Origin of the sequence: Novosphingobium sp. BL-52-GroH (assembly GCF_044813085.1) — a bacterium.
Classification (GTDB): Bacteria; Pseudomonadota; Alphaproteobacteria; order Sphingomonadales; family Sphingomonadaceae; genus Novosphingobium.
In genome coordinates this window covers 810,001-867,671 of record NZ_CP171149.1, presented here as the reverse complement: position 1 = coordinate 867,671, position 57,671 = coordinate 810,001, and the positions used below count along the sequence as shown (strand labels likewise).

The 57,671-nt window shown below is 65.1% G+C and carries 44 protein-coding genes (2 of these 44 only partly in view); 17 read left to right on the top strand and 27 right to left on the bottom strand.

Annotation, left to right across the window (positions count from 1 at the left end; all coding sequences use genetic code 11):
* The 3 genes from ACFFDA_RS03795 to ACFFDA_RS03785 form a co-directional block, all read right to left on the bottom strand.
* On the bottom strand, nucleotides 1-132 hold the 5' portion of the coding sequence (locus ACFFDA_RS03795; protein ID WP_404478257.1) for an SGNH/GDSL hydrolase family protein. It extends 1,071 nt beyond the left edge of the window; the window shows 132 of its 1,203 coding nt (coding positions 1-132); its start codon is at nucleotides 130-132; the stop codon falls past the left edge of the window.
* A 61-nt stretch (nucleotides 133-193) separates the two neighbouring features.
* Nucleotides 194-1,270, bottom strand: coding sequence for a TauD/TfdA family dioxygenase (locus tag ACFFDA_RS03790; RefSeq protein ID WP_404478256.1), 1,077 nt, complete (start codon nucleotides 1,268-1,270; stop codon nucleotides 194-196).
* Between the two features lie 89 nt (nucleotides 1,271-1,359).
* Nucleotides 1,360-1,539, bottom strand: coding sequence for a hypothetical protein (locus ACFFDA_RS03785; RefSeq protein ID WP_404478255.1), 180 nt, complete (start codon nucleotides 1,537-1,539; stop codon nucleotides 1,360-1,362).
* Between the two features lie 383 nt (nucleotides 1,540-1,922).
* Here ACFFDA_RS03785 and ACFFDA_RS03780 point away from each other — a divergent pair, with 383 nt between their 5' ends.
* From ACFFDA_RS03780 to ACFFDA_RS03760, 5 genes are read left to right on the top strand one after another with little or no spacing between them, the layout of a single operon-like run.
* Complete coding sequence (locus tag ACFFDA_RS03780) at nucleotides 1,923-2,561, top strand: isochorismatase family protein (protein ID WP_404478254.1); 639 nt, start codon at nucleotides 1,923-1,925, stop codon at nucleotides 2,559-2,561.
* Nucleotides 2,558-3,472: a hydroxymethylglutaryl-CoA lyase gene (locus ACFFDA_RS03775; protein WP_404478253.1), complete on the top strand. Its 915-nt coding sequence runs from the start codon at nucleotides 2,558-2,560 to the stop codon at nucleotides 3,470-3,472. The genes ACFFDA_RS03780 and ACFFDA_RS03775 overlap by 4 nt, the downstream gene beginning before the upstream one ends.
* Nucleotides 3,472-5,520: a hydantoinase/oxoprolinase family protein gene (locus ACFFDA_RS03770; protein ID WP_404478252.1), complete on the top strand. Its 2,049-nt coding sequence runs from the start codon at nucleotides 3,472-3,474 to the stop codon at nucleotides 5,518-5,520. Before ACFFDA_RS03775 ends, ACFFDA_RS03770 begins: the two co-directional genes overlap by 1 nt.
* 13 nt (nucleotides 5,521-5,533) lie before the next feature.
* Nucleotides 5,534-7,390, top strand: a complete 1,857-nt coding sequence (locus tag ACFFDA_RS03765; protein ID WP_404478251.1) for a hydantoinase B/oxoprolinase family protein — start codon at nucleotides 5,534-5,536, stop codon at nucleotides 7,388-7,390.
* Nucleotides 7,391-7,428: 38 nt separating this feature from the next.
* Nucleotides 7,429-8,634 carry a CaiB/BaiF CoA transferase family protein gene (locus ACFFDA_RS03760; protein ID WP_404478250.1) on the top strand — a complete coding sequence of 402 codons (1,206 nt, stop codon included), beginning with the start codon at nucleotides 7,429-7,431 and terminating at the stop codon, nucleotides 8,632-8,634.
* Between the two features lie 98 nt (nucleotides 8,635-8,732).
* Here ACFFDA_RS03760 and ACFFDA_RS03755 read toward each other — a convergent pair whose 3' ends face one another.
* The 7 genes from ACFFDA_RS03755 to ACFFDA_RS03725 all read right to left on the bottom strand — a co-directional run bounded on the left by ACFFDA_RS03755 (nucleotide 8,733) and on the right by ACFFDA_RS03725 (nucleotide 18,942).
* The gene (locus ACFFDA_RS03755; RefSeq protein ID WP_404478249.1) at nucleotides 8,733-9,374 is read right to left on the bottom strand and encodes a GntR family transcriptional regulator; all 642 of its coding nucleotides are present in this window, start codon (nucleotides 9,372-9,374) and stop codon (nucleotides 8,733-8,735) included.
* A 194-nt stretch (nucleotides 9,375-9,568) separates the two neighbouring features.
* The gene (locus ACFFDA_RS03750) at nucleotides 9,569-10,984 is read right to left on the bottom strand and encodes an efflux transporter outer membrane subunit (RefSeq protein WP_404478248.1); all 1,416 of its coding nucleotides are present in this window, start codon (nucleotides 10,982-10,984) and stop codon (nucleotides 9,569-9,571) included.
* Nucleotides 10,985-11,046: 62 nt separating this feature from the next.
* Nucleotides 11,047-14,241 carry an efflux RND transporter permease subunit gene (locus tag ACFFDA_RS03745; RefSeq protein ID WP_404478247.1) on the bottom strand — a complete coding sequence of 1,065 codons (3,195 nt, stop codon included), beginning with the start codon at nucleotides 14,239-14,241 and terminating at the stop codon, nucleotides 11,047-11,049.
* Nucleotides 14,242-14,485: 244 nt separating this feature from the next.
* A complete protein-coding gene (locus tag ACFFDA_RS03740; protein WP_404478246.1) occupies nucleotides 14,486-15,769 on the bottom strand; it encodes an efflux RND transporter periplasmic adaptor subunit in 1,284 nt (427 codons plus the stop codon).
* Complete coding sequence (locus tag ACFFDA_RS03735) at nucleotides 15,766-16,158, bottom strand: hypothetical protein (protein ID WP_404478245.1); 393 nt, start codon at nucleotides 16,156-16,158, stop codon at nucleotides 15,766-15,768. The genes ACFFDA_RS03740 and ACFFDA_RS03735 overlap by 4 nt, the downstream gene beginning before the upstream one ends.
* Before the next feature lie 459 nt (nucleotides 16,159-16,617).
* Nucleotides 16,618-17,241, bottom strand: coding sequence for a TetR/AcrR family transcriptional regulator (locus ACFFDA_RS03730; protein WP_404478243.1), 624 nt, complete (start codon nucleotides 17,239-17,241; stop codon nucleotides 16,618-16,620).
* 186 nt (nucleotides 17,242-17,427) lie between these two features.
* Nucleotides 17,428-18,942 carry an acetyl-CoA hydrolase/transferase family protein gene (locus ACFFDA_RS03725; RefSeq protein WP_404478242.1) on the bottom strand — a complete coding sequence of 505 codons (1,515 nt, stop codon included), beginning with the start codon at nucleotides 18,940-18,942 and terminating at the stop codon, nucleotides 17,428-17,430.
* 112 nt (nucleotides 18,943-19,054) lie between these two features.
* Here ACFFDA_RS03725 and ACFFDA_RS03720 point away from each other — a divergent pair, with 112 nt between their 5' ends.
* Complete coding sequence (locus ACFFDA_RS03720; protein ID WP_404478241.1) at nucleotides 19,055-19,933, top strand: LysR family transcriptional regulator; 879 nt, start codon at nucleotides 19,055-19,057, stop codon at nucleotides 19,931-19,933.
* A gap of 36 nt (nucleotides 19,934-19,969) precedes the next feature.
* On the opposite strand, the gene ACFFDA_RS03715 is transcribed toward ACFFDA_RS03720, so the two are convergent.
* Nucleotides 19,970-21,790, bottom strand: coding sequence for a diguanylate cyclase (locus ACFFDA_RS03715; RefSeq protein ID WP_404478240.1), 1,821 nt, complete (start codon nucleotides 21,788-21,790; stop codon nucleotides 19,970-19,972).
* 480 nt (nucleotides 21,791-22,270) lie between these two features.
* Here ACFFDA_RS03715 and ACFFDA_RS03710 point away from each other — a divergent pair, with 480 nt between their 5' ends.
* On the top strand, nucleotides 22,271-24,640 hold the full coding sequence (locus tag ACFFDA_RS03710) for a TonB-dependent receptor (RefSeq protein ID WP_404478239.1): 2,370 nt from the start codon (nucleotides 22,271-22,273) through the stop codon (nucleotides 24,638-24,640).
* A gap of 29 nt (nucleotides 24,641-24,669) precedes the next feature.
* Entirely contained in the window at nucleotides 24,670-25,560 is an 891-nt protein-coding gene (locus ACFFDA_RS03705) for a tyrosine-protein phosphatase (RefSeq protein WP_404478238.1), read from the top strand.
* A gap of 554 nt (nucleotides 25,561-26,114) precedes the next feature.
* Here ACFFDA_RS03705 and ACFFDA_RS03700 read toward each other — a convergent pair.
* From ACFFDA_RS03700 to ACFFDA_RS03680, 5 genes are all read right to left on the bottom strand, one after another.
* Nucleotides 26,115-26,510, bottom strand: a complete 396-nt coding sequence (locus tag ACFFDA_RS03700) for a hypothetical protein (protein WP_404478237.1) — start codon at nucleotides 26,508-26,510, stop codon at nucleotides 26,115-26,117.
* A 79-nt stretch (nucleotides 26,511-26,589) separates the two neighbouring features.
* Entirely contained in the window at nucleotides 26,590-27,627 is a 1,038-nt protein-coding gene (gene pyrC / locus ACFFDA_RS03695; RefSeq protein WP_404478236.1) for a dihydroorotase, read from the bottom strand.
* A 188-nt stretch (nucleotides 27,628-27,815) separates the two neighbouring features.
* Nucleotides 27,816-28,151, bottom strand: a complete 336-nt coding sequence (locus ACFFDA_RS03690) for a hypothetical protein (protein WP_404478235.1) — start codon at nucleotides 28,149-28,151, stop codon at nucleotides 27,816-27,818.
* A 128-nt stretch (nucleotides 28,152-28,279) separates the two neighbouring features.
* Nucleotides 28,280-28,894 carry a hypothetical protein gene (locus ACFFDA_RS03685; RefSeq protein WP_404478234.1) on the bottom strand — a complete coding sequence of 205 codons (615 nt, stop codon included), beginning with the start codon at nucleotides 28,892-28,894 and terminating at the stop codon, nucleotides 28,280-28,282.
* Nucleotides 28,895-28,977: 83 nt separating this feature from the next.
* Nucleotides 28,978-29,958: a sterol desaturase family protein gene (locus tag ACFFDA_RS03680; RefSeq protein ID WP_404478233.1), complete on the bottom strand. Its 981-nt coding sequence runs from the start codon at nucleotides 29,956-29,958 to the stop codon at nucleotides 28,978-28,980.
* A gap of 549 nt (nucleotides 29,959-30,507) precedes the next feature.
* Between ACFFDA_RS03680 and ACFFDA_RS03675 the strand changes: the two genes are divergently transcribed.
* From ACFFDA_RS03675 to ACFFDA_RS03645, 7 genes are all read left to right on the top strand, one after another.
* A complete protein-coding gene (locus ACFFDA_RS03675; RefSeq protein WP_404478232.1) occupies nucleotides 30,508-33,510 on the top strand; it encodes a response regulator in 3,003 nt (1,000 codons plus the stop codon).
* Entirely contained in the window at nucleotides 33,507-34,427 is a 921-nt protein-coding gene (locus tag ACFFDA_RS03670) for a CheR family methyltransferase (RefSeq protein WP_404478231.1), read from the top strand. The genes ACFFDA_RS03675 and ACFFDA_RS03670 overlap by 4 nt, the downstream gene beginning before the upstream one ends.
* The gene (locus ACFFDA_RS03665; protein ID WP_404478230.1) at nucleotides 34,420-35,046 is read left to right on the top strand and encodes a chemotaxis protein CheB; all 627 of its coding nucleotides are present in this window, start codon (nucleotides 34,420-34,422) and stop codon (nucleotides 35,044-35,046) included. The genes ACFFDA_RS03670 and ACFFDA_RS03665 overlap by 8 nt, the downstream gene beginning before the upstream one ends.
* Nucleotides 35,043-36,206, top strand: a complete 1,164-nt coding sequence (locus ACFFDA_RS03660) for an ATP-binding protein (protein ID WP_404478229.1) — start codon at nucleotides 35,043-35,045, stop codon at nucleotides 36,204-36,206. Before ACFFDA_RS03665 ends, ACFFDA_RS03660 begins: the two co-directional genes overlap by 4 nt.
* Nucleotides 36,203-36,628 carry a response regulator gene (locus tag ACFFDA_RS03655; RefSeq protein ID WP_404478228.1) on the top strand — a complete coding sequence of 142 codons (426 nt, stop codon included), beginning with the start codon at nucleotides 36,203-36,205 and terminating at the stop codon, nucleotides 36,626-36,628. Before ACFFDA_RS03660 ends, ACFFDA_RS03655 begins: the two co-directional genes overlap by 4 nt.
* Nucleotides 36,629-36,734: 106 nt before the next feature.
* Nucleotides 36,735-37,487 (top strand): peroxide stress protein YaaA, encoded by a 753-nt coding sequence (yaaA, locus tag ACFFDA_RS03650; RefSeq protein WP_404478227.1) that lies wholly within the window; start codon nucleotides 36,735-36,737, stop codon nucleotides 37,485-37,487.
* On the top strand, nucleotides 37,484-38,194 hold the full coding sequence (locus ACFFDA_RS03645) for an SDR family NAD(P)-dependent oxidoreductase (RefSeq protein WP_404478226.1): 711 nt from the start codon (nucleotides 37,484-37,486) through the stop codon (nucleotides 38,192-38,194). The genes yaaA and ACFFDA_RS03645 overlap by 4 nt, the downstream gene beginning before the upstream one ends.
* Nucleotides 38,195-38,250: 56 nt before the next feature.
* Here ACFFDA_RS03645 and ACFFDA_RS03640 read toward each other — a convergent pair whose 3' ends face one another.
* The 11 genes from ACFFDA_RS03640 to ACFFDA_RS03590 form a co-directional block, all read right to left on the bottom strand.
* The gene (locus ACFFDA_RS03640) at nucleotides 38,251-38,691 is read right to left on the bottom strand and encodes a DUF305 domain-containing protein (protein ID WP_404478225.1); all 441 of its coding nucleotides are present in this window, start codon (nucleotides 38,689-38,691) and stop codon (nucleotides 38,251-38,253) included.
* Entirely contained in the window at nucleotides 38,688-40,043 is a 1,356-nt protein-coding gene (locus ACFFDA_RS03635) for a hypothetical protein (protein ID WP_404478224.1), read from the bottom strand. The genes ACFFDA_RS03640 and ACFFDA_RS03635 overlap by 4 nt, the downstream gene beginning before the upstream one ends.
* Nucleotides 40,040-41,371, bottom strand: a complete 1,332-nt coding sequence (locus ACFFDA_RS03630) for an ABC transporter permease (RefSeq protein WP_404478223.1) — start codon at nucleotides 41,369-41,371, stop codon at nucleotides 40,040-40,042. The genes ACFFDA_RS03635 and ACFFDA_RS03630 overlap by 4 nt, the downstream gene beginning before the upstream one ends.
* 17 nt (nucleotides 41,372-41,388) lie before the next feature.
* Entirely contained in the window at nucleotides 41,389-42,834 is a 1,446-nt protein-coding gene (locus ACFFDA_RS03625) for an ABC transporter permease (RefSeq protein WP_404478222.1), read from the bottom strand.
* Nucleotides 42,835-42,864: 30 nt separating this feature from the next.
* Nucleotides 42,865-44,445, bottom strand: a complete 1,581-nt coding sequence (locus ACFFDA_RS03620) for an ABC transporter permease (protein WP_404478221.1) — start codon at nucleotides 44,443-44,445, stop codon at nucleotides 42,865-42,867.
* Nucleotides 44,446-44,457: 12 nt separating this feature from the next.
* A complete protein-coding gene (locus ACFFDA_RS03615; RefSeq protein ID WP_404478220.1) occupies nucleotides 44,458-45,189 on the bottom strand; it encodes an ABC transporter ATP-binding protein in 732 nt (243 codons plus the stop codon).
* Nucleotides 45,190-45,227: 38 nt separating this feature from the next.
* Nucleotides 45,228-46,907, bottom strand: coding sequence for a M20/M25/M40 family metallo-hydrolase (locus ACFFDA_RS03610; protein ID WP_404478219.1), 1,680 nt, complete (start codon nucleotides 46,905-46,907; stop codon nucleotides 45,228-45,230).
* Between the two features lie 13 nt (nucleotides 46,908-46,920).
* Nucleotides 46,921-48,198, bottom strand: a complete 1,278-nt coding sequence (locus ACFFDA_RS03605; protein WP_404478218.1) for a D-amino acid dehydrogenase — start codon at nucleotides 48,196-48,198, stop codon at nucleotides 46,921-46,923.
* A gap of 110 nt (nucleotides 48,199-48,308) precedes the next feature.
* Nucleotides 48,309-49,922, bottom strand: coding sequence for an amidohydrolase (locus tag ACFFDA_RS03600; protein WP_404478217.1), 1,614 nt, complete (start codon nucleotides 49,920-49,922; stop codon nucleotides 48,309-48,311).
* A gap of 8 nt (nucleotides 49,923-49,930) precedes the next feature.
* Entirely contained in the window at nucleotides 49,931-51,523 is a 1,593-nt protein-coding gene (locus ACFFDA_RS03595; protein ID WP_404478216.1) for an amidohydrolase, read from the bottom strand.
* 26 nt (nucleotides 51,524-51,549) lie between these two features.
* The gene (locus ACFFDA_RS03590) at nucleotides 51,550-54,450 is read right to left on the bottom strand and encodes a TonB-dependent receptor plug domain-containing protein (RefSeq protein WP_404478215.1); all 2,901 of its coding nucleotides are present in this window, start codon (nucleotides 54,448-54,450) and stop codon (nucleotides 51,550-51,552) included.
* Between the two features lie 625 nt (nucleotides 54,451-55,075).
* Here ACFFDA_RS03590 and ACFFDA_RS03585 point away from each other — a divergent pair.
* Nucleotides 55,076-57,532, top strand: coding sequence for a zinc-dependent metalloprotease (locus ACFFDA_RS03585; RefSeq protein WP_404478214.1), 2,457 nt, complete (start codon nucleotides 55,076-55,078; stop codon nucleotides 57,530-57,532).
* 49 nt (nucleotides 57,533-57,581) lie between these two features.
* Nucleotides 57,582-57,671: the beginning of an Lrp/AsnC family transcriptional regulator gene (locus tag ACFFDA_RS03580; RefSeq protein ID WP_404478213.1), read on the top strand. 483 nt of this gene lie beyond the right edge of the window; the window shows 90 of its 573 coding nt (coding positions 1-90); its start codon is at nucleotides 57,582-57,584; the stop codon falls past the right edge of the window.

Below are 57,671 nucleotides of genomic sequence, written 5' to 3'. Positions count from 1 at the left end.
GTCGGCCGGGGCATAGCCCCATGCCCCGGCCCAGACGCCGGAGCGGGCAGGGGACGGGGCTGGAGCGGCATAGGCGGGGAGGCCCGCAAGGGTGAGGCCGCAGGCGGCGGCCAGGATCATCGCAGAACGCATCTCGCCTTAATCCCGGCCGCCCCTTTGAAAGTCCAGCCTTCAATTCTGCAGGAATTCGTCCCTACGAAATCAGCCGCGGCACCGACATCGTGCGGATGCTGAATCGCGCCTCGGGATGTTCCGTACCTTCGCGATGCTCGGAGCGGTGCTGGACGACGCCGTTCTTGCCGAAGCCCGGCACCACCGGCCGATCGGTCTTGCTCGACAGCCACAGCCGTAGGAGGTGGCGCTTGCGCTGGGGTTCGGGCCAGTCCTCGAATATGGTGCGCGAATGAAGCGCGGCGTAGTTCGATAGCCACTGGATGTCGCCCGGGCGGAAGTCCATCGCGATGGCCATGCCGGGCTCGTAGGTGATCTCGTCGAAGAGGCGCAGCACTTCGATCTGGTCCTCGGTCAGCTTGGGCACGCCGGGATATTCCTGGGCGGTCAGGATGTAGAGCGAGCCTGCGTACATCGAGAACACGCCGTCCTCCACGCTCACCACCGGGGAGGTGTAGGTGTCCGCCGGCGCGTTGTGGTCCTGCCGGCGCCAGTCCCAGTTGAACGGTTCGAGCAGCAGGTGTGCCAGGTCCGGGCGGCGGCGCAGGATCTCGTTGTAGATTTCCGCCCCCGAGACGAGGCAGGACAGCCCGCCTTCCTTCGCTCCGCGCAGGCACATCAGCGCGACGATGTCCGAGCTGTCGGAGTGGTAGACCAGCTTGTCGCGGACTTTGGACGAGAGCGCGGTGGGATCGTCCATGGTCTTGTCCGACGTGGCGTAGACGTGGTCGAGCAGGTCGCCCATCTCGTTCTGGCGGATGGCATCGCCCATGTGCAGGCCCAGCACGTAGTAGATCGCCGAGGACAGAGCGTCCGAATAGTAATCGGACCGAAGGCCCCGGACCAGCACGAAGCCGCGCCCGAAATCGACGTCCTCGCGCCACGATTGCACGGCATCGGCGCAGGCGTCGAGCGGGTATTCCTCGGCCTGGACGAAGCGCAAGTCGGGATCGGCATCGAGGAAGCGCTTGCCCAGTTCCTCCAGTTCGGCGATCTGGGCCGCGTCGAGTTCATAGACCCAGTCCTGCCCCTCCATCAGCTTGTCGCCGCGCCAGGCGGCCACGGTCAGGACGGGGGACGGGATTTCGGCGACACTCATGCAGGACCTCCTTGGGGCATCGCCGGCACCCTAGCCGCATCGGGGTCGCGCGTCTTGATGCTGGACGCACGGGAACGTGCGCGGGACGATCAGTGCGCCGCCAAGGCGCGGCGGGCGGAGCGGACCGCGCGTGCGACGGCGGCTGCATCCGCCTTCGCCAGTTCGCACGGGGCAAGCTCGGCGGCAGGGTCGATCACCTCGATCCGGTGGCCGCGCTGGGCGCGGCCTGGAGCACCGTCGATCAGGCTCGTGGCGAGGGGGAGGTCCATCCGGTCCTTTCGGGCATGTTGCGCGAAATCGTGGATGGGAAGGCACCATGATGTTGTTCCGCAAGCAACGGGGCAATGCGACAATCACTGCGTCGTGGAGGTGTCGCGAGGCTGTTTCGTTATGCGGATATTTTGTAGGTTATCCGAATAATTTGCATACCAATATGGATTTGCGCGGTTTCCCGAGGAAACGGCCGACCTCTTGCTCTTTCGCGGAGCATATATGCGCCTTTGAACGAGGGAGGCTGACCAGCACGGTTGACGGCTCCCGAATTTGTATACTAAAGTGAGCCCATAATGCGGGCGATCATGCCGGGATTCGGTGGGGTCACTGCCTTCGCGGGCAGACGGCCCGCAACGTTCGATGGGAGCCGGGACGGGCAATGAGTGACGATGCGCTGAAAGAGAACTATGCTGTCGCGTTCGGCGGCAAAGCCGGCTTCGGGCGCTCGCCCGCGCTGATCCTCATCGATTTCGTGGAAGCCTACTTCGCGCCCGAAAGCCCGCTCTACGCCGGTGTCGAGGAAGCGCTGGCATCCGCGTTGCGCGTGCGCGAAGCGGCGCGCGCAGCCGGCGTGCCGGTGATCCTGACCAACGTGGTCTATCATTCCGGCGGTGTCGACGGGGGGCGCTTCTTCGAGAAGGTGCCGGCCCTGCGCGCGTTCGAGGCGGGCAGCCCGATGGGCGCCTGGCCGCAAGGGCTCGTGCCCCACGCGGACGAAATCGTCCTGTCCAAGCAGTACCCCAGCGCCTTCTTCGGCACGTCGCTCGCCTCCACGCTGACCGCGCGCGGGATCGACCAGGTGATCCTCACCGGACTGTCGACCAGCGGCTGCGTGCGCGCGAGCTGCATCGACTCGGTCTCGCACGGCTTCCGCACCGCCGTCGTCGCCGAGGGTTGCGGCGACCGGCATCCCGGGCCGCACGAGGCCAACCTCTTCGACATGAACGCCAAGTACGCCGACGTCGTCTCCGAAGACGCTATCATCGCCTATCTCGGCTCGCTGGAGCAAGGCCGGTGAGCGGCATCGAGATCGTCGAGGTCGCCCCGCGCGACGGGTTGCAGAACGAGAAGGTCCTCGTCTCGCTGGAGGACAAGGCGGAACTGATCGCCCGTTCGATCGCCTTCGGTGCGCGGCGGATCGAGGTCGGCAGCTTCGTAAACCCGAAGAAAGTGCCGCAGATGGCGGGCACCGACGAACTGGTGGCGATGCTGCCCCGGCGCGACGACGTCACCTATATCGGCCTGGTCATGAACCAGCGGGGGCTCGACCGGGCGCTAGCCGCCGGGATCGACGAGGCTGGCGCGGTCTGCGTCGCCACCGATACGTTCGCGATGCGCAACCAAGGCCAGACCAGCGCGGAATCGGTCGCTATCGCCGCGGAGATCGTGCGCAACGCCATCGCCGCCGGCAAGGGCGGTCAGGCGACCATCGGCGCCGCCTTCGGCTGCCCGTTCGAGGGCGAGGTTTCGGCAGCGCACGTCGTGGCCATGGCCCGCACGCTGGCCGAGGCCGGCCCCCGCGAGATCGCGCTGGCCGACACCATCGGCGTTGCCTCCCCGGGACAGGTCGATGCGCTGGTACGCGCGGTCGTCGCCGAAGTCGGCCCGATCCCGGTGCGCGTGCACTTCCACAACACCCGCAACACCGGCCTTGCCAACGCGTGGATCGCGGTGGCGGCGGGCGCCAGTGTGGTCGATACTTCCCTCGGTGGCCTCGGCGGCTGCCCCTTCGCGCCCAAGGCCACCGGCAACGTGCCGACCGAGGACGTGGTCTACATGTTCGAACGTTCGGGGATCGCCACCGGCCTCGACCTCGACCGCATCATCGAGGCTTCGCGGTGGATGGAAGGGGTCATGGGCGGCCCGCTTCGCGGCATGGTTTCGATCGCCGGCAACTTTCCGGCCGTAGCGCTCCAGGAGTCAATCTGATGGGTTATCGTCTGGGTGTCGACGTGGGCGGCACCTTCACCGACTTCCTCCTGTTCGACGAGGACAGCGGCCGGTTCTGGCGCCACAAGACGCCCTCGACCCCGCAGGACAGCTCGATCGGCATCCTCACCGGGACCGAGGCAGTCTGCGCGCTGGCCGGGATCGCGGCTTCGGACATCGACTTGTTCCTCCACGGCACCACCGTCGCGACCAACGCGGTGCTGGAAGGCAAGGGCGCACGGGTCGGGCTCGTCGTCACCGAGGGCTATCGCCACATCATGCAGATCGCCCGCAGCTTCGTGCCGGGCGGGCTGGCCGGCTGGATCGTCTGGCCCAAGCCCGAACCGCTGGCGAAGCTGGAGGACACCGTCGAGATCAAGGGCCGGATGAGCGCGCACGGGCAGGAAATCCGCCCGATCGACGACGCCGACATCCGCGCCGCGCTCGAAACGCTCAAGGACCAGGGCGTCGAGGCGCTGACCGTCAGCCTGATGAACGGCTACCTCAACGGTGCCCACGAGCTGCGCGTGGGCGAGCTGGCGGCCGAGATCCTGCCCGGCATTCCAGTCTCGCTCAGCCATCAGGTCCTGCCCGAGATGCAGGAATACGAGCGCACTCTCACCACCGTCGCCAATGCCGCGGTGCGCCCGGTGGTGAGCCGCTACGTCTCCAACTTGCGCACCAAACTGCGCGCGCTCGGCATGGCGGGCCGGCTGTCGCTGCTGCGTTCCGACGGCGGGCTGATGACCTCGGAGAAGTCCGAGGAGCACCCCGTTTCGCTGCTGATGTCGGGTCCGGCGGGCGGCGTCACCGGGGCGCTGTGGGTGGCGCGCAACGCGGGGCTCAGGAACATCCTGACGCTCGACGTAGGCGGCACCTCCACCGACGTCGCGCTGATCGAGAACCTCGACGCGCGGCGGGTGCGCACCACCGAAGTCGGCCACCTCTCGGTCCGCGCCTCGGCGCTCGACGTCAAGACGGTGGGCGCGGGCGGCGGCTCGATCGCGTACGTCCCCGAATTGACCGGCGCACTGCGCGTCGGCCCGCAGTCGGCCGGCGCGGTGCCCGGGCCGGTGGCCTACGGCAAGGGCGGCACCCTGCCGACCGTGACCGACGCCAACGTGGTGCTGGGGTATCTCCCCGAAGCACTGCTGGGCGGCACTTTCAAGCTCGACCGCGAAGGCTCGATCCAGGCGGTGCAGACGATCGCCGACCGCCTCGGCATCGGCCTGATGGAAGCCGCGCGCGGAATCATCGACATCGTCAACGAGAACATGTTCGGCGCGCTGCGGATGATCTCCGTGCAGCAGGGCTACGATCCGCGCGAGTTCGCGCTGATGGGCTTCGGTGGCGCCGGGCCGCTCCACGTCAACTCGGTGGCGCGCCTGATGGGATCGTGGCCCGCTGTCTCGCCGGTCGGTCCGGGCGTGCTGTGCGCGTTGGGCGACGCGACCACGCGCATGCGCACCGAGACCGCGCGCTCGTTCTCCAAGCGCATGGTCGATACCGACGAGGCGGAAGTCCTCGCGATCCTCGAACAGATGGCGACACAGATCAGGGACGAACTGATCGCCGAAGGCGTGCCCGAGGCCGAGATCGCCAGCCAGTTCGAGATCGACGTGCGCTACCAGGGCCAGGCGTTCGAAGTGCCGCTCTCGATCGATCCGGCGCGCCTTTCGGCCGAAGGCCTCGAAGGCATTCGCGCTCGTTTCGACGAGGAGCACCGCCGTCTCTTCACCTTCAACATGGATACCCTGCACGAAATCGTGAACCTGCGCGCCGTGGCGCTGGGCATCGAGACCAGCCTGCCTGCCGCCGAGCTGCCGGTAGGCACCGGCGATCCCTCGGCCGCGAAGATCGCTGACCATCAGATGTGGATGGACGGGGAGATGAAGCAGGGCGCCATCTACGACCGCGCCAAGCTGCTGCAGGGCGACCGGATTCCGGGCCCTGCGATCGTCGTCGAGATGGATTCCACCACGCTGATCGAGGCCGACTGCATCGCCACCGTCGATGCCCTCGGCAACATCCTCATCAACCTGGCCTGAAGGAGCGAGTGCCATGCCTGCCAGGATCATAGAGACCACGCCTGCGGCTTACGCCGCCAGGGAGATCGACCCGGTCACGCTCGAAGTGATCGAGAACGCGCTGCGCAATACCCGCATCGAGATGGACGCGACACTTGTGCGCACCGCCATGTCGCCGGGCATCCGCGAGCAGGGCGACGCCTTCCCGATGATCGCCGACCACGAAGGCCGCATGATCGTCGGCCAGTTCGGAAGCTTCATCGACGGCTTCCTCAAGGGTTACGACGGCACCGTGGAGGAGGGCGACGTGTTCCTCCTGTCCGATCCCTATTCGGTCGAGGGCGCGATCAGCCATTCGAACGACTGGATGGTGCTGATGCCGGTCTACCGAGACGGCCGGCTGCTCGCCTACACGTCGATGTTCGGGCACCAGTCCGACATCGGCGGCAAAGTCCCCGGCTCGATGCCGATCGACGCCCACTCGATCTTCGAGGAAGGTGTGCGCATCCCGCCGGTGAAGATCTACCGCAAGGGCGAGTACAACGACGACCTCGTCAAGCTGGTGCTTCACCAGTCGCGCAAGCCGGACTGGTGCGCGGCCGACCTCAACGCGCTGATCGCATCGTGCCGTGTCGCCTCGCGCCGCATCCTGGAGATGGCGACGCGCTTCGGGGTAGATACGTACGTGTCCGCCACGAATGAGCTGCTGGCGCGCAACTACCGCGCGATGAAGCATCTGCTCTCGAGTGCGGTCAGCGAGGAGAAGGTCGGCTTCACCGACTACATCTGCGACGACGGCATGGGCTTCGGCCCCTACCGCATCGAATGCACGATGTGGCGCGAGGGCGACAAGGTGATCCTCGATTTCCAGGGGACCGATCCGCAGAGCCCTGCCTCGATCAATTTCTACCTCAACGAGAACATGTTCAAGATGTTCTTCGGCATCTACATGATCATGGTCTTCGACCCCCAGATCCTGTTCAACGACGGGTTCTACGACCTGATCGAGGTGCGCATTCCGCAAGGTTCGCTCCTCAAGCCGAACTATCCCGCCGCGCTCTCGGGTCGCACCCATGCGCTGGGCCGCATCTTCGACATCCTGGGCGGGTTGCTTGGCCAGAAGACGCCGGAATTCCTCAACGCCGCCGGCTTCTCGTCGAGCCCGCACTTGTTCTATGCCGGCACCGACAAGGCGGGCGAGTGGTTCCAGCTCTTCCAGATCGGCTTCGGCGGCATTCCGGGTCGGCCGCTGGGCGACGGACCCGACGGGCATTCGCTGTGGCCGGGCTTCACCAACGTCCCCAACGAGTTCCTCGAACGCTACTTCCCGCTGGTGATCGAGCGCTACGAGACCGAGCCCGACAGCGGCGGCGCTGGCCTCCATCGCGGCGGCAACGGCATCCGCATGAGCTACCGGTTCCTCGAACCGGGCACCATCGCCATCCACGACGACCGCTGGTTCACCAAGCCCTGGGGTGTCAACGGTGGCGATCCGGGCGGCCGGGCGCGCAAGATCCTGGAAAAGGCCGACGGCACCCAGGTCATCGTCGCCAACAAGCTGGAGCAACTCGCGGTCGAAGCCGACGACATCCTTCACTTCATCACCTGGGGTGGCGGCGGCTGGGGCGACCCGCTGGAGCGCGATCCGGCGCTTGTCGCCAAGGAGATCGGCCAGGGCCTCGTCACGGTGGAAGGTGCGCGCGCCTATGGCGTGGTGATCGACGGCGCGGGCGGGGTCGATGCCGATGGCACCCAGGCACTGCGCGCAGAGATGACTGCTGCGCGCACCGGTCCACTGCCGACCTTCAACCATGGCGGGACGATCGAGGACCTGCGGGCCTCGTGCCTCGCCGAAACGGGCCTGGACGCGCCGCGCCAGCCCAAATGGTAATTTGAGCCGGAATGGCAAATCTGCAGGAAGACTATCGAATGACGAATGAAGGAGCGCTGGCTGGAATCCGCGTGCTCGAACTGGGCCAGCTCATCGCGGGGCCGTTCTGCGGCCAGTTGCTGGGCGACATGGGCGCCGAAGTCATCAAGGTCGAACCGCCGCAGGTCGACGGCAAAGGCGGCGGCGATCCGATGCGCAACTGGGGCCACGGCGAGGCCAAGCTGTGGTGGGAAGTCGTCGCGCGCAACAAGAAGTCGGTCAGCGTCAATCTGCGCATCGCCGAGGGCCAGGAGATCGTGCGCAAGCTCGTCGCCCATGCCGACATCCTGATCGAGAACTTCAAGCCCGGCACGATGGAGAAGTGGGGCCTGGGTCCCGACGTCCTGCACGAGATCAACCCGCGCCTCATCATCGTGCGCGTGTCCGGCTACGGGCAGACCGGGCCTTACTCCACCCGCGCCGGCTTCGGCGGCATCGGCGAGGCGATGGGCGGCTGGCGCTACATCGTCGGCGATCCCGACCGCGCGCCTTCGCGCATGGGCGTCTCGATCGGCGACAGCCTGGCCGCGACCTACGGCTGCATGGGCGCGCTTGCCGCGCTCCACGCCCGCGAGCGCACCGGCAAGGGCCAGGTCGTCGACAGCGCGCTCTACGAGGCCGTGCTGCAGGTGATGGAGAGCCTGGTGCCCGAGTACATGGTCTCCGAGCACATCCGCCAGCGCACCGGCTCGATCCTCGAAGGCGTCTCGCCCTCGAACGTCTATCCCACCAGCGACGGCGAATACCTCATCGGCGCCAACCAAGACGCGGTGTTCCGTCGCCTGTGCGATGCGATGGGCCGCCCCGACCTCGCAACCGACGAACGCTATGCCACCCACGTCGCGCGCGGCAACAACTTGCGCGAACTGGACGAGATCATCGCCCAGTGGACTCGCACGCTGACGGTCGAGGAACTCGAAGCGAAGATGATCGAGTTCTCGGTCCCCGCCGGCAAGATCTTCCGGGCGCCCGAAATGCTTGCCGATCCGCATTTTGCCGCCCGCGAGGCGCTGGTCGAGGTCGACCATCCGCGCTGGGGCAAGTTCCAGATGCAGAACGCCTTCCCCAAGCTGTCCGACACGCCCTCGTCGGTCCGTCGCCGCGCTCCACTGGAGATCGGGCAGGACAACGCCGAAGTCTACGGCGACCTGCTCGGCCTGTCGGCGGAGGACATAGCCGATTTGTGCTCGCGCCAGGCGATCTGAAGCCCACCGTGATCCCGGGCTCGACCCGGGACCACGGGGTATACTTGAGTCGATGGCTTGCCGTGGGCCACCGAGGCGCGGCGGCCCGACCCGCTCTCTCAGCCTTCCGCCGGCTTGAGCCGGGCGTGGAGGGCGCGGCGGATGTGGGCGATCATCAGGGCTTCGGCCCAGTCGGGATCGCCCTGCGCCAGTGCGGCAGTGATCTCGGTATGCTCGCTGTAGCTGCGGCCCAGCTGCTCGCGGCTGTAGGCCATCGCGGTCTGCTGGACGACCGGCTGCATCACCAGCCGGCCAAGCAGCGCCGCCAGGCGGTCGGAGGCGGCGATCTCGAGGATCAGCGAGTGGAATCGGGCGTTGCAGGCGAGATAGGCCTGGACGTCGAGCGTGGCGGCAGCAAGCACCTCGCGCAAGTCCTCGTTGATGGCCTTCAGCCTTGCAACTTGCGCCTTGTCGGCGCGCAGCGCGGCGCGGCGCACGGCATAGCCTTCCAGCATCCCGCGCAAGGTGAAGACTTCCTCGATGTCTTCCAGCGTCCATTCGGCGACGAACGAGCGCTGGCTGTCGGTGCGGCGCACGAACAGTTCGGTCTCCAGCCGGCGGATCGCGTCGCGCACCGGGGTTCTAGAGACGCCGCAGATCGTCGCCAGCTCCTCTTCCTTGAGCTGGGTGCCGGGCGCGAGGTCGCCTGAAAGGATGCGCCCGCGCAGCTCGAGATAGGCCTGGTCGCTGGCTTTCGACAAAACTGCCTCCCTGTTCGTGCCACCTGCTCCATCGTTATCGCACTTCGAGCCCGAGAGCATCCGGCGAAGTATACAAATATCGACAGTTTTCCGCCTTGGGGGCAGAGTGATGGGCAATCGGGCGCGAAAGCTATGACACACCCCGCCACCCTGCAACGAGTCCAGGGTAACGGGGTGGTTGGGTGGACTTTACGTCACTCCCACGTCCCGCCCAGCGCGCGGAACAGGTCGACTTGCGCGAAGGCCACGTCGCGGGTGGCGGCAGCGGAATCGGCTTCGGCCTGCGCCAGCGTGCGCTGTGCATCCAGTACCGCCAGCGAATCGATCTCGCCCCGGTTCTGCCGGGCAAGGCCGACGTTGGCGGCGCGGTTGGCGGCATCGCGCGAGGCGGCGAGGCGGTCCTTGCGCAGCAGGGCGTTGCGGTAGGCCGAAAGCGCGGTTTCAGTCTCGCCCAGCGCGCGCAGGACCGTGCCGTCGAACGTCGCGAGGTCGGCCTTGGCGTCGGCTCGTGCGCCCCCGATGCGGGCGCGGATCGCTTCCTGGTTGGGGAAGGCCCAGGAGATCATCGGCCCCAGCAGCCAGCGCAAGGGGCCGCCGCCGAACACCTCGGTGGCGCCGACCGCTGTAGTGCCGATCGAGCCACCCAGCGTGATCTTCGGATAGAGGTCCGCCGTCGCCACGCCGATGCGCGCGGTGTCGGCGGCAAGGCGGCGCTCGGCCGCCTTCACGTCGGGGCGGCGGGCGAGCAGGGTGGCGCCGTCGCCCACCGGGATCGGCCGGCCGACGTCGGGGGTCGTAGTGCGCGCGATCACCGCCTCGGGCAGGTCCTGCGGCGTGCGGCCGGTGAGCACGGCGAGGCGGAACAGCGCGGCATCGCGGCGGGCCTCCAGCGTCGGGATCGCGGCCGCCTGCGCCTCGCGAAGCTGGGTCACGCGCAGCACGTCGAGCTTCTGGTTGAGGCCGCGCTCGAAGCGGGCATTGGTGATCCGCTCGGAGGTGGAGAGCAGGTCGACGGTGTGTTCGGCGACCTCGATCTGCTCGCCCGCGCTGGTCGCGTCGACATAGGCGCGCACGGTGTCGGCCACCACCGTCACGCGGACGGCGTCGGCATCCTCGCGCGCGGCGTCGAGGTCGGCGCGCGAGGCTTCGATGCCACGCTTCACCCGGCCGAACAGGTCCAGTTCGTAACCCACCGAAAGGCCGCCGTCGACGCGGCGCCCTTCGCGGTCGTAGCCCGGCAGGACCTGGCTTTCGGAGACCCGGCCATAGGTCCCGGAAGCCGAGAACGAGGTCTGCGGCAACGCGTCCGACTTCGATCCGCGCAGCGAGGGCCGGGCCCGCTCGATCCGCGCGAGGGCCACGCGCACGTCGGTGTTGGCGGCCAGCGCATCGGCGACGAGGCTGTCGAGCACCGGGTCGTGATACAGGCGCCACCAGTGGTCGTCGGGAGCGGCGGTGGTGACTTCGGCCGACTGCACGCCGACGAAGGGCGCCATCGCCGAGGCCGGCGGGGCGGGGGCGACATGGTCGGGCCCGACCGCACAGGCGGAGAGGGCGGTGGCGGCGAGGAGGGCCGCGCCGAAGGTGAAGGCGGGGGTATGCTTCATCATCTCGAATTGTCCTTTGCTTCCGCCGCTACGGACGGAGTGGACGGGGGCTTGCTTCGACAGGCTCATTCCGCCGGCTGCAGTGCGTGGCCATGGCCGTGATCCGGGGTGGGCTTGCCCCGGCGGCGGGCCAGCTTGTCGCCCAGGTTGCGGCACACGACGTAGAAGGTCGGCGTGAACAGCAGCCCGAAGCCGGTGACGCCGGTCATCCCGAAGAACACTGCCGTTCCCAGCGCCTGGCGCAGTTCGGCGCCGGCGCCCTGCGCGATCACCAGCGGCACGGCGCCGAGGATGAACGCGAAGCTGGTCATCAGGATCGGGCGCAAGCGGGTGCGCGCGGCGTAGATCGCTGCCTCCACCGGCGACATGCCGCGTTCCTCCTCGGCCTGCTTGGCGAACTCGACCACGAGGATCGCGTTCTTGGCCGCCAGCGCGATCAGCACGACGAGGCCGATCTGGGTGAGGATATTATTGTCCATGCCCCGGAAGTTCACGCCCAGCATGGCGGCGAACAGGCACATCGGCACGATCAGGACGATCGCCAGCGGCAGCGTCAGGCTTTCGTACTGCGCGGCCAGCACGAGGAAGACGAACAGCACCGCCATGCCGAAGACGACGCCCGCAGTGTTGCCGGCGGTGGTCTGCTGGTAGGCGATACCCGTCCATTCGTGGCTGTAGCCGGCGGGCAGGTTGGCTTCGGCGACGTTTTCCATGGTCGAGAGCGCCTGTCCGGTCGAGTAGCCGGGGGCGACGTTGCCGTCGACCTCGATCGCCGGGTGCAGGTTGTAGCGCACCACGCGGTAGGGTCCGGTCTTGTCCTGGAAGGTGGCGACCGAGCCGATCGGCACCATCGCGCCGGAGTTGGAGCGGGTCTTGAGGTTGGCGATGTCCGAGATGGAGCCGCGGCTGCCCTGGTCGGCCTGCGCGGTGACCCGGTAGGTGCGGCCCAGCAGGTTGAAGTCGTTGACGAACGATGAGCCGAGATAGACCTGCAGGGCCTCGAAGACGCGCTCGGGCGGCACGCCGAGCAGGTCGGCCTTGCGGCGGTCGACGTCGGCGAAGACGCGCGGCACGTTCTGGTCGAACAGGGTGTAGACCTGTGCCAGACCCTTCGCCTCGTTGGCCTTGGCGATCATGCCGCCGGTGGCCTTGGCAAGCTCGCCATAGCCGCGGCCTTCGTTGTCCTCCACCATCATGCGGTAGCCGCCGGCGGGGACGATGCCGTTGATGGTCGGCGGCGGCAGCAGGTAGATCGTCGCCTTGTCGTAGCCTTTGATCGCCTCACCCGCCTTGGCCATGATGTCGGCATAGGTGACACCCAGCTTCTTGCGCTCCTCGAAGCTCTTGAACGGGAAGTAGATGGCGGCCGAATCCGGTGATGCGGTGCGTGACGGGCCGTGGAGACCGGCGAACATCACCGCGCCGCGAATGCCGGTGATCGGAAGCAGCTTCCTGGCGACTTCCTGTGTCACCTTGTCCGTCCGCTCGAGCGAGGCGCCCGAGGGCAGGAAGATGGCGGCGAGGAAGTAGCCCTGGTCCTGCTGCGGAACGAAGCCGGTCGGCGTCGCCCAGAACAGGCCCACGGTGGCGGCGATGAGCGCTCCGTAGATCGCCATCATGCGTGCAGGCAGGACGACGAGGCGGCCGGTGAGGCGGGCATAGCCGTCGCTCATGCGGTCGAAGCCGCGATTGAAGCGGTCGCTCGCCGATTGCAGCACGCGGCGCCAGCGCGGGGCGTCGTCGGCCACGCGTTCGCGGTGGCGCAGCAGGATCGCGGCCATCGCGGGCGAGAGGGTTAGCGAAAGGATCAGCGAGAGGACCGTCGCGGTCGAGATGGTGACGGCGAACTGCTGGTAGAAGGCGCCCGAGATCCCGTCGATGAACAGCGTCGGCACGAATACCGCACAGAGCACCAGGACGATGGCGACGAGCGCGCCCGAGACCTCGTCCATCGAGCGGCGGGCGGCTTCGAGCGGGGTCAGCCCCTCCTCGATGTAGCGTTCCACGTTCTCGACCACGACGATCGCATCGTCGACGACGATGCCGATCGCCAGCACGAGGCCGAACAGCGAGAGGTTGTTGAGCGAGTAGCCGACCGCGGCCAGCATCACGGCGGTGCCGATCAGCGAGACGGGGATGGCGATGATCGGGATTATCGCGGCGCGCCAGTTCTGGAGGAACACCAGGATGACCAGGACGACGAGGATCACCGCCTCGAACAGCGTGTGGTAGACCGCGTCGATCGACTGGCCGATGAACTCGGTGGGATTGTAGATCACCGAGTATTCCAGGCCCTTGGGGAACTTGGCCTGGAGCATGTCCATCTCGGAGCGGATCAGCTTGGCGGTGCCTAGCGCGTTGGAGCCGGGGCGCTGCATCACCGCCATGACGACGGTGGGCTTGCCCGAAAGGTAGGTGTTGGTGTTGTAGTCCTGCGCGCCCAGTTCCACGCGGGCGACGTCGCGCACGCGGACCTGATGGCCGTCGGCATCAGTGCGGATCACGACGTCCGAGAACTGCTGCGGATCGGCGAGACGGCCCTGCAGCTCGACGCCGACCTGGTACGCGTTGCCCTTGTCGAACGGCGGCGCGCCGATGGCGCCAGCCGAGACTTGGACATTCTGGGCGCGCAGCGCCGCGACGATCTCGCCGGCGGTGAGGTTCATCTGCGCGGCGCGGCCCGGGTCGATCCAGATACGCATGCCGTAATCGCGCGCGCCGTAGAGCACCACGTCGCCCACGCCTTCGATGCGTGCCAGCCGGTCCTTGACCTGGGTGAGCGCGTAGTTCGACAGGTAGTCGCGGTCATAGGTGCCGTCGGGCGACTGGAGGTTGACCACCATCAGGAAGTCGGGCGAGGCTTTCTTGGTGACCACGCCCATGCGCTGCACTTCTTCGGGCAGGCGCGGGGTGGCGACCGCGACGCGGTTCTGCACCAGCACTTGCGCGGCATCGAGGTCGGTGCCGATCTTGAAGGTGACGGTGATCGTGACCTTGCCGTCGCCGGTGGACTGCGAGTCCATGTAGAGCATATCGTCGACGCCGTTGATCTCCTGTTCGATCGGAGAGGCGACGGTGTCGGCTACGGTCTCGGCCGAGGCGCCCGGGTACTGGGCGGTCACGGAGACGGTGGGCGGTACGACGTCGGGATACTGGCTGATCGGCAGGCCGATGAAGGCGAAGGCGCCGATCACGGTGATGATGACGGCGATGACGCCCGCGAAGATCGGGCGGTCGATGAAGAAGCGGGATAGTCGCATGGAAGTGGCCCTTGAAGGCGCGCGTCGGGGCGGGCGTGCGGCAGGGCCACGCGCAGGCGTTCCGGCGCGCCGGTTGGCGCGGGGGGAGATTGGATTGTTGCGTCGTCCCGGACCTGATCCGGGACCGTGGCCAGCGCCGCGCCCTGCTTTCGGCTGGGGCCGCGCTGTGCGGCGGTGGCTCAACCCGAGCTATCGCCCGACGTATCGCCCACGGCCCCGGCCTTCGCCGGGACGACGATCTTTATCAGTTCGCCAGTGTCGCCTGAGCCGCCGACTGCTCGACCGGTGCCTGTGCCTGGCCCACCTTGGCGTCGGCCGTGATCCTGCCTGGCTTGGTCTGGACGTGGCTGCCGGCGATCGCCGCCTGGTAGTTCGAGACAACGACCGCGTCGCCTGGTCGCAAGCCGTTGCGCACCACACGCAAGTCGCCCACCAGCGGGCCCAGTTCGACCGGGCGGCTGGCGACGGTGCCGTCCTTGCCCACGATCATCACGACCTTGCGAGTCTGGTCCGACCGCACGGCCGCGTCGGGCACCAGCATGGCCTTGGTCGTACCGCCGCTGGCAAGACGCATGTTGCCGAACATGCCCGGCGTCAGGAACCCGTTCGGATTGGCAAGGCTGGCGCGCACCCGGATCGTGCCCGACCGCGGGTCGAGCCCGTTGTCGGTGAAGTCCAGGCGGCCCTTCCAGCGATAGTCCGCCTCGTCCTGCAGGCGCACTTCGATGGCTCCTGCCGCGGCATTGTCGGCGCGATCGCGCTGGGTCTTGAGGAACAGCGATTCCGACGCGTCGAAGGTGAAGTAGATCGGATCGACGGAGTTGATCGTCGTCAGCAGCGTCGCATTGGCGCCGTTGTCGCCCGAGACGAGGTTGCCCGCATCGACGCGGCGGTCGGACACGCGGCCCGAGATCGGCGCGCGCACGGTGGCGAACTCGACGTCCAGCGCGCGGGTGCGCACGCGCGCCTGCGCGGCGGCGAGCGCCGCTTCGGCGGCGCGCACCCGCGAGCGGCGCTGGTCGACCTCGCTGGCGGCCATCGCCTCGTCCCCGGAGAGCCCGGCGACGCGGCTGTAGTCGGAGCGGGCGAGCGACAGGGCGGCACTGGCCGATGCCGCGTCGGCCTGCGCTTCGGCGAGCGCGGCGCGGTACGGGCGCTGGTCGACCACGAACAGCGCCTGTCCGGCTTGCACGTAGTCGCCGTCCTTGAACAGGATCTGCGTGATCGCGCCCGAGACGCGCGGGCGTACCTCGACCGTCTTGCTGGGAGCGAAGCGGCCGACGTAGTCGTCCCACTGGTTGACTTCTCGCACCAGCGGCTGGGCGACCTGCACTACCGCCGCGGGCGGCAGCGCGCTGGCGGGTTCGGGTGCGGCGAGGAACTTCCAGCCGAGCCCGGCGACGGCGACCAGCGCCAGCGCACCGATCGCCATGGGCATCCGGCGCGAGGGTCGCGTGGCGTCCACGGTGCGGACCTGGGTGTCGCGAGCGTACTCGGACGGGATTTCGAGGGAGGTGGCGAGATTCATGCGGCAAGCCTTCGGAAAGGGGTGCGGGACTGGTTGATGGTGTCGATGACGGCACCGATCTTGGTTTCGCTGTAGCCGGCCGCGCGGGCCTCCTTCAGCGCCGAGACGGGAAGAGTGTAGCCCTGCTGCCAGGCGCGCACCGCGAGACGGCGCAGCGCTTCGAGCTGCTCGTTGGCAAGCATGGCGGAAGGCGGCGTCGGGCCCAGAATCAGCCGGGCCAGCCAGCCCCGCTTGCGCCGGGGGCGCAGCGTATCGAGGCCGTCGTGACGGGCGAGGGCGACGATGCGCCGTTCGAGCGCGGAAAGGGGAGCCGCGGCGCTGGGCGCGGCGGTCTTGCTGACGGCGGGGACCATCTGGTGCGCGGCATCGGCGAAGTCGATGAAGGCCATGTCTCGTGCTCCTTCCTGAGTGTATGCCCCGGCGCACGCCCGGGACGGGGGGGGGGGGGGCGCACGCCGGGGCGACTTCCGGCTCGGGGCAGCCGGAAGGATTCGGATGCAGTCGACCGACGCCGGACACGCATGTCCGGACGGGCGACAGCCAGTTGCTTTCATGGTGCCGCTACCTGCTAAGGTGTGCGGCTGCGATCGCCGGCCGGTAAGGGTCGTCGGTCGCGGGAGACCATCCGATGCCGTTTTGGCGGCGAGTCAGGTGGCTTCTTTCTATACCAAGCGGTATATATTCAGCGTGGGTTTAGGTCAAGCGGCTTTCTGTACCGACCGGTAAATTAGGTCTGGGAAGCGCTTTTCAAGGGCTGAACGCCAGTTGAACGAAAAATTTTCCGCAAGTGCGAAGATGCCGCCGATGGCATATCGTCGCCCCGGGTCAGGTCCGGGAAGACGGAGCCGTCACTTGCTGGGCCAGATTGCGAGGAAGGCGTCGACAGTGCCCTGAAGCTCGGTCGGGCAGGCGCAGCCCTGCGCCTTGACTGACAGGCCCTGAAGCACGGTGGTCAGGCAACTGGCGAGGGACTTGGGATCGACACCGCCGGGAAGGTCGCCCTCCGCCGTCGCGCGCTCGAAGCGTTCGACGAGCGCGGCCTCGGATGAGACGCGCCGGGCGATGACATGTTCGCGGATCGAATCCACTTCGTTGGTGCAGGCGACCGAACTGATGACGCCGAGGCATCCGTGGGGGTCGTTCGATCCGCAGTGAGTCGCCAAGGCTCCATTGAGCAAACGCTCCGCCACGCCACGCGCGGTGGGAGCCTCGAGCGCCTTGCCGATATAGTCGAGCTTGTCGCGCTCGTAGAGGTCGAGCGCCTTGCGGAACAAGGCCTCCTTGTTGCCGAAACAGGCGTAGAGGCTGGGTTTGGTGATGCCCATGGCCTCGGTCAGCTCGGCCATTGAGGCGCCCTCATAGCCGCGAGTCCAGAATACCCGAAGCGCGGCCGCAAGGGCTTCGTCGGGATCGAATTCGCGGGGGCGGCCGCGGGTCGCGGTCGCGACCTCAGAGGGTGCCGAGCATTTCATACCGACCGGTATATAGGTTCGGCCATGCGTTGAGTCCAGTGTGACGGGGCCGTCATTTGCGGCAGGTGTAGTCTCGTCGTCCCTGACTTGATGCGGGACCTGGGGGATGTACTTCAGGCGTTGCCTCGCAATGGGCGCCGTCAACGCTGCGCCCCGGGGGCGACCCCGGGACAAGGCTGCCCGGCGTCACCCCGGCAGCATCGTGCCCGTGTCGATAAACCGCTGGTGCCACGACAGCGCCTCGCTGGGCAGCGAGGGAGCATGCTTGCCGTAGGACCCGTGATAGGCGCGGTCGTAATAGTCCCGCAGTGCATCGCGGTAGAGCGGGTGCGCGCAATTCTCGATCACCAGCGCGGCGCGCTTGCGCGGGGGCAGGCCGCGCAGATCGGCGAGGCCCCGTTCGGTGACGAGCACCGCCACGTCCTGCATGATGTGATCGACGTGTGCCGCCTGCGGGACGATCGCCGAGATCGCGCCGCCCTTGGCGATCGAGGGGGTCATGAAGATCGAGACGTAGGCGTTGCGCGCGAAATCGCCCGAGCCGCCGATGCCGTTCTGGATGCGGCTGCCCATCACGCAGGTCGAGTTGACGTTGCCGTAGATGTCGGCTTCGATCAGCCCGTTCATGGCGATGCAGCCAAGGCGCCGGATCAGTTCGGGGTGGTTGCTGATCTCCTGCGGGCGCAGGATCATGCGGCTGGCGTAGCGGTGCATCTCGGCATTGATCCGCTCCGCCGCCTCGGGGCTCAGCGAAAACGCAGTGGCCGAGGCCATGCGCAGGCGGCCCGCGTCGATCAGGTCGAGCATGCCGTCCTGGATCACTTCGGTATAGGCGGTCAGGTCGTGGAATGGGCCGTCGACAAGCCCGGTCAGCACGGCGTTGGCGATATTGCCCACGCCCGACTGCAGCGGCAGCAGCGACGCGGGCAACCGGCCCTGGGCGACCTCGTGGCTGAGGAACTCGATGATGTTCCCCGCGATCGCCAGCGCGCTGGCGTCGGGTGCGGTGAAGGGCAGGTTGCGGTCGGGCGCGTCGGTCTCGACGATGGCGACGATCTTGGCGGGATCGCAGCGCAGCGTCGCCTGGCCGATGCGGTCGTCGGGTCGGACCAGCGGGATCGGCACGCGATGCGGCGGAAGCGCGGTGCCGTAGTAGATGTCGTGCATGCCCTCCAGCGCGGGGTTCTGCCACGAATTGACCTCGAGGATGACCGCGTCGGCGCGATCGAGCCAGGTCTTGTTGTTGCCGACCGACGAGGAGGGCACCAGCGAACCGTCGGGCCGGATCGCGGTCACTTCGACCACCGCGACGTCGAGCGCTCCCAGGAACCCCTGCCAGGCCATCGGCGCCACCTGGCTCAGGTGCATGTCGAGATAGTCCATCTCGCCCTTGTTGATCCGTTCGCGTGCGATGGGGTCGGAATTGTAGGGCAGGCGCAGTTCGATGCCGTCCGCCTTGGCCAGCGCGCCGTCCAGTTCGGGGCCGGTCGAGGCGCCGGTCCACACCTTGACGCGCATCGGCCGCCCGGCGGCGTGCTCCGCCTCGATCCGCTCCGCCAGCGCCATCGGCACGGCCTTGGGATAGCCGGAGCCGGTGAAGCCGCTCATGCCCACGGTCTGGCCGTGGCCGATCAGGGCGGCGGCATCCTGCGCCGACATCACCTTGGAGCGCAGGTCTGCACGGGCGATACGATCTGTCATGGGGGTCCTCTCGATCTTCGGGCCTTCTGGGAGCCGCGCCGCATCCATCGAACCGTGCGGGAATGAAGACAATAGGCCAAATGAGTGCATCACTTGTGCTACATGCGTTCAGATGACCGACTTCGTCCGATCCCTGCGGCTGTTCGTACGCCTGAGCGAGGAGGGCAGCTTTTCCGCCCTCGCACGCCGGCAGAACCTGAGTCACACCACCATAGCGCGCGCGATCGACGAACTGGAGGCGCACTTCGGGGTTCGGCTGTTCCAGCGCTCGACGCGTCGACTCACCTTGACCCGCGACGGCGAGCGGCTGGTCGAGCACGCGCTCGCGATCCTCGACCAGGTCGGCCAAGCGGAGGCGGAGCTTGCCGGAACGGTGGCGGCGCGCGGGCTGGTGCGCATCGGCGTGACGACGGCGCTCGGCCTGCATTATGCGCAGCGGCTGGAGCGCCTGCGCCAGCAGCATCCCGATCTGCTGGTGGAACTGCTGTTCGCCGACTGGCGCGACGTGGCGGACGACCGCGGGCTGGACTTGTGGCTGACCGTCGGGGCAACCGAGGGGCGCGCGCCTGCGGTCGTGCTGGGCGAAATTCCCCGCATCCTCGTCGCCGCACCCGCATATGTGGAGGCTCATGGCGTACCGGCGACCACCGATGATCTCGGTGCGCACCAGTGCCTGACTTACGGCTATGCAGCGCGCGCCGAGCCGTGGCCGATCGACGGGCGCGAAATGCGCGTAACCGGTTTCCTGCGTGCCAATACCAGCGAGGCGGTGTTGCGGGCCATGCGCGGGGGGCTGGGAATCGCCCTTTTGCCGCGCATCCAGGTGGAGGAAGACCTGTCGCGCGGGCTGGCCGTACAGGTGCTTCCCCAGGTCCGCGTAGCGCCGCTCACGATCATGGCCACGCATGGATTTCGCGGCATGCGCCTGCCCATGCGCGCAAGGGTGGCGATGGATTTCCTGGTCGAGAACTTTCCGTCGGAACCGGCCTAGAGCCGGGCCGGCACCGCGTCCGCAAGCGGACGGACCCTAGCCGGAAGCAACGTCGCGGCGTCGCTGGGCGGCGACGACCACGCGGTCGCGGCCGCCTTCCTTTGCGCGCAACAGCGCGGCGTCTGCGGTCGTAATCAGGGCCGGAATCGGTCCGTGATGGGGATAGACAGCCAGCCCCAGTGAAACCGTGATCTGGCCGAGCGGCACCCCTTCGTGCAGCAGTTCGAGACCGGAGACGCGCTCGCGGATGCGCTCGGCGCGTTCGAGCGCCAGCGCCTCGTCGGCTCCGGGCATCAGCATGAGGAATTCCTCGCCGCCGTAGCGCAGCGCCACGTCGTCCTCGCGCGCGCCGCCAGCGAAAACGGCGGCAACCGTGCGGATGACGAGGTCGCCCGCATCGTGGCCGAAGCAATCGTTGAGGCGTTTGAAGTGATCGATGTCCATCATGAGGCAAGCGATCGGTGCGCCGCCCGCATCGGCGGTAGCGACCAGCCGGCGCAGCGTATCGTCGAGTTCGTGACGATTACGCAGGCCGGTCAGGGGATCGAACAAGGCCTTCTCGTGCAGCGCGTCGCGCAGATTGAGGTTGGCGAGCGCGAGCCCGACGGTCTCCGACATCAGTTCGATGTAGACGCTGGCGGATTCGTCCGGGCCATGGTCGACTTCGAGGTTCTCGAGCACCAGCAGGCCGATCGTCTCGCCTTGCGCGGTCAGCGGCACGCAGATCGTCGCCTGCGCCGCCGGCGGGGCGACGTGGCGGCAGGGCACGTCGACCATCTCGCCTCCCGGCGCATGGACCTGCCCGCGCCGCAGCGCCCAGCAGTCGTCCGGGCCGAAGGCGGCGTCGGTGCCCTGCGGGCCGCGTCCCTGCGCTCCCGGCCATTCGGCCGCGCAGACCATCAGCTTCATGCGGTTGTCGAGCGTGTAGAGCCGCCCCGCCAGGTTAGGCGCGATTTCGGGGGCGAACAGGCGCACGACTGCGAACAGGTCGCTCACGCTCTCGCAGCCTTGCAGGCGCTGGGTCATGCGCGCCAGCAGGTCGCGGACTGCCCAGTCGGCGTCGCGCTCGCGTTCCAGGCGCTGGCGTTCCAGCCCGTTCTCGCGGAAGATGCGAATCGCCTGGGCCATGTCGCCGATCTCGTCGACTTGCGAGAAGGATGGCGTCTCTACCGTGTAGTCCTGGTCGGCGAGGCGGTTGACGACATCGCTCAGGGTCATGACGGGGCGCAGGATCCGCCGCTTGAGGATGAAGCCGAGGACCAGAAGGAACAGGAGCGCGGTGATCCCGACCATGACCTCGGACACCGAGCGCAACCGCTGCGAAGCCTGGCTGGCGCGCTCGATGGCGTCGTCGGACCGCTGGTCGAGCATGTAGCGGAAGCGGCCGATCAGGAAGCGTACTCGTTCCACCTCGCGCTCGTATTCCGGCCCGAATACGATGGCCCGGGCAGTCGCGTCGTCTCCGCGCCGAGTCGCCGCGATGGCGGCCTGCTGCTCGTCCTCCAGCGTCTTTGCCCAGCGCAGCCCCTCTTCCAGCGAGCGCAATTCCAGGCGGCCGGCGCCAGCGTCCTTCAGTTTCGCAATGCGATGCTCCACCGAGCCGAGCGTCGACAGCGTCCGCTGATAGGCGATGGCGTGGCTGGGATCGTCGGTCACCGCCGCCAGCCGCGCCTGGTCGGTGAGTTCCGCCAGGTCGTTCTCGACCTCGAAGGTCAACTGGTCGAACAAGTCGCGCTGGTGCACCGCCGCGCGCTCCACTCCGTCGGCGTTGGAGGCAAGCACCATGGTCACGCCGGCTGCGATGGTGAGGCACACGGTTGCGCCGTAGGCCCAGTTGGTAATGGTGGCGATACGCATGGCGGGACGCTAGGCCATCATGGTTACTTTTTGGTGCATCCTGCCATCACGGTCCCATGCCGTCCGTTCAGCCTTGGAGACAGGCCGTAGCTCTCTCCAGGATTGCGGCTGCCGTCTGTCCAGCCGAAATCGGCGAGACCATTTCGTCACCCGAATACGCCGACGTCGGGACGGAAACATGTTTTCGTGGTCTGGCCGACGCATAGGTCAAATATAAATTGTCTGAATGACCGTATTCGACAATCTTTTATCGAAAGATTTCGGGCGAGATCGGCATTTTCCGGTCAATTTCGGATCGGGTGTCGGCGTAGACATCGCGATGTATCCGGGCCGACATGCTCGCAGGAATGGATTATCCCGCTCTTCGCAATTGGAAGGTGCGAAATGCCGGCCCGCTCGTCACGTGACGGTGCGGTAACGGTCATTTTTGTGTCATCGCCGTCTGCCAGTGGCGCTCGCACCTTCACCGGAGTGTTACGAATGATTGCTCTTTCCCTGCGACGCCAGCTTCTGGCGGCGACGGCGCTTGCCCTCGGCCTGCCCTGTTTCCCCGCTTTGGCAGCAGAAGCCGATGCGGCTGCTCCCGCCGATGCAGATGCCGAGGCCGGCGCCGGTCTCAACGACATCGTCGTAACCGCCCAGAAGCGCCCCGAGAGCCTGCAGACGACGCCGATCTCGATCAGCGTGATGGACGACAAGGGCCTGCAGGACCGCCACGTCGTTTCGCTTCTCGACCTTGGCGACGGCAGCATTCCGGGCCTCAAGATCGCGCCCTTCTATGCGCGCAACTCCGCGCTCATCGTGAACATCCGCGGCGTCGGCGTGCTGTCGGACGGCAACCAGCCGGCGCGTGACCAGGGCGCCGGCGTCTATGTCGACGGCGTCTACATGGGCCGCGCGCAGGGTCTCGGGACCGCGATGTTCGACGTCCAGAGCATCGAGGTTCTCAAGGGACCGCAAGGGACGCTCTTCGGCCGCAACACCGAGGGCGGCGCGGTCAGCATCACCACCAAGAAGCCCACCGGCGAGTTCCACATGAACACGATCGCGGGCGTGGGCAACTACGGCAGCTACAAGGGCGAGGTCCACCTCGACCTGCCGAGCTGGAACAACATCGCGGTCAAGCTCGACGGTGTCGTGGCCCACCGCGACGCGTTCGTGAAGAACCCGCTCGACGGTGCCGACGGGTTCAACGCCTACGATCGGCGCGGGGTCCACGCAGAAGCGCTGTGGACGGCGGCGCCCAACTTCACTGCCGACTATTCCTACGACTATTCCTACGATTCCACGACCTCGCAATACCTGCAGCTGATCTCGACCGGGACCAATATCCAGTCCGTCCTGGGTACCGTCCAGTCCGAACGCGCGAAGACCGCGAATGTCGGCGTGCCCCAGCAACCCAGCATCGGCAAGGTTCAGGGCCATCGCCTGACGCTTTCCTGGGATGTCGCCAGCGACCTGACGATCAAGTCGATCTCGTCCTACCGCACGCTGACGCAGAGCCAGTACGACAACGGCTCGGCGGCAAACGGCATGTCCAACGCGTCGGGCAACTTCACCGGCGTCAGCTTCAGCCGCGACAGCCTGGCGCACACCAAGCAGAACCAGCAAAGCCAGGAACTGCAGATCATCGGCCAGTTGCCGCGCCTGAAGTTCGCCGGCGGGGCCCTGTATTACCGCGAGCACGCGGGCGACGATGCCCAGGCCTTCTACACCAACAAGTTTACCAATGCATCGGGTTCGACCTATACGCTGATCGACACCGGCCCCTACGACGCCATCGCGCGGGACCGCGCCAGCAAGGTCACCACCCAGAGCGTCGGCGCATTCGGGCAGGCGACCTACGATCCCCCGATCCTCAACGATATCCTGCACCTCACCGGCGGCCTGCGCTGGACCCGCGATGCGAAGCACGGTGAACTCGACATCGTCAACGGCGCCCTGCCGGTCAATCGCGACGGCGTTTCGGGCGCGATCCATCTCGACGAAGCCTGGTCGCGCGTCGATCCGATGGTCAATCTGATGGTCGACGTCACGGACGACATCCACGTCTACGCAAAGTGGAGCACCGGCTACAAGTCCGGCGGCGCCAATTCGCGCGCGCAGGAATACGACTCCTTCAATCCGGAAACCGTCTCGATGTTCGAGATCGGCGCGAAGACCGAGTTCTTCGACAACCACGCCCGCTTCAACATCGCGGCCTACGCTGGCGACTACAAGGACATCCAGGTCGACTTCAGCCGTCCTTACGAAAGCGGCGGCGTGCGCACCACGCGCACTACGACTTCGACGATCAACGCACCGGGCAAGGGCGGCCTGCATGGTATCGAGGCCGAACTGACGGTTCTCCCGCTGACGGGCCTGACGCTGTCGGGTTCGTTCGCCTACCAGTACGTGCACATCCCGGCGACGGTGAACCCCTATCCCAACGCCAGCGGAGTGACGAGCACGCTGGCCGTCCCGATCTATGCCACTTACACCCCCAAGTACACGGCGAGCGGCTCGATCGACTACGAACTGCCGCTGAACGGCATGACGCTGCGCGCCCATCTCGATGGCAACTACGATTCAGGTTACTACGTCGCCTCTGTCGATCCGGTATACACCGGCGCGAACGCTGCAGGGAACATCTACAATCCGAAGACAGACGCGGCGTTCATCGTCAACGGCAACCTGGCGCTGGCCGACATCGCGTTGCGCGGCGACGCCATGCTGACCGTCTCGGTATGGTCGCGCAACCTGCTCAACGAGCAGCACCTGTTCTACAAGTCGGTCAGCGCCACCTCGGGCGTTTCCGGCCTCTTCAACGAACCGCGGACCTTCGGCGTCCAGGGCCAGGTCAAGTTCTGATGCCGGCCTTCATGCACAAAGGAAAGACAATGGGCGCCATGTCCCGCTTTGCCCTGCTACCGCTGGTAGCGATCCAGTTGGCCTCCCCGGTGGCCTTCGCACAGGGGGCCCAGGCTCCCGCCCCGGTGCCCGTCGCGGCGCCGGGGGCCCACCAGCGGCTGTTGCCGCTGCAGGGCGGGCGCAACTTCCGCGACCTCGGGGGCTATCGCACCGCAGATGGGCGCACCGTGAAGTGGGGCACGCTGTTTCGCTCGGGCTCGATGCACGGGCTTACCGACGCCGATTACCGTTACCTCGAAAAGCTGGGCATTGCCGTGGTGTGCGATCTTCGCGACCGCCGCGAGCGGGCGGCGGAACAGGTGAACTGGCCGGCGGCGCATGCCCCCCGCGTGCTGTCCGACGACTACGACCTCGATACGCGGTTCCTGCCCGCCGGTGATCCCAAGGGCTGGACCGAGGCCCAGGCACGGGCATCGATGGCGGCCTCCTATCCCAGCATGCTCAAAAGCTTCAACAGCCAGTACCGGCGCATGTTCGCCGAATTGCTGGCCGGCCATGCGCCGCTCGCCTTCAACTGCTCGGCAGGCAAGGATCGCACGGGCATCGCCGCGGCATTGCTGCTGACGGCCTTGGGAGTGCCACGTGCTACGGTCATCGAGGACTACCTTCTGACCAACCGCTACCTCGACGCCAAGGCCCTGCTGGCGAAGCCCTCGGCTTCCACCCTGATGGCGGGTCTGCCACCCCAGGTCGCCAAGGCGATGATGGCCGCCGACCGCAGCTACATCGAAGCGGCCCTGCAGGTCGTGGATCGCCACCGCGGCGGTGCGGAGGGCTATATGCGCGACGAACTCGGGCTCTCCCAAGCCGATCTGGTACGCTTGCGCAATCTCTATCTCGCACCTCGCGGCACCCGTTAACGGTGCCGCACGATGGCGAGGGGCCGGGACAAACCCGGCCCCTCGTTGCCTGGCGCAAGTCTGAATTCTACCTTGGCGGGTCTCTCGCTTACGCGCTGCATGCCTGTCCAAATGCTTGGAAGGCCCCGTTACCCAAGGCGTCGGGACACGGACGCTCCCCCAGCGACAGCGTTCGCGGGTATGCGATCAGTCCGGGCATGTCGAACCGACCTGCGTGCCGGACTTTGCGAACGATCCGTACACGATCAAGGCTTTCGCAAAAAACCTCTTCAAGGATCGAAACTACGTCGGCGGATCGATTGCCCCCGATTACGGCACGGGGACATGAAATCCGGCCTTCGGCTTGGCCGCGGAGCCCCCCAGGCGGGCGGGTGCGCGAGCACGACTCTCCGTCTGGCCGGTCGACAGACGGTCAAACGCGCGGAGGACATGATGACAATGCGGTCTTTGCGCTCCGGGATTACCGCCGTGGGCGTGGCCTTTTTCAAGGGTATCCCCCAATGCGCCGCCGCCGACCGGGGAACTGCGCTGGCAGGCATCGCAGCCTCGAGGAGTCAGTCGCCCGGGATGCGATGATAACTCCGGGCCGCATCCGCGTCTTGAATTTCGTAGGCGAACCAAGCGCTCAGGCCATGATCGTATACCTGCACGAGACCGTCGGTCACCTGGGCTGCATAAGAGGTTGAGGAGCCCCTGTCGTAGCCTTGCACTTTGGTGCCGTCGATCTCGAGTGATACGAAAGTCTTGTCCCCGGCGTCGTAGAGTTCCGGAAGGGTGCCGCCAAAATTCGCCCGACGATCACCGTCGAAACCCTGCAACTGGTTGCCTCGGCATTCCGCAGCGATTTGCAGATCCCGTCCTGCCGAATGATCGTACAGGCCTGCAACCTTCTTGCCGGTGACAAAGGCAAAGGTTGCTGCGGCAACCATCGCGCGCGTATGTGGATACATGGCCTCGTCTGGCGCTCCGGATGAACAAGAGATCAGGTTTTCCCTGAAGCGGGGCGGACCCCGCTTCAATCGTGCGTGGCTAGCTGGCGAGGTGCCATCGTAGCGTCTCGCCGGCATGGTAAGGAACCACGTTAATCGCTCCTTCGGCGATCACTTCAGGTACGAGCACGTCCTCGCGCTTCAGGGTCACCGTCCCCTCGTTCAAGGGCAGGCCATAGAAATTGGGGCCGTGTTCGGACGCGAACCCTTCCAGCCGGTCGAGAGCACCTTCCTCGTCGAACACCTGGGCGTAGCTTTCCAAGGCGAACGGCGCATTGAAGATGCCAGCACATCCACACCCCGATTCCTTGCGGCCGATCTCGTGCGGTGCGCTGTCGGTGCCGAGAAAGAACTTCGGGGATCCGGACACTGCCGCCTTGCGAACCGCGAGTCGGTGCCGTTCCCGCTTGGCGACTGGCAGGCAATAGGCATGGGGACGGATGCCACCGTCAAAGATCGCGTTACGGTTGATGATGAGGTGCTGCGGGGTGATCGTCGCGCCGATCAGGGGGCCGCTCCCCGTGACGAATTCGGCCGCTTCGGCCGTCGTGATGTGTTCGAGCACGATCTTGAGCGCGGGGTAATCGCGAACCAGGGGCGTAAGGATGCGCTCGATGAACACGGCCTCGCGATCGAAAATGTCGACGTCGCGGTCCGTCACTTCGCCGTGGATCAGCAGCGGCATGCCGATCCGTTGCATGGTTTCCAGCAGGGCGGTGAGCTTGCGGATGTCGGTGACGCCGTGGGCGGAGTTGGTCGTGGCGTGGGCGGGATACATCTTGCAGGCAGCGAACACGCCCTGCTCGTAGCCTCGCGCGATTTCCGCAGGGTCGGCACCATCGGTAAGGTAGCAGGTCATCAGCGGCGTGAAGTCCGCATCGGCCGGCAGGGCGGCCAATATCCGCTCCCGATAGGCCTCGGCGGCGGCGACGCTGACGACGGGGGGCGTCAGGTTCGGCATGACTATGGCGCGCGCGAACTGGCTGGCGGTGTAGGGGACGACGGCTTTCAGCATCTCGCCATCGCGAAGATGCACATGCCAGTCGTCGGGGCGGCGGATCGTTATCTGCGAAGTCATGCCTGTGCTCTACTCGTCTGGATGCACGTCGTCGATGCCGGTTTTCTAGCGAGCGCAGTCTTTCGCGCCTGCCCCAATCGACACCGTCGGCCTTTCGCCGGTGCATGGGCTGGATGGATGGCGATGGTTTTCAAGATGGTGCGAGTCGACCCCGGCGATAAATTCGGCCGGGGCAGGATGCCGTGCGGTCAGCGTTTCTTCTTGGCCGTGGTCGCCGTGAAATCGGGGTCCTTGTTCGCAACCCAGTCCACGAATTTGCGCACGGTGGGGTTGGCGAGGAGTCCTTCTACGTCGGTCCCGTGGCGCTGCAGTTCTGAATTGGTGAAGTTGGCGATCAGCGTCTGCTGGCAGATCGGATGCATGGGCACCACGTCGCGCCCGCCCCGGCTCTTGGGCACGGGATGGTGCCAGACGATGGTGCTGCCGGTGGGTCGGCCGCAGAGCCAGCAGGAGACGACCACGGCAGGAGCCTCCTCCTCACGCAACTCGTCATGAGGGCCATGCTTGGAATGTTTGCGGGCCATGCGTCTGCCTGTCTTGCCTGATCTTGCGCTGCCGCCCCCTATAGCGGACGGGGCCGGCATTACCACACCGGCATGGCGCAAGGGCGGCCTGGTCGATCAATCCCGGACGGCGAGGCGGCGCGAAAGCGCTATGAGCCCAGCAGGCTCTTCTTGAACAGGGTCTTGACCAGCCTGCCTTCGAGAATGCGCCCTACGGCATAGAGAACGGCGAAGATCGCCGCGAAGACATAGGCTGACGTGGGCGAGTGCTTCTTGTCCTGATCCTTGGCCTTGTCGGGGTCTTTCTTTTCCGGTTCGGGTGCGCCAAGGGCTTTGTCTATCGCGTTCATCGGGACGTCTGCTTCTTTCTTGGCGTCCTTTTTCGAAGCGTCCGACCCTTTCACGGCCTCGGTCGACGGCTTTTCGAGCTTGCCCATGGCTATGGTAAGCTGGGCGAAACCCAGAAACAGCAGCGGCGCCAGGAAACAGAGGAGCAGGGCCCGGCTGGTCAGATGATAATGCAGCACGGACCCGGCCGCGCCCTTTTCGATCTGCAGCACGCCGCCATCGAAAACGGACATCTTGTCTTGCGCCGCCTGATCCTTCTTGCGGAAGGTCAGCGTGTCGTTCGTCCGCTCGTGGCTGGTGCCGGCCTGGCGGAACAGAGGGTGGAGCCTGGCAAAGACATCATCGCTCGATTGCTCGGGAGCCAGCGTCAGGCTGCCCCTGATGTGCCATATCCAGTCGATGAAACGCGAGGTCATGTGGACTCCATTCGGAAGAGCTTTTCGATGCCGCTTTCGGGCCAAGGCTGGAGCCGGGCCATGCGGGTGAAAGACAGGTCCCCTCACTCGGCCGGAACTGCCACCTGCCGGCCGAATCGTTCCTTGAGCGTCTTCCAGCCCTCGGTGAAGGGAAAGGTCATCTGTTCGCGGATCGACATGCGGCGACCGCCTTCCATTCCGAGCAGTTCTGCCTCGCCGTCGACGCAAGTGCCGAAAATGCGGTCGATGAAAATGTAGTTGTTGGTGAAATTGCTGCGGCTGGCCTCGAAGTCCTGCGAATGATGCAGGCTGTGATGCTCGGTGGTGTGGAACAGGAACCGCCACCACTTGGGTGAATTGAAGCGGACATTGATATGCTGGTAGGTTCCGATCGCCATGCCGAAGGCGCCGGCGAGCAGGGCGGCGCGCGGGAGGAAGTCGAAGAACCCCCCGATGCCGAGCCCGATCAGGAACAGTTCTACCGGGTTCCCCACGGCGCCCTTGTTGATGTTCAACTGGGTGATGTAGTGATGTACCGAATGGGGCAGCCACAGCGGATACCAGTTGTGCATCCCGCGATGCATCCAATATTGCCCGAAATCGAATAGGAACGAGATCAGGAAGGCCTGCACCAGCAACGGCAAACCGGTGAACCAGGTGAACTTGTCCCAGTCGAAAGAGTGCTGGATCGCCTCGATCATGGCTCCGTCGCCGATGTAGCCGTCGATCATGCGCAGGATCGTATATCCGAGCCCGACGTAGAACAGGTCGGTCGTCAGTTCCTTCCAGGTCAGGCGCCAGCTTTCGTGGCGCGGATAAGCCCATTCCAGCGCCAGCAGCAGCACCTTGAAGCCGATGCCGATGCCGATCGCGGTCGACGCCTTGGCGATGGAGTTGGGCGCGTAGTACCAGAACGCGATCAAAGCGAACAACACCGTGGGCTGGAACCAGGTAAAGACGAACTGCTTCACCGGACCGCCTTCGACCCGCGGTATGTTTTCCCACCCCACAGTGACCGGCGCCTGCGTTCCTATGAGCCTTTTACCTACGCGAACTCCGTCCATACGCCTGCCCTCGTAATATTTGGCTACCCGGTTCAGTAATACTAATGTTGAACATGGTAATACGAACGGGCTTCCCCGTCTACATCATATCGTAGATACGGCTCATCGCCTTCCGCGGCAGATACGACGGATTTCCGATGCGGCCGCAGGACATGGGAGGGCTCCCTCTCAAGGCAGGCAAGACGCGCTGTTCGGGCAGAGCCGGCCAATGCCCTGCTGGGACGCGCTTCGACAGGCACCGGAATTGTCCAAGCCGCCTCACCATCCCGACTATGCTGTATATCGGCACTGGAACCTTACACTGCCGATATACCCGGTTCAGATCGTTCCGTGGACCCTTAGGTTACGTATCAGGACCTAAGGTACTGTTAGCCAATAAAACGTGTTTTGGCGCGAATGTCAGGCTCGATCATGGTTGATTGTACGTGACTCTTCCAGGGAGAAGCACACGCGCGCACGAAAGTAGCATGTTATTCAGTTCAATATGAGCCAGCCCGCAACGGCGCCTGACTGGGGCGCCGTGGCCTCCGGCATTCCGAAAGCCCCCGCATGACGCCTGCGCCGCCAAGGGAAAACCTTTTCGCCCATCATGCCACGGCGATTGCCATTAGCGTGATAACCATCGTTTTTCTGGTCGCAGGCCTCATGTTCGTGAGCCAGGATGTCGCGCTCGTCCGGGCCCGCGGCTGGGTCGATCATACATATGCGGTCCGTCGCCACATTTCGCTCCTGCGCGATCTGTATGAAAGAGCGGAGACCGGGCAGCCCGGTTATCTTCTGACCGGTAATCCGGATTTCCTTCAGACGTATCATGATGCCTTGCGAGATGGCAGGAGCGTGTCGCTGGACGATGCCCGAACGTCCGCGCACCGCTCCATCAGGCAGGAACTGGCGCTGCTGCGCAAGCTGACTGCGGACAACCCTTCCCAGCAAGCCAACCTCGACGAGATGGAGGTGAGAAGCCAGGCTCTGCTCGACTACCTGGCTGCGACCATAAAGGCGCGCGGGTCCCCGGGGGGGGAGCATGCGGGTGCCCCGGATGTGGCGGAATCGACGCTGATCCACGGCAAGTCACTAATGGAGCGGATCCGCGAGCAACTCACCATCATGACCGCTGAAGAAGAACATCTGCTCAGGCAGCGCCAGGAGGTCGACAGCGCCAACGTTCGGCACAACAAGTGGCTGATGGGGATCATCACGCTGGTTTCCTACTTCGGCATCGTCCTGGGAGTATGGCTCTACCAGCGCAGCCGGGCCCGTTCGGCGGCCCAGCAACTGCTCTACACGCAGGAACTGGAAAGGCGCGAGGAAGAGCTCAAGATGCAGCAGGAAGAACTCAAGGCCTCGAACGAGGAAATCGAGGCTTCCAACGAGGAACTCGAGGAAAAGACCAGCGCCCTGGAAGAGCAGAACGAACGTATCCGGGCCCAGTCCAGCGATTTGCAAGAAGCGAAACGCCTGATCGAGGAAAAGGTGCGCGAAGTCGAGCAATCGTCGAAGTACAAGTCCGAATTCCTCGCCAACATGAGCCACGAGCTGCGCACGCCGCTTAACTCCCTGCTGATCCTGTCCCGCGGTCTGGCCGCCAACGAAACCGGGAACCTGACAGCCGAACAGGTCGAGGAGGCGCGTGTCATCCACAATGGCGGGCTGGAGTTGTTGAACCTCATCAACGACATCCTCGATCTTTCCAAGGTCGAGGCCGGCAAGATTCACGTCGTCGTCGAGGACACCCCCATCGATGCCATCATCAGTAGTCTGCGCCAGAGCTTCGAGCCCGTCGCACGGGACAAGGGCGTGACTTTGCGCATCGAGACAGATCCGGACCTGCCGGCGCGGATTCGTACTGATTCGCAGCGTTGCGAGCAGATCATGAAGAACCTGCTGTCCAACGCCTTCAAGTTCACGGAACACGGTTCGGTGACCCTGACCTTGCGGCGTCCCGCGCAAGGCGAGGCATTGCAGCGGGCCGATCTCGACCCTGCGGGCGCCATCGCGCTTGCCGTAACGGATACGGGCATTGGCATAGGCGAGGACAAGCTCAAGGATATTTTCGAGGCGTTTCAGCAGGAAGACGGCTCCATCGACCGCCATTACGGCGGCACCGGACTGGGCCTGACCATCGCCCGCAAGTTCGCGCAGGTTCTTGGCGGGGAAATCCATGTGCAGAGCCTGAAAGGTCGGGGATCGACGTTCACTCTCTTCCTTCCGCTCGACGATGCGAACGTGTCAGTTCCCGCCGCCGCCGCCAGGTCTTCGCCGCCGGCAGTGCCCGAATCCGTCACGCCGCCGGTTGCTGGACGCATGCCTGCGATGCGCTTCATCGACGATGACCGTCAGGCGATAGTGCCCGGGGACCGCGTCCTTCTGGTTGTCGAGGATGATCGCGGCTTTGCCACGACTCTCGCGAGAATGGCGCGCAGGCGCGGCTACAAGGTTCTCGCCGCGGGAGATGGCAAGAGCGGTCTCATCCTTGCCGCCGAATATCCCGTCACCGCCATTCTCCTCGATCTGCTCCTGCCTGACATCGATGGGTTGAACGTCCTGGACCAGTTGAAGCACGCGCTGAACACGCGCCATATCCCTGTGCACGTCATTTCCGGTGTCGAAGGCGTCGAGGCGCTGGCGCCCATGCGCAAGGGCGCCGTGGGCTTTCTTGCCAAGCCCGTGGCCGAGGAGGATCTCGACACGGCCTTTACCCGCATCGAGATGCTGCTGCGTGCCGAGATAAAGCGCGTCCTGCTGATCGAGGACGACCGCGTGATCCAGACTGCCATTCGCGGTCTGCTGAGCCAGAAGAATATCGAAATCACCGTCGCGGAAACCGGTGCCGGCGCGTTCGAGCAGATCAAGTTGCAGGCTTTCGACTGTGTCATCCTCGACCTCAGCCTGCCGGACATGACCGGGTTCGAATGGCTTGAGATGGCAGAGGGATTGATCGGCGAGGACGGACATCCGCCGGTCATCGTGCATACGGCCCGAGACCTTACCGAGGATGAAAGCCGCAATCTCGCAAACTACACGCAAAGCATCGTCATCAAGGGTGCGTCTTCATCGGAACGCCTGCTCGACGAGGTGACCCTGTTCCTGCACAGCGTCGAATCGAGTTTGTCTCGGGACCAGCAGGCGCTGATCCGCATGCATCACGATCCCGACCAGACACTGAAAAATCGCACCGTGCTGCTGGTCGACGACGACATGCGCAATACGTTCGCGCTGTCGAAAGTCCTCAAGAAGCACGGCCTCACTCTCATCATTGCCGACAATGGTCGGATGGCATTGGAAAAGCTCAGGGAAAACAAGCAGATCGAACTGGTCATCATGGACATCATGATGCCTGTGATGGACGGCTATCAAGCCATGCAGGAAATCCGGCGCAACCGCGACTGGGCTGGACTGCCGATCATCGCGCTGACCGCCCGCGCCATGCCGGACGAGGTCGATCGCTGCATGGAAGCCGGTGCCAACGACTACATGATGAAGCCGGTGGATATCGACAGGCTGCTGACGCTTCTGCGGGTCTGGCTGTTCCGCCAGGAGAAGGCGGCGTGAAACCGGCCCAGGCCTCCAGCGACCCTCACGCCGATGCCGCTTTAGCGGCAAGCCGCGAAGGGCGCGGATTCTTGCAGGTTCCCCGCGAGGATGTGGAATCCATCGAGATTTCCCTTCTGCTCGAAGCCATCCGCCGTCGCTGGAGCTATGACTTCACTCACTATTCGCATGCATCGATCCGTCGTCGCCTCGATCAGGCGCGGCGCGCGGCTGGCCTTGCGCATTTCAGCGAACTTCTCACCCGCGTCTTGCACGACGAGGCCTTCTTCGACCGGCTGCTGCGCTACATGTCGGTCACGGTAACCGAAATGTTCCGTGACCCCCAATGCTACCGCACCATGCGCGACCATTTGATTCCGGTATTCAAGACCTTTCCATTCATCAAGATCTGGTGTGCAGGATGTGCGACCGGCGAGGAAGTCTATTCGCTGGCTATCCTGCTGCACGAAGAGGGCTATCTCGAACGAGCACGCCTCTATGCCACCGATTTCAACAAGGATTCCCTCGATATAGCGGAGAAGGGCATCTACCCCACGCGGGTCATGTCGGCCTATGGTGCCAATTACCGTCAATCGGGCGGCCACGGCGATCTCTCGGACTATTACCATTCGAGCTACGACTTCGCACGGATGAAAGGATTCCTGCGCGAACGGATCACCTTCTCCTATCATAACCTGGTGACCGACGGTGTATTCGGCGAGATGAATCTCATCACCTGCCGCAACGTCCTGATCTATTTCGACAAGACGTTGCAGGAACAGGTGCTGCGCCTGTTCACCGACTCCCTGCGCCATGGTGCCTATCTGTGCCTGGGAGCCAAGGAAAGCCTCAATTTCTCGGCGGTCAAACCGCTTTATGAAGCGCTGGATGGTCGCCAGAAGATCTACAAGAAGCGGGGGATGGTCGGGCATGGTTGAGCCTCGCTACGAAGCCGTGGTCATGGGGGCTTCGGCCGGCGGCCTTCAGGCACTGAGATCACTGCTGTCCGCCTTGCCGGGACATCTCGGCCTGCGAATGGCGGTGGTCCAGCACATCGACGCCGCCTCCAATGGCTATTTCGTTGACATGCTGGCCAGAGATTGCCGGCTCGCCGTAACCGAGGCCGAGGACAAGGCGGATTTCCTGCAAGGCACCGTCTATCTGGCGCCGGCAGGTTATCACTTGCTGGTCGAACCCGATCGCAGCTTGAGCCTCTCGGTCGATGAAAAGGTCAATTACTGCCGGCCCGCCATCGATCCGCTGTTCCAAAGCGCGGCCGATACCTTCGGGCCGACGCTGATCGGCGTCGTGCTCACGGGCGCCAACAGCGACGGGGCTCGCGGCTTGCAGTATATCCGTTCCAGGGGGGGGCGTGCCATCGTCCAGGACCCGGCGACCGCCGAGTCTCCGTTCATGCCACGCGCGGCGCTGGATGCCGGCCCCGTGGATCACATCGCCTCCCTTTCCCATATCGCCGCCCTGCTGAGCGGGCTCGACGGTCGAGCCATAACCGCCCCCCGCGGCAGAACGGCCGTGCCGAAGGGACGCCTGACATGACGACCGCAGTCCTCAAGAACGCGGTGGTGGCCGGTGCTTCCGCCGCCAAGGAATGCCGTCCGAAGATTCTGCTGGTCGATGATCGCTGGGAAAACCTTCTGGCGACGGAAAAGGTGCTCAAGCCGCTGCAGGCCGACATCTTCAAGGCGGCCTCCGGCAACGAGGCGCTTTCCTTGGTGCTGCGGCATGACTTCGCCATCGTCCTTCTCGATGTGCAGATGCCCGAGATGGACGGGTTCGAAACCGCCATGTTGATGCAGGAGCACGAAAGTATGGCCGGAGTCCCGATCATCTTCGTGACGGCCATATCCAAGGAGGACAAGTACGCCTCGAAGGCTGCGGAGATCGGCGCGGTCGACTACATCTTCAAGCCGATCAACCCCGATATCCTTAAAAGCAAGGTCAAGGTCTACCTCGACCTCTACGTGCAGCGCGAAGAGATCATGCACCTGAACGCTACGCTGTCGCAGTCGAACGAGGAACTGGAGCGCTTTGCCTACATCTGCTCGCACGATATGCAGGAACCGGTGCGCATGATGAACGCCTTTGCCGGCCTGCTCGTCGATATGTCGGGGCAAGCCCTTGACGACGACGGAAGGCGATACCTCAACTTCATCGTCGACAATGCCCGGCGCATGCAGAAGATGATCAGCGACATCCTGACGTTTTCGCGCGTGGGGCGCGAGGATATCGTTCTGGAAATGGTTGATTGTGAAGACATACTGCAAGAAACCCTGTCCGAGTTCGGGGATGTCATCCAAGGAAGCCATGCCGAAGTGACATATGGTCCCTTGCCCCGGATGGAAGCGAGTTCGACCCTGATCCGGGTCTTGTTTCAGAACCTTGTCGGCAATGCGCTGAAGTTCCAGAACGGAAGCGATCCGCCCGTGATTTCCGTCACCGCCGCAAGGGAGGGGGGCTTTTGGCGCTTCTCGGTCAAGGACAATGGCATCGGCATCGACGAAAGTTTTCGCGCGCGCATCTTCACCATCTTCCAGCGGTTGCACCGAAAGGAAGATTATCCCGGTACGGGCATTGGCCTGTCGACGTGCCGCAAGTTCATCCAGCTCTGCGGCGGCGACATCGACTTCACCTCGACACCCGGCCAGGGCAGCAACTTTCACTTCACGCTCCCATGCAAGGAAGCCCCGCAGTCATGAAGTCGTTTGATATCCTGATCGTCGAGGACAACGAGGGCGACGTGGAAATGACGCAGCGTGCGCTGAGAACCGCGCAGCCACCCTGTTCCCTGACCGTCGCCCACGACGGCGTACATGCCCTCGACATTCTTCGTCACGAACCCGGCAAGGAGGCTCCTGCGATCCCTCAACTCATTCTGCTTGATATCAACATGCCCAGGATGGATGGCAAGGAACTGCTCGCCGTTGTCAAATCGGACTCCCGCCTGCGTCATATTCCGGTCGTGATGTTCACCTCTTCGGAATCGCCCTCGGATATCCGCGAGTGCTATGAGCGCCATGCAAGTTGCTACGTGGTCAAGCCTTTCAGCAGTCGCAAATATACAGAAGCTCTCCACGACGTTGTGGCTTTCTGGAGCACCACCAGTCGTCTGCCGAATTGAGCGGGAATGAACCGCCTCCGGATTGCCGGGGCCGCTCCATCAGTGGCCGGTCTCCCGCTGCGGTGATGGTTTGACGCGGTGTCGCCCCGGCTCTATCGCCCGGGTCATGATCGCTCTGCTCTCTCCCGCCAAGACGCTCGACTTCGATCGCGTGCTGCCGCCGTTTGCCGCCACGAGGCCGCATTTCGCGGACGAAGCGGGCAGCCTTGCACGGTCCGCGGCCAATCTGACGCAGAAGCGGCTGAGCGAACTGATGCATATCTCGCCGCGGCTCGCCAAGCTCAACGCCGATCGCTTCCGCGACTTCGTCGACCTGCCCGAACGGCCGGCGCTGTTCGCCTTTGCGGGGGATGTCTACACGGGTTTCGACGCGCATTCGCTCGATGAAGCGGGCGTCGCCTTCGCCCAGGACCATGTCCGCATGTTGTCGGGGCTCTATGGCCTGTTGCGGCCCCTCGATGCGATTCGGCCCTACCGGCTGGAAATGGGCACGCGCTGGGCACCGCGGCAGAAGAAGCTGACGGATTGGTGGGGCGATCGCATCGCCGCCCTGTTGCGTGCCCAGGCCGAGGAGGAGGGATCGGGCGTCGTGCTCAACCTCGCCAGCCAGGAATATTACGCCGCCGTCGACGGCAAGCTGCCCGGCATGCGGATCATCGAAGTCGAATTTCGCGAACCCGGTCCCAACGGACCTCGCTTCGTGAGCTTCAACGCCAAGCGCGCGCGCGGCATGATGGCGCGCTGGCTGTGCGAGCATCACATCACCGACGTGGACGCCATGCGGGGCTTCGACAGCGACGGATACCGCTTCGATGCGGCGGAGAGCGAGCCCGACCGCTGGCGCTTCATGCGCGCATGAGCGCGGCAGGCAAGACGTCCGCCGTAGTCATCGGGGCATCCGGCGGGATCGGCGGGGCGTTCGAGGCCGCGTTGATCGAGGAGGGCGTATTCGACGTGGTCCACGGTTTCGCGCGATCGCGGACCGGGGCGCAGCATCTCGACCTGCTCGACGAGGCCAGCATTGCCGTTGCGGCCGCGCGTGTGGCCGAAGGGCCGGCGCCGAGCCTCGTGATAGTGGCGACGGGACTGTTGCACGAGGGCGACCGCGGGCCTGAAAAGAGCCTCGGCGATCTCGATCCGCAGTGGCTGGCGAAAGTCCATGCCGTCAACGCGATCGGGCCCGTGCTCGTCGCAAAGCATTTCCTGCCGATCATGCCGCGTGGCGGGCGAGCGGTCTTCGCCGCACTTTCGGCGCGGGTCGGCTCGATCGCCGACAATCGGCTGGGCGGTTGGTACGGTTACCGCGCGTCGAAGGCGGCACTGAACATGATGGTGCGCAATCTGGCAATCGAAGAGCACCGACGCAACAGCCGGGCGATCGTCGTGGCGCTCCACCCCGGCACTGTCGACACCGGGCTGTCGGGGCCGTTCCAGGGCAACGTGCCGCCGGGAAGACTGTTCGATCGCGACCGTGCCGCGTTGCAACTGCTCGACGTCATCGAAGGCCTGAAGGTGACCGACAGCGGCGGCCTTTTCGACTTCGAGGGCAAGGAAATCCCGTTCTAGTCGCAACGGGCGCACCCACTTCGCCAGGCAGGATAGGGCGATGGGGCGCTCTTGCGTCACATGTTCATGTCGTGGTGATGGTGCATTCCCTGCTGCTCGGAGGGCGCTGGAGCCGGAGTAGCGGCCAGCATCTCGCGCATGTAGGAAATCTCGGCTTCCTGCGCGGCGATGATCTTGCGCGACAGTTCCTTAAGGCGGGGGTTGGCGCCATACCGAATCTGCGCGCGCGCCATGTCGACGGCGCCTTGATGATGGGGAATCATCATCACGAGGAAATCGCGGTCCGCATCGCCCGTCGGCGGAACATGCATGTCCTTCATCATCTTCGCCATGGCCGCATCGTTGTCCGACGTGAAGCTGCCGCCGGCAGGTTCAGCCTCGTGTGTCGGTTCGGTCCCCATGGTTCCGTCCTCGCTACGGGCAGGGGCGGCCAAGAGCATCAGGGCCGGGGGTGCTCCGAGCGCGATCAACGGTAACCTCGCCAGTATCCTGTTCATAATAGCTCCTTGCGGGTGATGTGGTGGACAGGGGCAGTCCGTCTTGCCTGCAGTGCTGCCAGCATGACGTCCGGTCGCTCGGCAAAACGGCGCAGCCCCGGCCACCCCGACCCGCAATCCAGGGCCAGACCGGCCTTCACCTCGTTGCGGGCAACCGTGTATCCGGTGGCGTAGGCACCGAAGCGGTCGGTATAGTCAAGCATCGCTTCCGGGCTGGACAGCAGGGCATCCTCGCGCAGCGCCAGCGACGCTTCATGGCGGCTGATCTTCTCGTCGCGATACCGCGCAAGGATCGGGAGTGCCGCGCCTGACAGGCGGCGTACCAGGCCCTCTATCCGCGCGTAGCGGGCGGCCTCCGCCGGATCGAAGCCAGCGGCCGGAAAAAGTACGTTACGCAGAAAGGCGATACGATCCTGCGGCGGGAAGGCGATGTCTACTCCAGCGTCGGCCGCGCCTTCACGGATCGCCGTCTCCGGTGATCGAAGCATGACGAGCCGGTCTTCGATGGCAGGCCCCGCCGGGCCCGCTGCCGCTTCCATCGCGACGAACTGGGCATGATGTCCCGGGTAGCCTTCATGGCAGGCGACATCGATCGCCTGTCCAGGCAGGGCCACGGCATCGGGATTGATCTGTATCGTGCTTCGCATCTTTCCGCGATAACGATGCCAGGCTGCGGGGACGGCCATGGTCCATTGAACGTCCACCGTCTCGTTTCCAGGCAACGGCCATTGCGCGAGGGTGCGCCTGCGGCATTCCGCCAAGGCCAGCGTAAACACCCGTTCCCGGCGCGCGGTAGGGACGATGAATCGCTTGAAGTAGCGTTCGGCCCGTTCGGCCGGCGGTCCCTCACCCGGCAGCACGCCGTCCAGTTCCGTGCGGACGCGGCGCCAGTCCGCTTTCCGCTCCGTCCTAGCCAGGTCGATGGCGTAGAGGCGCTGTGCTTCCTGGGCGAAGGGCATCGGCCGGCCGGTCGCGCGGACCAGGTCGACCGACGTGCGCAACCGCTCGAGGCGTGCGCGCAGCCTGGTTCGACGCCGCTCGTCCGCCCCCTCTCCCCGCTCCGCCAGATCGGCGGATAGCGTGCCGAGGGCCACGGCCAGTTCGTCCGCATCCTTCGGATCCGTGGTGGCCGGGAGGCTCAATCGCTGCGGCCCGAACCAGGCGTCGACCTCTCCCGGCCTGATCCGGTCGAAGGCGAGCGCCAGGCGTACGAAACGCTGCGCTTCGGCCTCGGTCCGGGCAGGTGCGGCTACGCGCGGGAGCGAGACCATGCCCATTGCGCCTGCCGCCAGCAGGGCCATGCCTGCCCGCAGCGGCCAGCGTTGCCTGAAAACCGGGACGCGCGTGCTCATTCCGACCGCAGCGCGTCGATCGGATCGAGCAGCGAGGCCCGCCGTGCCGGATAGATGCCGAAGACCAGCCCGACGATCAGGGAGATTCCGATCGCCGCTGCCATTGCCCCGAAGGAGACCACCGCCGGCCAACCCAGCGACCAGCCGATCAGCCGCGACGAAGCCAACCCCAGCAGCAACCCGATCAAGCCGCCGATCAAGCCGAGCATCACGGCTTCGATCAGGAACTGCATGGCGACGTCGCCGGGCCGTGCGCCGATCGCCATGCGCAGGCCGATCTCTCGCGTCCGCTCCGTCACCGATACCAGCATGATGTTCATGATGCCGATCCCGCCGACAATCAGCGACACACCCGCGATGCTGGCAAGCAGCGCCGTCATCGTGTCGCTGGCCCGGTCGAGGGTGGACGCCATCTCCTCGAGCGTGACCTGATCGAGCTTGGGCATGTTGGCGAGGGCAAAGGCTGCCGCCGGCGTGTACAGTCCCTTGGTGAGTGCCTGCGCCGCCTGGGTTTCCACCGTGAAGTCGTCGGGGTGGCCCATGGCGCCACCCTGCGCGCCCAGGTAGCTCGGGTTCGTACCGGCGTCCGCCAGTCCGTGCCGGCTGCGGATGAGCTTCTTGACGTCCTCGGCGATGCGGGTCGCCTCGCCCGCCTTGTTTGCGGCGATGACGATGCTGTCGACATGGTTGATGCCGAGATTGGCCTGGAGCGCCCGCCAGGGGACGAACAGCTCTGCGCCCTGATCCTCGGACTCGCCCTGGATCACGCCGGCGATGCGATAGGTGGCTCCGTTGAACTCCACCGTTTCCCCCACGGCCTTCGCACCTGTCCCGAACAGGCGGTCGGCGAGTACCCTGCCGATCACCGCCTGGTCTGCGTCCATCATCTCCCCTTCCGAAAAGGACCAGGAATAGGCCTTGGCGAAACCCGTATCAACACCCTGCACCCTGGCGAAAGCGCGGGTTTCGCCGTGGCTGATGGTCGTACGGGTGGAAAGGGCCACGCTTGTCGCGCGAATCCCGGAGACCTTTTCGGTGATCGCTTCGGCATCCGCTGGGACGAGCGTCCTGGCGGAACCCAGCCCTGCGGCGATCCCGACGCTTTCGCCGCCCCGAGTGTAGTTGCCGGCCTTGACGAAGATCAGCTTGGTGCCCGCCGACCCGACTTCATCCTCCACCGATCCACGCGCACCGGTGCCGAGCGCGACCATCGCCAACACGGCCGCGACGCCGATAATCATGCCCAGCATTGTCAGCAGGCTGCGCATCCGGTTGCGGTTGAGCGACTGGATCGCAAGTCGGATATTCATGGGCAGCAAGGCAAGCATCTTCATTCCCCTAGCGGCTATTCGGCCTTGAGAGCGACGACAGGGTCCAGCGCGGCGGCGCGGCGTGCGGGACCGTATCCGAACACGACGCCGGTGAGGGTCGCCATCGCCAGGGCCAGGCCGAGCATTCCCGGCGAGAGGCTGGCGGCCCAGTCGAACCCGAACCGCGCGACCGCCAGGCCCGCCGCGCCCAGCAGCAGACCGAGCAGTCCGCCGATGGTGGCGAGCAGCATGGCCTCGACCAGAAATTGCGTCGTCACGTCCCGCGCCCGCGCGCCAACGGCCATGCGCAGGCCGATCTCGCGCGTGCGCGCCGTGATCGACACCAACATGATGTTCATCACCCCGATACCGCCGACCAGCAGCGATACTGCGGCCGCTGCGGCGAGCAGGAGCGTGAAAGTGCGGTTCGCTTCGCGCAGGCTCTTGGCCATTTCCTCCCAGGCCGCCTGTTCGAAACCGACCACGTTGGAATGGACCGCGCGCGACAGGCGCGGGTCCGTTCCCATGCCGGGCATGGCGGCCACGCTCTGCGTTTCGATGCGGAAGTCGTCGAGCGTGTCCTCGGGTAGTCGATGAAGCTTGCGTAGCCCGTCCTTGATGGTCTGGGCGACTTTCGTGGTGACGCCGACCGAATTGCTGCGCACCATGATGCTGTCGTAATCCCGTCTCCCCAGAAGCGTTCCCGCCAGGCCCAGCGGGACGTAAATGGTCGGCACCACTACCATGGACTGCGCAGGCTGGCCGGAAATGATGCCGACGAGCTTCACGACGCGCCCGCCGATCGTCACGCTCTGCCCCAGGGGATCGGCAAGGCCCGGCCACAGCTTTGCGGCAATCGCAGGAGTCACGAGCATGACGGAGGCGCCATCGCGATGCTCGGTTTTGTCGATCAGTCGGCCCGATACGATCGTCCAGCCCATCATGTCCGGATGCGCCGGTTCGAACCCTTCGACCCGCACGCTCCGCCTGCCGCCGGCACTGCCTTCGTCGGTCGAGACATTGCCGCCGAGCGTCGCGGCGACGGCACGAACATCCGGTATTCGTGCTAGGAAATTGCGATGCGCATCGTCCAGCGAGGTCGGCGGCGTGCGCAGGTTGGTGCGGCGGGGGGCTGCCATGCGACGCCGCGCGGCGACTACTGCATCCGCCAACGCGGTGTCGCCCATATCCGCCTGGCTTAGCGGACTGACGTTCACCTGCCCTTCTGCCTGTTCGCCGCCGCCGGTGTCCTGCTCGCCGGTCATGTCCACCGCGGCAGGACGGAAATTGCCCGAACGCACGGTGATGCGCGTAGGCCCGGCGCTTTCGATCTGCTGTTCGACCCGCAGTTGCGCGCCGCGACCCAGTCCGGACACGATCACGACCATCGCTATCCCGACGCTCATCCCGAACAAGGTGAGCCAGGTCTGCAGGCGGTTCTGCATCAGGGTGCGCACTGCCGAAGCAAGGTTGACGTTCATGTTTCCATCATCCCTCTGGCGCTCGCAGCTTCATTCATGGCGAAGCGCATCGATAGGCAGCAGTCGAGCGGCACGCCGTGCCGGGTAGACTCCGAACACGATGCCCAGCATCACCGCCACGAGCACCGCTGCCACGGCGATCAGCGGCGACATCACTGCCGTCCATTGGAAGAAGTGCTGCAAGCCGTTTGCCGCCAGCGCTCCCATGACAATGCCGAGCAGGCCACCCGCCATGCAAAGGAACATCGCCTCGAGCAGAAACTGGAAGGCGATATCCCGTTGCCGAGCGCCGAGCGCCATTCGCAGCCCGATCTCCCGGGTCCGCTGCGTGACCGACAGCAGCAACAGGTTCATGACGCCGATGCCTCCGACCAGCAGCGATACCCCGGCCACGCTCGCCAACAGGATGAGCATGGTACGGTTCGCCCGGGTGAGGGAGGCGGAAAGCTGTTCCACTGTGACCTGGTCCATGCTGCGGATATTGCCCGAGACCACGTGCGCAACTTCCGGTGGCAGGCCCTTGCCCAGCAATTGCTCCGCCTGGGTGCGAACGGCGAAGTCGTCCGCCGCATGCTCGGGAATGTGATGGCGGCCGCGCAGCAGCTTGCCGACCTCCCCGGCGATGCGGCCGGTATCTCCCACCGATTTCGTGGTGATGGCGATCGTGTTCAGCTTCGCGACGTTGAGGAGCCGCGCGATCGTGGTAACCGGAACATAGACTGCATCGAACTGGTCGTCGCCCGCCGCAGGCGGGGTCGCCCAGGATTGGCTGTCGATCACGCCGATGACCTTGAAAGGCTGGTTCCACAGGATCGTGGTGCGGCCTACAGGATCGGTGTCGGCCCCGAACAGGCTGTCGGCGGCGATCCGCCCCAGCACCATCACTTGCGCCCTGTCTTCCACTTCCGCAGGGGACAGGAAACGCCCCTGGCGCAACACCCATCCGGATCGGATTTTCGGCAGATCCGCTTCGGTTCCATGCAGGCGGCTGAACCATTGCCGGCCATGGGCGGAATCGGCGAAGATGCGCGCATTCTCGTGCACGCCGGACACCACGTATTCGATGCCCGCTATCTGCTGTCCGATGGCTTTTGCATCCTCCCGGGTCAGCGTTGCGGCCGCCCCCAGTCCCGCTTCCGCATCGCCCAGTCGCTCGGCGGCGGTCGGATGGTCGTGGTGCGCCATGGGGTCGCTCTCGTCGTGAACCCGGAAGAAGCGGCCGGGCGACACTTCGTCGGATTGCTGCGACAAATGCCAGAAATCGACAGGACCGCCTCCTTCGACCCGCAAGGTCGCCGAGATCAGCCGCGGCCTGTCCGGTTGCCAGGGGGGCGAGCGAGGAAACGGGTCGGCCGCGCCATGCGCCTCCCCGCCATCCATGCGCAGTTCCCGTTTCACGTTGTAGTTCCCCGAAGTGACGAGGATCATGTTGACGCCTGCCGCCCGCAGTTGCGCATTGAGCGCATCCTGCGCACCTTGTCCCAGCGCCAGGCCCGTGACGAGCGCGCCAACCCCTATCATCACGCCGAGCATGGCCAGCCCGCCCTGCAGCGGATGGCGTGCCAGGGCGCGCGAGGTGATGTGGAGATAGTGGGGCAAGGGAAAGCTCATGACCTCCCGCCCTCAAGCCATCGCCACTCGCGCCTCGGCATCATCGGTCCGGGCATCATTGCCCCGGTCGCTGGTGATGATGCCGTCGCGCATGGCGATGATACGCGAACTGTAGGCCGCGATGTCCGGCTCGTGCGTGATGAGGACGATGGTGATCGCGTTCTTTTCGCGCAAGTCCTGCAGGATGCGCATGACCTCGACACTGGTTTTCGTGTCGAGGTTTCCCGTCGGCTCGTCAGCCAGGATTAATGACGGCTCGTTGACCAGGGCCCGGGCGATCGCCACGCGTTGCTGCTGCCCGCCGGAAAGCTGATTGGGATGATGATCGAACCGATCCGCCAGCCCCACGGCCGCCAGCGCCTTCATCGCCCGTTCCCGTCGTTGGGCTGCAGGCACCACCGGCCGGGCATAGAGCAATGGCACCTCGACGTTCTCGACGGCGGTGGTGCGTGGAAGAAGATTGAAGCCCTGGAAGACAAAGCCAATCTGCTTGTTGCGGATGGCGGCCAGTTCACCGTGGGGCAGGGTGGAAACGTCCCTGCCGTCCAGCAGATAACGCCCCTCGGTGGGCTGATCGAGGCAGCCCAGTATATGCATCAGGGTCGACTTTCCCGATCCCGACGACCCGGTAATCGCCACGAACTCTCCCGCCGCGATGTCCAATGAAACGCCTGCCAAGGCCTGCACGATATTGTCGCCGGGCTTGTAGGTCTTCTTGAGATCGCGAAGGGAGATCAGAGGCATGTTTCAATCCTTTCGGTACTATCGTCGAAGGCGGTATCTTACTTGGGCTTCGCTGGTCGCGATCCGGGGATCGGCCCGTTCTTTCCGGCGAAATTGTAAAGCACCATCGCGACCGATTTTTCCGCGCCGGCCATACCGTAGACCTTGCCCGCGCCTTCGATCACATAATATTCGTTCGCCGCATGGGCATTGCCGCCGAGACCCGCCATGCCGCCCGCGATCGGTATGTTCATGGTATCGCCCGAGAAGAGATAGGCGGGCCAATAGCCACCCATGATGCTTTCTTCGGGGTTGATCGGGGCATGCGGGATGCCAAACGCATCATAGGCGGCCATCAGCGCCCGGCCGATCTCCGTGTCGGTGCTGCGCTTCGCCCAGGGCACGTCACCCACCACGTTGATCTCGACGTCCGAGAACCCGTGCTTGTCGAGGTGACGGCGCAGTTTCTTCACGATGTCCATGCCGTTCATGTTCGGAATGTAGCGGAAGTTGTGCTTCGACGTGATCTTGTTGGGCAGAATCGCCCCGGAGCCGCCGGGAAACATATTGCCGCCCCAGATGCCGTCGATATTGATCGACGTGCCATATCCCGACATCTTGAGGACTTCATAAGGATCATCGGAAATGAAGCGCTCGACGCCGAGATTTTCCGAAGCCTTCTTGAGGTCGTAGCCTTTGGCCGCGCCCTTGAGCACCGCCTCGTTGCGCTTGGAAAGGGGCTCCATGTTGTCGTAGAAGCCATCGATCATCACCCGATTGCCGGTCTCGTCGGTCAGCGTCGAGAGCATCTTGATGTGCCGCCAGGCAGGGGCATCGACCGAACGCTTGAAGCCGCCGTGAATGTCGGAATAATTGGGGCCGCGTCCCCATTTCTTGCCGCTGGTGGTCAGCTCGACGAAGACGCAACCTTCCGAACCGGACAGCACGAAGGCGCCCCCTGCGGGCGACTGCCCTCCGAAAGTGTACATCGCATCCCCGTCCTTCACCAGTTCGGGATGCTCGCGGATGAATTTGCGATAACCGATCGACATGCGTTCCTCGTCGCCCTCGGCGACGAAGATGAGGTTCACGGGAAGCTTGCCCGTCACCGCCTTGATCGACATCAGCGCATTCCACATGGCCATCTGCGGGCCCTTGGAATTGACCGCGCCGCGCCCGATCAGGACCTTCTTGTAGGGAGCCTGCTCGACCAGTCGTCCTTCGAACGGCGGCGCCTTCCACAGGTCCGGTTGGGTGACCGGCATGGTGTCGTACATCCAGTAGACGACGAGGGTCTTTTCCGCGCCTTCATCGCAGTGTGCATAGACCACCGGATTGCCCTGTTGGCCGAATTCGGTCTTTCCGACATCGTAGACCTGGGTTTTCTGGCAACCGAGCTGGTCGAAGAAGCCTTTCACCATTTCTGCGGATTCGGGAATGCCTTCACCCGTGTTGGAAATGCTGGGCTGCTGGATCCATTTCTGGAGATTGTAGACGTGGCTGTCGATATTTTCGTCGATATAGGAAAATATCTTCTTCAGGTCCGGCGACTTGGCAGCGCTCATGTCGATCTTGGCTTCGGTATCGCCCGCGGGACGAATACCGAGCTTGGGGCCCTGCGGCACGGCGCTCTTCTTGTCGTTCGCGGCTTCCGGCGGCTTGTCGCAACTTACCAGCGCAAGGGCGCTCCCCGCCAGCAATGCAGTGGCTACCAGTTTGCGCATCGGGCTCATGACCATCACTGACTCCTGCTTATGAATTTCTGAACGATTCCGTATCGAGATACCCGGCGGCGATTTCCGCGGTGATCGCCGAAAGGGTCCAGCCGAGGTGGCCGTGTCCGGTGTTGTAGAAGACGCGGGGGTGCCGGCCGGGACCGACGACGGGCATCATCGTAGGCGTCATCGGGCGCAGGCCTGCCCAGGGCACGACCTGCCGGGTCGACATGCCGGGGAAGTGGCGTTCGCTCCACGCGACCAGCGGTTGCACGCGGTCGGCGCGGATGTCGCGGTTGATGCCGTTGAACTCGGCCGTGCCGGCGACGCGGAAGCGGTCGTCGCCGAGGCGGCTGGTGACGATCTTGGCATCCTCGTCGAGCAGGCTGACGCGCGGCGCGGCGGCCTGGCTGGCCTCGTCGCCCAGCATCACGGTGATCGAGTAGCCCTTGACGGGATAGATGTTGACGCGGTCGCCCAGCATGGCCGCCAGCGCGCGGCTTGCAACTCCCGCGCAGACCATCACCGCATCGCCCTCCAGTATTTCCTCGTCCTGCAGGCGGCGGGCATCGGACCCATCGGCCCGTCCTTCCCCAAGGCTGTCCGCCGCCTGCAGTCGCACCGACACGCCGTCGGGGCGAAGCGCGATGTTGCTCACCTCGCTGCCCAGCACGAAACGCGCGCCCTTTCGGGTGCAGGCTTCGGCCAGGCCGGACGTGAACTTGTGGATGTCCCCGGTCGAATCCGAAGGGGTGAAGAAGCCGCCGCAAAATTCCCCGGAAAGCGATGGCTCGATCCTGGCGATCTCGGCCGGCGAGACTTCGTGGCGATCGAGGCCACCTTCGACCAGCAACGGGTTGCTGCGCCGGGCCTGGGCGAAAGTCTCGGGGTTGCGGTAGAAGTGCAGGATGCCGCAGCGCGAGACGTCGAAGTCGATCGCCTCGCGTTCGGCGATCTCGAATAGGTGGTGGCGCGCGGCGATGGCGAGGCGGGTGGTCTCGACGGTGTTGGCGCGGTGTTTGCCGATGGCGGCGACGAATTCGGCCAGCCAGGAATACTTGTGCAACGACGGACGCATGTTGAACAGCAGCGGCGCGTCGGCGCGGAATATCCAGCGCATGCCCTTGAGGATCGTCGCCATCGAGTTCCACACTTCGGCATTGCTGGCCGAAAGCTGGCCGCCATTGGCGAACGAGGTCTCCATCGCCGGGTAGCGGTGGCGCTCGACGATGGTGACGTCGTGGCCGCGCGACAGCAAGGCGTAGGCGGAGGTGACGCCGGTGATGCCGGCGCCGATGATGATGATCCGGGCCATCGAGTTTGGTTCCTGTTGGTCCCCTCGTCGCATGAGGGGACGGGATGCGAAGGAAAAGCCGGCCGGGGCAGTCTCGTCGGGTGGGGGCCCCGGCCGGTCGGCACGGGAGCCTAGCTCCCTGCGCCCGAGGTTTCGCGACCCGAAGCCTCGTAGTCTACGCCGAGCTGCTGCAGGTAGGTGTCGTACTTGTCCGGCTGGTAATACTGCTTCGCCATCGCCGGCCTGATCTGTTCCATCGTCCTTTCGTTGCGGTCGATGGCGGGCATGTCGGTCGGCGCGATCAGCGGATCGTAAGTCTGTTCTTTCTGCTGGACGTCCCGGAACCAGGCCTTGGCGTCGGTCACGAGCTGGGGCGTGGTGGCGATATCGAGGATGGTCATGGCGACGGCCTTGGCGCCGGCCAGTGTGCCCTTGTGCGCGATGGGCGTCGCCATAGCCATGGCGGCGGTGGAGTGGTGGAAGATCACGTTGGGGATGTTGGCGGGATAGCCGATGGTGACGGTGGGCACCGTCCACATGACGTCGCCGATGTCGTCCGAGCCGCCGAAGCTGGCGTCGCCGCGCAGTTCGGGCGTGGAGAGCGGAGCGACCTTGTCGGGCAGGGGCTCCACCTTGAGGTGGTTCCTGGTCTGCACCGCCTTGGCGAAGGCCTGGTCGGCCGGAGTCCACTGCGGCACGCCGACTGCCTCGATATTGGCGTAGAGCGCTTCGGCCAGCGGCTTGTTGCCGTAGTTGGGCGCGGCGAACCCCAGCACCTTGCGGGTGACGGTGGTTCCGGTTGCCAGCGCGGCGGCGTCCGCCACGGTGTTGCCGGTCTGGTAGAGATCGCGCAGCGAGGCGAAGTCCTTCTGGCGGAAGTAGTACCAACTGCTCGCCTTGTCGGGCACGACGTTCGGCTGGCCGCCGCCGTTAGTGATGACGTTGTGCGAGCGCTGGGCGAGTGGCAGGTGCTCGCGCCTGAAGTTCCACATGACGTCCATCAGCTCCACGCCGTCGAGCGCGCTGCGGCCCTCCCAGGGCATAGCGGCCGAATGAGCCGTCTTGCCCTTGAACGAGTATTCCACCGAGATCATGCCGGTCAGGCCCAGGTCGCCCCAGCCGGTGCCGAACCCGGTGTTCACGTGCGCGAAAATCGATGCGTCGACGTCCTTGAACACGCCCGCGCGTACGTAGTACGCCTTGGTTGCCAGCAGTTCCTCGGCGACGCCCGGCCAAAGCATCAGGCGGCCCTGGATGCCGTGTTTGGTCATCACCTGCTTGGCGGCGATTGCCGCGGCGACCATCAACGGCATGCCCGAGTTGTGCCCTTCGCCATGTCCGGAACCGCCTTCGGTCAGCGCCTTGACGTCGGCGACGCCGGGCACCTGCGAGACGCCGACAAGCCCGTCGATGTCGCTGCCCAGCGCGATCTTGGGTCCGCCGTTGCCCCAAGACGCAGTAAAGGCGGTGGGCACGCCGGCAATGCCGCGCTCGATCTTGAAGCCGTTCTTTTCGAGGATGGAGATGAGGTAATTGCTGGTTTTCGTCTCCTGGAAGCCAGGCTCGCCGAAGCTGAAGATCTCGTCGACCATGACCTGAATCTGCTTGCGCTGGGCTTCGACCCCGGCAAGGACTTCCTGCTTGAGCGCGGGATCGGCGGCGGCGAAAGCCGGGGCCGGAACGACGCTGGCCAGCAGCGGCGCGAAAGTAGAGGCGAGGAAGCGCATCCTGGGTTTTGCGATCATCGGGGAACTCACTTCGCAGGACCTTCAAGCATCGGGTACTTGACGCCCAGCTGGTCGAGATAGGTGGGGTACTTTGCGGGGTTATAGTAGTATTTCTCCATCTGCGGGCGATAGAGTTGCATGTTCCGTTCGTTGAGCCAGATCGCCGGCACGTCCTTGTCGGTCAGGACCGGGGCATAGGTGTCGGTCTTTAGCTGGACGTCGGTAAAATAGGCCTTGGCATCGGCGATGAGCTTGGGCGTGGTTACGAGGTCGAGCACGGTCATCGCCACGGCCTTGGCGCCCGCCTCCACGCCTTTGTGCGCGATCGGCGTGGCCATCGCGATCGCCGAGGTCGAATTGTGGCCGATCATGTTGGGGATGTTCGAGGGGAAGCGGATAGTGATGGTAGGCACCGCCCACATGATGTCGCCGATGTCGTCCGAGCCGCCACCCATCGATGTCTTGCGGTTCTCCGGAGTGGAGAGTTCAGAGACTTCGCTCTTGAGGGGTTCGATCTTGCGTTCGTTGTAGGTCTGTGCGGCCTTGGCGAAGGCCTGGTCGTCGGCGCTCCACTTGGGCATGCCGACGGCCTTGATGTTGGCATAGGCCGCTTCGGCCAGCGGTTTGTTGCCGAAGTTTGGTGCGGCGTAGCCGAGGGTCTGCTGGCTAACGGTGGTGCCGGTGGCGAGCGCGGCGGCCTTGGCGATGTCGTTGCCGGTCTCGTAGAGCTTGCGGATGTCGGCGAAGGTCCGCTCGCGGAAGAAGTACCAGATGCTGGCCTTGTCCGGCACGACGTTGGGCTGGCCACCGCCATTGGTGATAATCATGTGCGAGCGCTGGGTCAGCGGCAGATGCTCGCGCCGGAAGTTCCAGGCGACGTCCATCAGTTCAACCGCATCGAGCGCGCTGCGCCCTTCCCAGGGCATCCCGGCCGAATGCGCGGTCTTGCCCTTGAAGGAATATTCGACCGAGACCATGCCGTTCCCGCCCATCTCGCCGTAGCCGGTCGAGAAATCGGAACTGACGTGGGTAAAGATCGAGGCATCGACATCCTTGAACAGGCCCGCGCGCACGTAATAGGCCTTGGTCGCAAGGAGTTCTTCGGCCACGCCCGGCCACAGCATCAGCCGGCCTTCGAGCCCGTGCTTGAGCATCACCTTCTTGGTCGCGATCGCCGCCGCGACCATCAGCGGCATGCCCGAGTTATGGCCTTCGCCATGCCCCGGCGCCCCCTCGACGATCGGCTTGAGGTAAGGCACGCCGGGCATTTGCGACACGCCCAGCACATCGTCGATGTCGCTGCCCAACGCGATCTTGGGGCCGCCCTTGCCCCAGGTCGCAGTGAAGGCGGTGGGGATGCCGGCCACGCCCTTGGTCACGGTGAAGCCATTCTTGGCAAGGATGCCGGTCAGGTATTCGGAGGTCTTGATTTCCTGGAAGCCGGGCTCGGCGTAGCTGAAGATCTGGTCGACCATGACCTGGATCTGCTTGCGCTGGGCCTCGACCTCGGTTGCGACCTCGTCCTTGAGCGCTTGCGGCGCCTCGGCATGGGCCGGGGCGGCCACGATCGCGCTCGAACCCAGGGCCGTGGCGATCGCGACGCGGATGAAGGTTCTCATCGTGCGGATATCCCTTTTCTGCATGCTCAGAATTCGACTTTGGCCGAAACGCGGAAGGTACGGCCGACGACGTCGTAGAGGTTGCGGTAGGTCTGGGCATAGGCAGGTACGTTGTTACCGTCGGGCCCGTTGCCGATCAGGACAGGGTCCTTGTTCAGCAGGTTGGTGACGACGAAGGTCAGGTGTCCGGTACCGCCCATCGAGGGGAACTTGAAGTCCACCGAGGCGTCGAAGTAAGTGACTCCGTTGATGTCGTTGTCGTTGATCGTGCGGTACTGCGGCGTGCTGGTTGGGCAGTTGCTGGTGCATTCGATCCAGTCGTTGCCGTAGACGCCGTCGGTGAAGCCGCGCGCCACGAGGTTGAAGGTGACGGGGTCGACCTCGTAGAACGCGCTCAGGCGATAGACCCAGTTGGGCGACGCATACGTGCCGCCTGCGAGGACGCCGGCATAGTCGACCGGGTAGCTGATGCCGTCGTCTAGGACGTTCTCGATGTAGTGCGTGGCCTGCCCGTGCAGGCGCAGGGTGCCGGGTCCGACGGGCAGGGAATAGCTCGCCTCGATGTCGAAGCCGCGGGTCTTCTGGGTGGCGAAGTTGATGGGCGACAGGTCGATCGTGCTGAGCGCACCATCGACGAAGTGGATGTTGGGGCAATAGGCGGTGACGCCCTGATCGTAACACAGGTCGACCGTCTGCTGAGCGGTGATCGAGCCGATCGCGTCCTTGATCTTGATCTCGTAGTAGTCGAACGAAGCGCTGAAGCCAGGCAGGAAGGAAGGGGTGAAGACGCCGCCCACGGTCCAGGCGTCCGCGACTTCGGGCTTGAGGTTGCGGTTGCCGAAAGCGTTCTGAACGAACTGCTGCGAGCCGGTGACGGGTGCATCGGCGCCGGTCGGGATGATGACCGAGTTCGTGCGCGCAGTGCCGGCCGCGAACAACTCGTCCAGGTTGGGCGCGCGGATGTCGTGGCTGATGTTACCGCGCAGGCGGAAGTCGTCGATCACCTGATAGCCCGCGCCCAGTTTCCAAGTGCCGACCCAGCCCGAAGTCGAGTAATGCGTGCCGCGTGCGGCGGCATTCACATTCATACCATCGATGATCGGGATATCGACTTCCAGGAAGCCCTCGTAGACGTCGTACTTGCCCTTGTTGACGCGGAAGTTGCCGTAGAGCCAGCCGGAGTTGTGGATCGGGTCCACTTCGCCGTTGATCTGCTCGCGGCGCCACTCCACGCCGGTGGCGAAGGCGATGTCGCCGGCCGGGAGCGCGAAGGCGCTGCCCGAAATGGTGGCGGCGGCGACGTCCTGCTTGATGGTCTGGTGACGGATCGGCTGGTAGCCGTCGTAATAGATGTAGTCGAGCGCCTCCTGCGAGGGGCCGTCGGTGCCGAGGCGATCGATCGGCACGCAGCCGTTGGTCGGGTCAGTGAGGGTGGAGCGGCACACGATGCTGCCATCCGCGGCGTAGACCGCGTCCTGGGCCAGCGCCATGCGGGCATTGTTCCAGGTGTTGACCAGTTCCTCGCGCGTCTTGGTTACGCCCTTCTGGTAGTAGACGTCCCAGTTCATCGGCTTGCTGAACAGGTCGAGGCTGCCCTTGGCGCCCAGTACGCCGCGATAGACCTGACGCTTGATGTTGCTGCCCGGAATCGGGAAACCGGCGTTCGAGGTACCCACTGTGATGGTGGACAGGCCCTGCGCCGCCATCGCCGCCGCAACGGCGGGATACTGGCTTAGCAGATAGGCGTTGTCCGAGCGGATCGTAACGCCCGTGCTCGGCGTCTGCTGGTACGAGCTGGCGCTTTGGGAACGGTTGTAGGAGAACTGGCCGAAGACCTCAATATCGGGCGTGATCTCGAAGCCGATGCGCTGGAACACGCTCAGGCGCTCGTCCTCTGGCACCAGGGTATTGGTGCCGACGTGGCCGGCAAGGGTGGTCTGCCAGTCTCCGCCGACCATCCACGGACTGGAGACGGTGCCGTAATTGAGTTGCCCGGTCTGGCCTTCGCCAAGGAAATAGGTCCCCTTCAGCGGACCGCTGGTGATGAGGCCGCCTGCCGTATAGCCCGAGGGACCGACGCCGCTGCCGACCAGACGCTGGGGCTGGCCGTTGGTGGCGGTGTAGGCAGGGTTGTTGATCTGGAAGTAGCCGCTGTTGTTCCAGTCGCGATTGATCCCTTCCACGCGGTCCTGGTGGAACCAGGAAACGTTCGTCAGCAGGTGCAGGCGGTCGTCGAGCAGCGAAAAGCCGGCGGTGGCCGACAGCCGGTAGTTGAAGGCGTCGCCATAATCCGAAATGCCGGTGTCGGCGGCAAGCTTCACGCCCTTGTACCCGGTGTCGAGGATGAAGTTGACGACGCCGCCTACCGCGTCCGATCCGTAGGCAGCCGAGGCGCCCCCGGTGACGACCTCGACCCGCTTTACCAGGTCCTGCGGGATCGTGTTGATGTCCACCGTGCCTGACACGCTCGAGGCAACCGAACGCTGGCCGTCGACGAGGACCAGCGTTCGGCCGACGCCCAGGCCACGAAGGCCGATCGAGTTGATGCCTGCCGTTGCACCCGACAGTCCGCCCGAATTGGTGCCCGATGTACCGCTGCCGGCGATGGCTGGAAGCTGGTTGACGAAATCGGATATGTTGGCCGGCGCCTGCGCGGCGATGTCGGCCTCGCCCAGCACGGCGACGGGAGTGGGCGCGCTGTAGCCATCGCGAACGATGCGCGAGCCGGTCACGACGATGTCGCCGGTCGGCGTTTCCGCGACTTCGTCCGCAGGAGTGGGCGCGCTCTGCGCCATGGCCGGCGCGATCGAAAGGAGCGGTGCGGCCGAAGCCAGCAACAGCGTGCGTGCTGCGATCCTGCTCAAGCTGTCTCGTGCGGTCGAATTGCGACCATTGTCCGTGGCGCTTTTGTCTGCGGCGCTGTACATAGCGATAACTCCCTCCGGCCTGAACCATGTCTGCCGCAGGCATCCGTCCCATGAGAATGGAAGGTACGTGCCCGATCGCTCCGGCAGACTGCCGGTAGGCGGATTCTCGTCCGCTGCCTTGCGATCGTATCGTCCCCGCCTCGCGGCAATCGCGAGGGCCCATCCGCCGGGAGGGCTCGTTGGTGCCGTTGGCCCTCCGATGCTCTTCCCGAACTCCGGTGATCTTAGCTGGAAGCGGGCGGGCGATCTCATGAAAGATGGCACGATTGCAGCAAGGCGGTGAAAGATTCCGTCTCGAAAAGGCGATGTCGCGCAGAAATGGTGCACGACATCTCGCCGCTACGCATTTTCCAGTCACGGAAAGGTGATGTGATTCGGGAATGCAGTGCAACATCCCGATCTCCGGTTAGAAGCTTTCGAGAGCAATGCGACAGATGGATCGAAATCCTGCGTCATCTGTGCATTTCACGCAGGATTTTATCGCGGGAAGGGGTTGACGATACGATAAGTTCGGGGATGCTGCACTGCGATATCTGTTAGTCTCGCCAGGCCTTCAGGTACTGCCCGGCGCACCACCGCATCGGCGCAGTTCAGCAACAGGGAAACTCGTCCGATGTTGAATGCCATGCGTAACAAACATTTGGGCAGGCACCTGCTTGTCGCGGTATCTGCGCTGGCATTGGTTCCGGGCGGGGGAGCGCTTGCCGCGCCGGTCCGGGTCGCCGCTTCGCCCGATGGAGCGCTCTTGCCGGTGGAAGCCGATGCCCAGAAGGGCCAGGTCCTGCTGGTCCTGCCCGCGCCGGATGCGGACGGCGTTGCGGGGCGTTACCTCTTCACACAGGCGATCAAGACCGGGCTGGGCTCTGCCGGCATCCGCATCGATCGGGGCATGCAGGGCGATACCAAGGTCCTCGCCTTCCGGCGCCTGGGCGGCAAGGTCGCCGTGGTGTTCGAGAACCCGCGCTACCGGGCGACCGGGGACGTGGGCGTAGCCAAGGGCGCGCGCGCCAGCTTTCCGTTCAGCACCGTGGCCATGCTGGAGATCGTGGGCGAGGCCGCCGATGCCGGCCCGGTCAAGGTCGACCTTACCCCGCTGCTCCTGACCGATGTCATGGACCTTACCGGTGCCCTGGGCGCCGGAGCCAAGGGATACAAGCTGTCGGCCAAGCTGAGCGCGGTCGATACCGGGTCGATCAGGGTCTTCCCTCGCAACATCGAACTGGAAACGGTGCAGACCTTCGCCGCCGACACCGCAGGCCGCGAACTTGAAACCCTGGCGCCCGATGGCCGCGCGGTCAGCTTCACGGTCCATTCCTCGCTGGTGGCGCTTCCCGAGCCCGGTTTCGTGCCGCGCAAGTTCGACATCCGTTCCGGCACCCATGCCACCCAGGTCTACGACTTCGGCACGCCGCTCGGCACGCCGATGCTGGTGGAATACGCCAATCGCTTCCGGCTCGAGAAGACCGATCCTGCCGCAGCGCGCTCGCCGGTGAAGAAGCCTATAGTCTTCTACATAGACAGCGCCGCGCCGGAGCCGATCCGTTCGGCGCTGGCGGACGGGGTGCGCTGGTGGGCCGATGCCTTCGATGCGGCTGGGTTCGTCGATGCGTTCAAGGTGGAGATCCTGCCCCCCGGCGTCGATCCGCAGGACGTACGCTACAACATGGTCAACTGGACCGACCGACAGAACCGTAGCTGGTCCTACGGCGGCGGCGTGATCGATCCGCGCACCGGGGAGATCATCAAGGGCAACGTGGTCCTCGGCGCGCTGCGTGTGCGCCAGGACATCACGATCTTCGAAGGGCTGGTCGGTACCGGGCAGAACGGCAGCGGCGGCCGGAACGATCCGGTGCGCGCGGCGCTGGCGCGCATCAGCCAGCTCGGCGCGCACGAAGTGGGGCACTCGATCGGCTTCGTGCACAACTTCAAGGCCAGCCTGCAGGACCGCGCCTCGGTGATGGATTACCCGGGCCCCAAGATCGGCATCGCCGACGGCGCCCTCGATCTGGGCGATGCCTACGCGTCCGGGATCGGCAAGTGGGACAAGTTTACCATCGACTGGCTCTACGGCCAGCCCGCCCCCGGCGTCGACCCGGATGCCGCTGCCGCCGCCAAGGCCGAAGCGGTACAGAAGGCGGGCCTGATCTATGGCACCGACATCGACGGCCGCGCGGCCGATCTCGCGGTTCCCGGCGTCAATATGTGGACGGAGGGACAGGACACGCCCGCGGACCTGGCCCATACCCTGGAAGTGCGCCGGATCGCTCTGCGGAATTTCGGCCCGCGCGTCCTCCTGGCGGGAGAGCCGCTTGCCAACCTGCGGCGCAAGTTCGTGCCGATCTGGCTGTTCCATCGCTATTCGATCGACGCCACCGGCAAGCTGGTCGGCGGCGTCCGCTACGAATATGCCGTAGCCGGGCAGGCAGGGGCTGCGCCTAGCCCGGTCCCGGCGCGGGAACAGCTTGCCGCGATCGACGCAATGGTGGCGACGCTGTCGACGGGTGAACTGACGGTGCCGGCCGACCTCGCGATGATGCTTTCCAGCGGCACGAGCGCCCGCACCGATGCCGAGGCCGCACCGGAAGTGCTGCTGGGTGCCGGTTCTGCCGTCTTCGATCCGCTGGTGGCGGCGCAAGTCGCAGCCCAGGTCACGCTCGACAGCCTTCTTGCGCCTGCCCGCCTGACGCGCCTGCACATCCAGCACGGCTACGATCCCGCTCAGCCCGGCGTCATCACCCTGCTCGACAAGCTGCAGCCGACCATCGCGGCGCACGACCAGGCCATCGCCCGGCGCGTCGCGCAGACGACGCTGCTGGCGATCGCTTCGGCTGCGCGCGATCCGGCCACCCCCGCCGATGTCGCGGCGATACTCGACGGCTTCCTCAAGGGCGTCGCAAGCAGCTTCGCAAAGGCCCGGGCCAATTCCGAAGATGGTCTCTGGCAGGTGTCGATGGCGAGCACGCTCGCCGATCCCGAGCGTCTGGAGGCGGAAATCGACAAGCAGCGCCGCCCCAGACCAGACATCCCGGCCGGCATGCCGATAGGCGATACCGGATGGTTCGACGACGTCCTGTCGGATTGATTGATCCTTTCGCCCTCTTTCGTTTGAAAATGCGGAGACTTTCGGCACTATGGTCGTGAAAACCAAAAAGGGGGCGCAAAGCAACATGGACATGCCGTCCGGCAGACTGAACTGGCTGGACCCGACGCGAAGTCGTCCG

Excerpts from the sequence above, each read along its gene's own strand:
- ACFFDA_RS03790 (WP_404478256.1), bottom strand. The coding sequence starts at position 1,270 with ATGAGTGTCGCCGAAATCCCGTCCCCCGTCCTGACCGTGGCCGCCTGG.
- ACFFDA_RS03785 (WP_404478255.1), bottom strand. The coding sequence starts at position 1,539 with ATGGACCTCCCCCTCGCCACGAGCCTGATCGACGGTGCTCCAGGCCGC.
- ACFFDA_RS03780 (WP_404478254.1), top strand. The coding sequence starts at position 1,923 with ATGAGTGACGATGCGCTGAAAGAGAACTATGCTGTCGCGTTCGGCGGC.
- ACFFDA_RS03770 (WP_404478252.1), top strand. The coding sequence starts at position 3,472 with ATGGGTTATCGTCTGGGTGTCGACGTGGGCGGCACCTTCACCGACTTC.
- ACFFDA_RS03765 (WP_404478251.1), top strand. The coding sequence starts at position 5,534 with ATGCCTGCCAGGATCATAGAGACCACGCCTGCGGCTTACGCCGCCAGG.
- ACFFDA_RS03760 (WP_404478250.1), top strand. The coding sequence starts at position 7,429 with ATGACGAATGAAGGAGCGCTGGCTGGAATCCGCGTGCTCGAACTGGGC.
- ACFFDA_RS03750 (WP_404478248.1), bottom strand. The coding sequence starts at position 10,984 with ATGATGAAGCATACCCCCGCCTTCACCTTCGGCGCGGCCCTCCTCGCC.
- ACFFDA_RS03745 (WP_404478247.1), bottom strand. The coding sequence starts at position 14,241 with ATGCGACTATCCCGCTTCTTCATCGACCGCCCGATCTTCGCGGGCGTC.
- ACFFDA_RS03740 (WP_404478246.1), bottom strand. The coding sequence starts at position 15,769 with ATGAATCTCGCCACCTCCCTCGAAATCCCGTCCGAGTACGCTCGCGAC.
- ACFFDA_RS03735 (WP_404478245.1), bottom strand. The coding sequence starts at position 16,158 with ATGGCCTTCATCGACTTCGCCGATGCCGCGCACCAGATGGTCCCCGCC.
- ACFFDA_RS03730 (WP_404478243.1), bottom strand. The coding sequence starts at position 17,241 with ATGAAATGCTCGGCACCCTCTGAGGTCGCGACCGCGACCCGCGGCCGC.
- ACFFDA_RS03725 (WP_404478242.1), bottom strand. The coding sequence starts at position 18,942 with ATGACAGATCGTATCGCCCGTGCAGACCTGCGCTCCAAGGTGATGTCG.
- ACFFDA_RS03720 (WP_404478241.1), top strand. The coding sequence starts at position 19,055 with ATGACCGACTTCGTCCGATCCCTGCGGCTGTTCGTACGCCTGAGCGAG.
- ACFFDA_RS03715 (WP_404478240.1), bottom strand. The coding sequence starts at position 21,790 with ATGCGTATCGCCACCATTACCAACTGGGCCTACGGCGCAACCGTGTGC.
- ACFFDA_RS03710 (WP_404478239.1), top strand. The coding sequence starts at position 22,271 with ATGATTGCTCTTTCCCTGCGACGCCAGCTTCTGGCGGCGACGGCGCTT.
- ACFFDA_RS03705 (WP_404478238.1), top strand. The coding sequence starts at position 24,670 with ATGGGCGCCATGTCCCGCTTTGCCCTGCTACCGCTGGTAGCGATCCAG.
- ACFFDA_RS03700 (WP_404478237.1), bottom strand. The coding sequence starts at position 26,510 with ATGTATCCACATACGCGCGCGATGGTTGCCGCAGCAACCTTTGCCTTT.
- pyrC (WP_404478236.1), bottom strand. The coding sequence starts at position 27,627 with ATGACTTCGCAGATAACGATCCGCCGCCCCGACGACTGGCATGTGCAT.
- ACFFDA_RS03690 (WP_404478235.1), bottom strand. The coding sequence starts at position 28,151 with ATGGCCCGCAAACATTCCAAGCATGGCCCTCATGACGAGTTGCGTGAG.
- ACFFDA_RS03685 (WP_404478234.1), bottom strand. The coding sequence starts at position 28,894 with ATGACCTCGCGTTTCATCGACTGGATATGGCACATCAGGGGCAGCCTG.
- ACFFDA_RS03680 (WP_404478233.1), bottom strand. The coding sequence starts at position 29,958 with ATGGACGGAGTTCGCGTAGGTAAAAGGCTCATAGGAACGCAGGCGCCG.
- ACFFDA_RS03675 (WP_404478232.1), top strand. The coding sequence starts at position 30,508 with ATGACGCCTGCGCCGCCAAGGGAAAACCTTTTCGCCCATCATGCCACG.
- ACFFDA_RS03665 (WP_404478230.1), top strand. The coding sequence starts at position 34,420 with ATGGTTGAGCCTCGCTACGAAGCCGTGGTCATGGGGGCTTCGGCCGGC.
- ACFFDA_RS03660 (WP_404478229.1), top strand. The coding sequence starts at position 35,043 with ATGACGACCGCAGTCCTCAAGAACGCGGTGGTGGCCGGTGCTTCCGCC.
- ACFFDA_RS03655 (WP_404478228.1), top strand. The coding sequence starts at position 36,203 with ATGAAGTCGTTTGATATCCTGATCGTCGAGGACAACGAGGGCGACGTG.
- yaaA (WP_404478227.1), top strand. The coding sequence starts at position 36,735 with ATGATCGCTCTGCTCTCTCCCGCCAAGACGCTCGACTTCGATCGCGTG.
- ACFFDA_RS03645 (WP_404478226.1), top strand. The coding sequence starts at position 37,484 with ATGAGCGCGGCAGGCAAGACGTCCGCCGTAGTCATCGGGGCATCCGGC.
- ACFFDA_RS03640 (WP_404478225.1), bottom strand. The coding sequence starts at position 38,691 with ATGAACAGGATACTGGCGAGGTTACCGTTGATCGCGCTCGGAGCACCC.
- ACFFDA_RS03635 (WP_404478224.1), bottom strand. The coding sequence starts at position 40,043 with ATGAGCACGCGCGTCCCGGTTTTCAGGCAACGCTGGCCGCTGCGGGCA.
- ACFFDA_RS03630 (WP_404478223.1), bottom strand. The coding sequence starts at position 41,371 with ATGCTTGCCTTGCTGCCCATGAATATCCGACTTGCGATCCAGTCGCTC.
- ACFFDA_RS03625 (WP_404478222.1), bottom strand. The coding sequence starts at position 42,834 with ATGAACGTCAACCTTGCTTCGGCAGTGCGCACCCTGATGCAGAACCGC.
- ACFFDA_RS03620 (WP_404478221.1), bottom strand. The coding sequence starts at position 44,445 with ATGAGCTTTCCCTTGCCCCACTATCTCCACATCACCTCGCGCGCCCTG.
- ACFFDA_RS03615 (WP_404478220.1), bottom strand. The coding sequence starts at position 45,189 with ATGCCTCTGATCTCCCTTCGCGATCTCAAGAAGACCTACAAGCCCGGC.
- ACFFDA_RS03610 (WP_404478219.1), bottom strand. The coding sequence starts at position 46,907 with ATGGTCATGAGCCCGATGCGCAAACTGGTAGCCACTGCATTGCTGGCG.
- ACFFDA_RS03605 (WP_404478218.1), bottom strand. The coding sequence starts at position 48,198 with ATGGCCCGGATCATCATCATCGGCGCCGGCATCACCGGCGTCACCTCC.
- ACFFDA_RS03600 (WP_404478217.1), bottom strand. The coding sequence starts at position 49,922 with ATGATCGCAAAACCCAGGATGCGCTTCCTCGCCTCTACTTTCGCGCCG.
- ACFFDA_RS03595 (WP_404478216.1), bottom strand. The coding sequence starts at position 51,523 with ATGAGAACCTTCATCCGCGTCGCGATCGCCACGGCCCTGGGTTCGAGC.
- ACFFDA_RS03590 (WP_404478215.1), bottom strand. The coding sequence starts at position 54,450 with ATGTACAGCGCCGCAGACAAAAGCGCCACGGACAATGGTCGCAATTCG.
- ACFFDA_RS03585 (WP_404478214.1), top strand. The coding sequence starts at position 55,076 with ATGCGTAACAAACATTTGGGCAGGCACCTGCTTGTCGCGGTATCTGCG.